The organism is Serinicoccus sp. JS2-9 (assembly GCF_059025165.1).
In genome coordinates, this window is the sequence record NZ_CM180091.1 from 3145380 (window position 1) to 3201939 (window position 56560).

Annotated in this window: 54 protein-coding genes, 3 pseudogenes and 1 riboswitch (2 of these 58 only partly in view); of the genes and pseudogenes, 28 read left to right on the forward strand and 29 right to left on the reverse strand. The window is 72.5% G+C overall.

Annotated features, from left to right (window positions below):
* On the forward strand, positions 1-998 hold the 3' portion of the coding sequence (locus AC5PYY_RS15225; RefSeq protein ID WP_493897628.1) for a hypothetical protein. Its footprint begins 325 nt before the window's first position; the window shows 998 of its 1323 coding nt (coding positions 326-1323); its start codon lies off the left edge, out of view; its stop codon occupies positions 996-998.
* A 14-nt stretch (positions 999-1012) separates the two neighbouring features.
* Here AC5PYY_RS15225 and AC5PYY_RS15230 read toward each other — a convergent pair whose 3' ends face one another.
* From AC5PYY_RS15230 to ligD, 3 genes are all read right to left on the reverse strand, one after another.
* Positions 1013-3016, reverse strand: a complete 2004-nt coding sequence (locus AC5PYY_RS15230) for a hypothetical protein (RefSeq protein ID WP_493897629.1) — start codon at positions 3014-3016, stop codon at positions 1013-1015.
* A gap of 4 nt (positions 3017-3020) precedes the next feature.
* Complete coding sequence (locus AC5PYY_RS15235) at positions 3021-4493, reverse strand: lipase family alpha/beta hydrolase (RefSeq protein WP_493897630.1); 1473 nt, start codon at positions 4491-4493, stop codon at positions 3021-3023.
* 78 nt (positions 4494-4571) lie between these two features.
* A complete protein-coding gene (gene ligD, locus AC5PYY_RS15240) occupies positions 4572-5816 on the reverse strand; it encodes a non-homologous end-joining DNA ligase (RefSeq protein WP_493897631.1) in 1245 nt (414 codons plus the stop codon).
* 85 nt (positions 5817-5901) lie between these two features.
* Between ligD and AC5PYY_RS15245 the strand changes: the two genes are divergently transcribed.
* The 6 genes and pseudogenes from AC5PYY_RS15245 to AC5PYY_RS15270 all read left to right on the forward strand — a co-directional run bounded on the left by AC5PYY_RS15245 (position 5902) and on the right by AC5PYY_RS15270 (position 10107).
* Entirely contained in the window at positions 5902-6045 is a 144-nt protein-coding gene (locus tag AC5PYY_RS15245; protein ID WP_493897632.1) for a hypothetical protein, read from the forward strand.
* Between the two features lie 137 nt (positions 6046-6182).
* A pseudogene (istA, locus tag AC5PYY_RS15250) lies at positions 6183-7395 on the forward strand (IS21 family transposase).
* A pseudogene (locus AC5PYY_RS15255) lies at positions 7392-7769 on the forward strand (ATP-binding protein); the annotation flags it as partial. The pseudogenes istA and AC5PYY_RS15255, both read left to right, overlap by 4 nt.
* Before the next feature lie 308 nt (positions 7770-8077).
* Positions 8078-9145 carry an IS110 family RNA-guided transposase gene (locus AC5PYY_RS15260; RefSeq protein WP_493897633.1) on the forward strand — a complete coding sequence of 356 codons (1068 nt, stop codon included), beginning with the start codon at positions 8078-8080 and terminating at the stop codon, positions 9143-9145.
* Positions 9146-9158: 13 nt separating this feature from the next.
* A pseudogene (locus AC5PYY_RS15265) lies at positions 9159-9596 on the forward strand (ATP-binding protein); the annotation flags it as partial.
* 244 nt (positions 9597-9840) lie between these two features.
* A complete protein-coding gene (locus AC5PYY_RS15270) occupies positions 9841-10107 on the forward strand; it encodes a TA system VapC family ribonuclease toxin (RefSeq protein ID WP_493899395.1) in 267 nt (88 codons plus the stop codon).
* 34 nt (positions 10108-10141) lie between these two features.
* On the opposite strand, the gene AC5PYY_RS15275 is transcribed toward AC5PYY_RS15270, so the two are convergent.
* Both AC5PYY_RS15275 and AC5PYY_RS15280 read right to left on the reverse strand, forming a co-directional pair.
* Positions 10142-10579, reverse strand: a complete 438-nt coding sequence (locus AC5PYY_RS15275) for an SRPBCC family protein (protein ID WP_493897634.1) — start codon at positions 10577-10579, stop codon at positions 10142-10144.
* Positions 10580-10592: 13 nt separating this feature from the next.
* Entirely contained in the window at positions 10593-10916 is a 324-nt protein-coding gene (locus AC5PYY_RS15280) for an ArsR/SmtB family transcription factor (RefSeq protein WP_493897635.1), read from the reverse strand.
* A gap of 318 nt (positions 10917-11234) precedes the next feature.
* On the opposite strand from AC5PYY_RS15280, the gene AC5PYY_RS15285 reads away from it, so the two are divergent.
* Entirely contained in the window at positions 11235-11402 is a 168-nt protein-coding gene (locus AC5PYY_RS15285) for a hypothetical protein (RefSeq protein ID WP_493897636.1), read from the forward strand.
* 228 nt (positions 11403-11630) lie between these two features.
* Here the strand turns inward: AC5PYY_RS15285 and AC5PYY_RS15290 are convergent, their stop codons facing one another.
* Together AC5PYY_RS15290 and AC5PYY_RS15295 are read right to left on the reverse strand one after the other, a co-directional pair.
* Positions 11631-13184, reverse strand: coding sequence for an acyl-CoA carboxylase subunit beta (locus tag AC5PYY_RS15290; protein WP_493897637.1), 1554 nt, complete (start codon positions 13182-13184; stop codon positions 11631-11633).
* 38 nt (positions 13185-13222) lie between these two features.
* Complete coding sequence (locus AC5PYY_RS15295) at positions 13223-14407, reverse strand: acyl-CoA dehydrogenase family protein (protein ID WP_493897638.1); 1185 nt, start codon at positions 14405-14407, stop codon at positions 13223-13225.
* A 138-nt stretch (positions 14408-14545) separates the two neighbouring features.
* Between AC5PYY_RS15295 and AC5PYY_RS15300 the strand changes: the two genes are divergently transcribed.
* Complete coding sequence (locus AC5PYY_RS15300; RefSeq protein WP_493897639.1) at positions 14546-14932, forward strand: MerR family transcriptional regulator; 387 nt, start codon at positions 14546-14548, stop codon at positions 14930-14932.
* A gap of 78 nt (positions 14933-15010) precedes the next feature.
* Positions 15011-16789, forward strand: a complete 1779-nt coding sequence (locus AC5PYY_RS15305; RefSeq protein ID WP_493897640.1) for an acetyl/propionyl/methylcrotonyl-CoA carboxylase subunit alpha — start codon at positions 15011-15013, stop codon at positions 16787-16789.
* A 342-nt stretch (positions 16790-17131) separates the two neighbouring features.
* On the opposite strand, the gene AC5PYY_RS15310 is transcribed toward AC5PYY_RS15305, so the two are convergent.
* The gene (locus tag AC5PYY_RS15310; RefSeq protein ID WP_493897641.1) at positions 17132-18598 is read right to left on the reverse strand and encodes an NAD(P)H-quinone dehydrogenase; all 1467 of its coding nucleotides are present in this window, start codon (positions 18596-18598) and stop codon (positions 17132-17134) included.
* A 31-nt stretch (positions 18599-18629) separates the two neighbouring features.
* Here AC5PYY_RS15310 and AC5PYY_RS15315 point away from each other — a divergent pair, with 31 nt between their 5' ends.
* The 9 genes from AC5PYY_RS15315 (at position 18630) to AC5PYY_RS15355 (ending at position 28012) form a co-directional block, all read left to right on the forward strand.
* On the forward strand, positions 18630-19463 hold the full coding sequence (locus AC5PYY_RS15315; protein ID WP_493897642.1) for a purine-nucleoside phosphorylase: 834 nt from the start codon (positions 18630-18632) through the stop codon (positions 19461-19463).
* A 91-nt stretch (positions 19464-19554) separates the two neighbouring features.
* Positions 19555-21243, forward strand: a complete 1689-nt coding sequence (locus AC5PYY_RS15320; protein WP_493897643.1) for a phospho-sugar mutase — start codon at positions 19555-19557, stop codon at positions 21241-21243.
* Between the two features lie 39 nt (positions 21244-21282).
* Positions 21283-21894: a hypothetical protein gene (locus AC5PYY_RS15325; protein ID WP_493897644.1), complete on the forward strand. Its 612-nt coding sequence runs from the start codon at positions 21283-21285 to the stop codon at positions 21892-21894.
* A 44-nt stretch (positions 21895-21938) separates the two neighbouring features.
* On the forward strand, positions 21939-22595 hold the full coding sequence (locus AC5PYY_RS15330; protein ID WP_493897645.1) for a uridine kinase family protein: 657 nt from the start codon (positions 21939-21941) through the stop codon (positions 22593-22595).
* A complete protein-coding gene (locus AC5PYY_RS15335) occupies positions 22592-23710 on the forward strand; it encodes a hypothetical protein (RefSeq protein WP_493897646.1) in 1119 nt (372 codons plus the stop codon). The genes AC5PYY_RS15330 and AC5PYY_RS15335 overlap by 4 nt, the downstream gene beginning before the upstream one ends.
* Positions 23711-23724: 14 nt before the next feature.
* Positions 23725-24405: a DUF4129 domain-containing protein gene (locus AC5PYY_RS15340; protein WP_493897647.1), complete on the forward strand. Its 681-nt coding sequence runs from the start codon at positions 23725-23727 to the stop codon at positions 24403-24405.
* Complete coding sequence (locus AC5PYY_RS15345; protein WP_493897648.1) at positions 24402-25667, forward strand: DUF4350 domain-containing protein; 1266 nt, start codon at positions 24402-24404, stop codon at positions 25665-25667. The genes AC5PYY_RS15340 and AC5PYY_RS15345 overlap by 4 nt, the downstream gene beginning before the upstream one ends.
* Positions 25664-26689, forward strand: a complete 1026-nt coding sequence (locus tag AC5PYY_RS15350; protein WP_493897649.1) for an AAA family ATPase — start codon at positions 25664-25666, stop codon at positions 26687-26689. The genes AC5PYY_RS15345 and AC5PYY_RS15350 overlap by 4 nt, the downstream gene beginning before the upstream one ends.
* A gap of 12 nt (positions 26690-26701) precedes the next feature.
* Entirely contained in the window at positions 26702-28012 is a 1311-nt protein-coding gene (locus AC5PYY_RS15355) for a DUF58 domain-containing protein (RefSeq protein WP_493897650.1), read from the forward strand.
* A 104-nt stretch (positions 28013-28116) separates the two neighbouring features.
* On the opposite strand, the gene AC5PYY_RS15360 is transcribed toward AC5PYY_RS15355, so the two are convergent.
* Positions 28117-29112, reverse strand: coding sequence for a stage II sporulation protein M (locus AC5PYY_RS15360; RefSeq protein WP_075812913.1), 996 nt, complete (start codon positions 29110-29112; stop codon positions 28117-28119).
* A 48-nt stretch (positions 29113-29160) separates the two neighbouring features.
* On the opposite strand from AC5PYY_RS15360, the gene AC5PYY_RS15365 reads away from it, so the two are divergent.
* Entirely contained in the window at positions 29161-29967 is an 807-nt protein-coding gene (locus AC5PYY_RS15365) for an RDD family protein (RefSeq protein WP_493897651.1), read from the forward strand.
* Here AC5PYY_RS15365 and AC5PYY_RS15370 read toward each other — a convergent pair.
* Together AC5PYY_RS15370 and AC5PYY_RS15375 are read right to left on the reverse strand one after the other, a co-directional pair.
* Positions 29955-31097 carry an adenosine deaminase gene (locus AC5PYY_RS15370; protein WP_022924969.1) on the reverse strand — a complete coding sequence of 381 codons (1143 nt, stop codon included), beginning with the start codon at positions 31095-31097 and terminating at the stop codon, positions 29955-29957. The two genes, AC5PYY_RS15365 and AC5PYY_RS15370, sit on opposite strands and share 13 nt — an antisense overlap.
* Positions 31090-31440 (reverse strand): cupin domain-containing protein, encoded by a 351-nt coding sequence (locus AC5PYY_RS15375; RefSeq protein ID WP_281965887.1) that lies wholly within the window; start codon positions 31438-31440, stop codon positions 31090-31092. Before AC5PYY_RS15375 ends, AC5PYY_RS15370 begins: the two co-directional genes overlap by 8 nt.
* A gap of 24 nt (positions 31441-31464) precedes the next feature.
* On the opposite strand from AC5PYY_RS15375, the gene deoC reads away from it, so the two are divergent.
* Positions 31465-32232 (forward strand): deoxyribose-phosphate aldolase, encoded by a 768-nt coding sequence (gene deoC / locus AC5PYY_RS15380; RefSeq protein WP_493897652.1) that lies wholly within the window; start codon positions 31465-31467, stop codon positions 32230-32232.
* Between the two features lie 95 nt (positions 32233-32327).
* On the opposite strand, the gene AC5PYY_RS15385 is transcribed toward deoC, so the two are convergent.
* Together AC5PYY_RS15385 and AC5PYY_RS15390 are read right to left on the reverse strand one after the other, a co-directional pair.
* A complete protein-coding gene (locus AC5PYY_RS15385) occupies positions 32328-33617 on the reverse strand; it encodes a thymidine phosphorylase (protein ID WP_493897653.1) in 1290 nt (429 codons plus the stop codon).
* Positions 33610-34374 (reverse strand): hypothetical protein, encoded by a 765-nt coding sequence (locus AC5PYY_RS15390; protein WP_493897654.1) that lies wholly within the window; start codon positions 34372-34374, stop codon positions 33610-33612. Before AC5PYY_RS15390 ends, AC5PYY_RS15385 begins: the two co-directional genes overlap by 8 nt.
* Positions 34375-34431: 57 nt before the next feature.
* On the opposite strand from AC5PYY_RS15390, the gene AC5PYY_RS15395 reads away from it, so the two are divergent.
* The 3 genes from AC5PYY_RS15395 (at position 34432) to AC5PYY_RS15405 (ending at position 36021) form a co-directional block, all read left to right on the forward strand.
* Positions 34432-35169 (forward strand): hypothetical protein, encoded by a 738-nt coding sequence (locus AC5PYY_RS15395; protein WP_493897655.1) that lies wholly within the window; start codon positions 34432-34434, stop codon positions 35167-35169.
* 36 nt (positions 35170-35205) lie between these two features.
* On the forward strand, positions 35206-35436 hold the full coding sequence (locus AC5PYY_RS15400; protein ID WP_493897656.1) for a hypothetical protein: 231 nt from the start codon (positions 35206-35208) through the stop codon (positions 35434-35436).
* Positions 35437-35559: 123 nt separating this feature from the next.
* Positions 35560-36021, forward strand: coding sequence for a chloride channel protein (locus AC5PYY_RS15405; protein WP_493897657.1), 462 nt, complete (start codon positions 35560-35562; stop codon positions 36019-36021).
* A 166-nt stretch (positions 36022-36187) separates the two neighbouring features.
* On the opposite strand, the gene AC5PYY_RS15410 is transcribed toward AC5PYY_RS15405, so the two are convergent.
* The 8 genes from AC5PYY_RS15410 to AC5PYY_RS15445 all read right to left on the reverse strand — a co-directional run bounded on the left by AC5PYY_RS15410 (position 36188) and on the right by AC5PYY_RS15445 (position 45728).
* A complete protein-coding gene (locus AC5PYY_RS15410) occupies positions 36188-36697 on the reverse strand; it encodes a DUF402 domain-containing protein (RefSeq protein ID WP_493897658.1) in 510 nt (169 codons plus the stop codon).
* Between the two features lie 130 nt (positions 36698-36827).
* Positions 36828-37223, reverse strand: a complete 396-nt coding sequence (locus AC5PYY_RS15415; protein WP_493897659.1) for a cytidine deaminase — start codon at positions 37221-37223, stop codon at positions 36828-36830.
* A gap of 62 nt (positions 37224-37285) precedes the next feature.
* The gene (locus AC5PYY_RS15420; RefSeq protein ID WP_493897660.1) at positions 37286-38602 is read right to left on the reverse strand and encodes an ABC transporter permease; all 1317 of its coding nucleotides are present in this window, start codon (positions 38600-38602) and stop codon (positions 37286-37288) included.
* The gene (locus tag AC5PYY_RS15425) at positions 38599-39972 is read right to left on the reverse strand and encodes an ABC transporter permease (RefSeq protein WP_493897661.1); all 1374 of its coding nucleotides are present in this window, start codon (positions 39970-39972) and stop codon (positions 38599-38601) included. Before AC5PYY_RS15425 ends, AC5PYY_RS15420 begins: the two co-directional genes overlap by 4 nt.
* Positions 39969-41627: an ABC transporter ATP-binding protein gene (locus AC5PYY_RS15430; protein ID WP_493897662.1), complete on the reverse strand. Its 1659-nt coding sequence runs from the start codon at positions 41625-41627 to the stop codon at positions 39969-39971. The genes AC5PYY_RS15425 and AC5PYY_RS15430 overlap by 4 nt, the downstream gene beginning before the upstream one ends.
* A gap of 174 nt (positions 41628-41801) precedes the next feature.
* On the reverse strand, positions 41802-42965 hold the full coding sequence (locus tag AC5PYY_RS15435; RefSeq protein ID WP_493897663.1) for a BMP family lipoprotein: 1164 nt from the start codon (positions 42963-42965) through the stop codon (positions 41802-41804).
* A 267-nt stretch (positions 42966-43232) separates the two neighbouring features.
* Positions 43233-44492 carry an amidohydrolase gene (locus tag AC5PYY_RS15440; RefSeq protein WP_493897664.1) on the reverse strand — a complete coding sequence of 420 codons (1260 nt, stop codon included), beginning with the start codon at positions 44490-44492 and terminating at the stop codon, positions 43233-43235.
* Positions 44493-44639: 147 nt separating this feature from the next.
* The gene (locus AC5PYY_RS15445) at positions 44640-45728 is read right to left on the reverse strand and encodes a quinone-dependent dihydroorotate dehydrogenase (RefSeq protein WP_493897665.1); all 1089 of its coding nucleotides are present in this window, start codon (positions 45726-45728) and stop codon (positions 44640-44642) included.
* Between the two features lie 23 nt (positions 45729-45751).
* Here AC5PYY_RS15445 and AC5PYY_RS15450 point away from each other — a divergent pair, with 23 nt between their 5' ends.
* From AC5PYY_RS15450 to AC5PYY_RS15460, 3 genes are all read left to right on the forward strand, one after another.
* Positions 45752-46888, forward strand: coding sequence for a mannose-1-phosphate guanylyltransferase (locus AC5PYY_RS15450; RefSeq protein WP_493897666.1), 1137 nt, complete (start codon positions 45752-45754; stop codon positions 46886-46888).
* 155 nt (positions 46889-47043) lie between these two features.
* Complete coding sequence (locus AC5PYY_RS15455) at positions 47044-48198, forward strand: glycosyltransferase family 4 protein (protein ID WP_493897667.1); 1155 nt, start codon at positions 47044-47046, stop codon at positions 48196-48198.
* 41 nt (positions 48199-48239) lie between these two features.
* The gene (locus AC5PYY_RS15460; protein ID WP_493897668.1) at positions 48240-48788 is read left to right on the forward strand and encodes a 2'-5' RNA ligase family protein; all 549 of its coding nucleotides are present in this window, start codon (positions 48240-48242) and stop codon (positions 48786-48788) included.
* 69 nt (positions 48789-48857) lie between these two features.
* On the opposite strand, the gene AC5PYY_RS15465 is transcribed toward AC5PYY_RS15460, so the two are convergent.
* Complete coding sequence (locus AC5PYY_RS15465; RefSeq protein ID WP_493897669.1) at positions 48858-49226, reverse strand: LysM peptidoglycan-binding domain-containing protein; 369 nt, start codon at positions 49224-49226, stop codon at positions 48858-48860.
* Positions 49227-49386: 160 nt separating this feature from the next.
* Here AC5PYY_RS15465 and AC5PYY_RS15470 point away from each other — a divergent pair, with 160 nt between their 5' ends.
* Entirely contained in the window at positions 49387-50373 is a 987-nt protein-coding gene (locus AC5PYY_RS15470) for a malate dehydrogenase (RefSeq protein ID WP_493897670.1), read from the forward strand.
* A gap of 74 nt (positions 50374-50447) precedes the next feature.
* Here AC5PYY_RS15470 and AC5PYY_RS15475 read toward each other — a convergent pair whose 3' ends face one another.
* The 7 genes from AC5PYY_RS15475 to AC5PYY_RS15505 all read right to left on the reverse strand — a co-directional run.
* Positions 50448-50753 (reverse strand): DUF3017 domain-containing protein, encoded by a 306-nt coding sequence (locus AC5PYY_RS15475; RefSeq protein ID WP_493897671.1) that lies wholly within the window; start codon positions 50751-50753, stop codon positions 50448-50450.
* On the reverse strand, positions 50750-51613 hold the full coding sequence (locus AC5PYY_RS15480; protein WP_493897672.1) for a bifunctional methylenetetrahydrofolate dehydrogenase/methenyltetrahydrofolate cyclohydrolase: 864 nt from the start codon (positions 51611-51613) through the stop codon (positions 50750-50752). The genes AC5PYY_RS15475 and AC5PYY_RS15480 overlap by 4 nt, the downstream gene beginning before the upstream one ends.
* A 127-nt stretch (positions 51614-51740) precedes the next feature.
* The gene (locus AC5PYY_RS15485) at positions 51741-52289 is read right to left on the reverse strand and encodes a glycine cleavage system transcriptional repressor (RefSeq protein ID WP_493897673.1); all 549 of its coding nucleotides are present in this window, start codon (positions 52287-52289) and stop codon (positions 51741-51743) included.
* Positions 52290-52330: 41 nt separating this feature from the next.
* Positions 52331-52765 carry a DMT family transporter gene (locus AC5PYY_RS15490; protein WP_493897674.1) on the reverse strand — a complete coding sequence of 145 codons (435 nt, stop codon included), beginning with the start codon at positions 52763-52765 and terminating at the stop codon, positions 52331-52333.
* Between the two features lie 63 nt (positions 52766-52828).
* Entirely contained in the window at positions 52829-54463 is a 1635-nt protein-coding gene (gene purH, locus AC5PYY_RS15495; RefSeq protein ID WP_493897675.1) for a bifunctional phosphoribosylaminoimidazolecarboxamide formyltransferase/IMP cyclohydrolase, read from the reverse strand.
* A gap of 49 nt (positions 54464-54512) precedes the next feature.
* Positions 54513-54591, reverse strand: a riboswitch (ZMP/ZTP riboswitch).
* Between the two features lie 92 nt (positions 54592-54683).
* On the reverse strand, positions 54684-55262 hold the full coding sequence (gene purN / locus AC5PYY_RS15500) for a phosphoribosylglycinamide formyltransferase (RefSeq protein ID WP_493897676.1): 579 nt from the start codon (positions 55260-55262) through the stop codon (positions 54684-54686).
* Positions 55263-55346: 84 nt separating this feature from the next.
* Positions 55347-56560 carry the 3' portion of a cell division protein PerM gene (locus tag AC5PYY_RS15505; protein ID WP_493897677.1) on the reverse strand. It continues 76 nt past the right edge of the window, so the window shows 1214 of its 1290 coding nt (coding positions 77-1290); its start codon lies off the right edge, out of view; it ends in the stop codon at positions 55347-55349.

Consider the following 56560-nt stretch of genomic DNA (forward strand, 5'->3'; position numbering starts at 1 on the left):
GGTCCCAGTGCCTCCTGGACACCGATGACGTCGCCGGTCAGGAGGGCCTGCGAGCGGCCAACCGTTCACTGATGCTCGCCGACGGGCACGACGTCTGGACCGTTTGTCTGACCACGCGCGACCTGGTCGACGGTTCTACGATCACGGTGACCGACCCGACGGGGGTCTCGTGGGGGGCCGGCACCTTCGTGTCCCTCTCCGAGATCGGGTCCGATCGCAGTTTGGGATACGGCCAGGAGGGGACGATGCCTCGAGGCCTGACCGTGTCCGACGGCTCATCCTTACGGCCCGTCGGCCACAGCTATGTCCGAGCCGCAGCCGACGGCACCGAGCGGCACGTGGCCACGATCTACCTGGTGCTTCCGAGCGCCCGTCCCGCCGGCGCGTGGACCGTCTCCGTCACCGGGGGCGACACGTCGCAGGTGAACATCGACACCCCGACCTGCAAGTCCGTCGGCGCCGAACCGAGCCGACCGTGGCCGATTGATCCGGACCTGCGCATCGTCAGTTTCTCGGACGAGATCCCTTGGCACGAGGCCGCGAACACGGCCGACCTCCTGTCCGCGTTCCGCCCGCTCAGCCATTGCCTCGCAGCGCCACTGGTCATCGGGCAGACCTGGCGAGATGGGGTCACGCTCCTCCAGGCCGCCGCCCGGGACGCAGGTCTGACCCCGGCCGAGCCGAACTTCGTCCTCGAATGCAGCGAGGGCGCTGATGTGGTGACCGGACAGAGTCCGGTGCCGAACGGGCTTCTCGACGAGACACCGACCCTCTTCGCCTCGATCCCGTGTCCCCCCATGCCCGACCTCGTCGGGATGACCGTTACTCAGGCCGAGGCGACGCTCCAGGGCATGGCGCAGCCTCCCTACACCCTGGTCGGTCGCGTCTCAGGACTGTGCACGGACGGGGAGGCGATCGTCACGCGGACCTTCCCGCGCGAGGGCGAGACGTCATACCTGGTGGGCGGGGTCGAGTTGAACCTGGACCTGTACTGCTGAGTCGGCACAGCAGTTCAGCTCGGGCACCGCGCTGCGGCCAGTTCAGCCAACCCGTCCACGTGCTCCCTCAGGGCGTCACTGGTGCTGGCGGCGAGGTAGGTCCGAGTCTCCTCGATCACGGCGGACACCCGTTCCGCATCGCCCTCCGCGCATCGCGCGACCCGCGCCGTCGCTCCCTGGACATGGTTGACGTAGCGCTGTTCCCCGACCGATCCCTCGGCGGCCTCGTCGAAATCCGAGACCGCCTCGTCCAGATCGCCGCGTGCCAGGTGCGCCAGACCTCTGATCTCGTGCAGCTCCGCGACCTGCGGCTGGCCGCCCGCGCCAACCAGGCGGTCCGCAGCGGGCAGTGCCGCAGCGGTGGCCTCCAGCGCGGCGCCGATCTGCGCGGTGTCGTCATCTCGACGGTATGCCGCGAGGTGCAGTCTCCCCACAGCCGACCGCATCGCCACATGAGCGGCGTCGGAGACGCCCTCCACGTCGACCGCGGCCTCGTCCGCCCTGGTCACCAGCTCGTCCACCTCCTCCTGGGTGACGTCTTCCCGCAACGTCCCGGAGTCGCTGATGGCGCCCATGACGCCGATCGCCATGCCGTTGGCTCGCACCACGGCCAGGTCGGCCTCGCTGTCCAGCAGCGACTCGGCGGTCTCGAGTTCCCGCCTCGCCCGGTCCAGCAGACTCGCCTCGTCCTCCTCGACAGCGGAGGAGGCTCGCAGGATCAGACCGTTCGCGGCCAGGACGTGGACAGAGGCGCGATAGCGCTGCACCCGTGGTGTCGGGTCGTCCGCGAGCCGGTCGTCGGCGAGCGCGAAGAGACACTCCGCCACTGCGAGGTCCTGGTCCGAGCCACCTTCCAGCAGTCGGCTCCCCGACAGCACAGCCGGGAGCACCCGCAACTCGGGGAAGATGAGAAGGGCGTCCCGCTGCAGGTCGACCGGGGCCGGGGAAGACCCGAGCGCGAGCAGCGTCGGGCTCTCCCCCTCCGCGAGTCGGGCCGACGTGGGCTCGATCGCCACCTCGACGAAGGTCGACCCGGTGGCCTGACCAGACGTGTTCGCGGTCCCCGTCAGCACGGCGTCGACGTTCGCGGGGTTGGTGGGGTCGTCCAGGTCGAGGCGCCCCGCCAGGTCGGGGCCGACGAACTCCATCCGGCTGATCGCTTCGCAGGCTTCGACGTCGACGAAGGTCGTGCCGCTGTCCGAAGCACGGGCGAGGCTGTCGGCGAGCCAGGCCGCCGCACCGGGCGCCCCCTCGATCTCTGGCACCACGACGGCATCGACGCCGGTGGGGAAGACGGGCGGACCGTGCGGCAGCAGCCACCACCCCACCCCGGCGGCGCCCATCGTCAGCGCTCCAGCCACCGCCAGCATCCACCGCCGGTCGAGAGCCTCGCACGAGGCGGGCCGCAGACCGTGGTCCCGCTGCAGCCGGTAGGGGTCGACGGCGAAGAGCAGCGGGCGCTCAGCGATCGCCGTCCGCCCCCGTTCGACCGCGACCTCGAAGGACAACGGGAGTCCAGTCCCCTGTGCGGCTCCCGTGCACTCCAGGGGTATGAGGTAGCCCTGGTCGATCCAGCCCAGGAGAGAGTCCGCTGTCGTCGAGGGACCCACGTCGAGGCTGAACTCGCTGTTGACGACGGCGATCAGCGCATGACCCTCGAGCACCACGAGGATCGGCCGCAGGGTCAGGTCCAGGGCGAGCCCGGAGCAGAGCAGCGCGAGGTCGAGGCAAGTGGCCCGCTTCCGGTCCACGATCTCCGGCGGACTCCGGACGACCTGGCTGTGCTCCCCGTCGGCGGTGTATCTCTCGATGTCATAGTCGATCCCGAGCTCGGTCAACGCGGCATAGAGGGCCTCGATCACGTCCCGCCGGTCACCCGCGACGACGGCGTCGTGGACCGTCCGCCCGTCCGCCAGCCGCACAGGGGGCGTCGCGTCCGCCGCGCAGGCGGCATTGACGAACCGCGCCAGCGAGGTCGGCTCGGCCTTACGCCAGATCCAGCGCGCGTGTCGGGGCACGGAGTCACCCCTCGACGTCGACGACGGCGTAGAAGCAGGTAGAGGTGAGCGGCAGTCCCGCGCACGTGGCCTCGACGCGGTACTCCCCCGGCGTTCCGGGCAGGTTCAGCCGTCCGCCGGACGAGGCAGCGACCGAAGTCATGGTGCCTCTGACGAGGTCGTGGACGCGCACGTCGACGTCGCCCTCACCGCTCGAACCGCTCACCGACACGTCGAGGTATGGCGTCTCGCCCGCCAGGAAGACGGTGGGACCGCCCAGGCTCAGCGCGGGCGGCGCTTCCGTGGTCATGGCAGCACTCTCACGCGCGTTTGAGGTGCCGCGGGCGCTCTGCCGGAGCCGCTGCTGGATCTCCGACTCCAGCGTGCGCCGGTCGGTCTGCAGACTGCCGTGACGTTGGTTGGTGTAGCGCAGCGCGGAGCGCTCGCCGTCGAGCTCCAGCGGGATGGCGGAGAGCAACGGGACCGTGCCGTCCCCGCCGTCGTAGACGCGGTCGACGTAGTCCGGCGCCGACCTGCTCACCTCCACGTCGTGCCCGGTGAGCACGAGCGAGTTGTGCGTGGGGTGACCGAACCCGATGTGCGGAGAGGTCAGTCGCTGACCGGCGGCGTCCGTGCGCTCCAGGCCCCGGTCCAGGTCACCGTGGAAGTCCTCGTAGGCGGAGCTGGCGCGGTCAGGGTCCAGACCGGCATACCCGGTGAGTTCGTGCGGGTAGAGCCAGCGTGCCTCAGCCGCCCGCTGATCCTGGACGACCCGGTAGCGCGGCAGCAGCTGATAGATGGAGGGATAGCTGCGCGCCGCCTCGGTGAGGTCGACGAAGAGCTTGCGGTAGCCGAAAAGGAGATAGGACAGGGCGTCGACCGAACCGCGATAGGGCGTTCCCAACGTCAGCACCTCGCGGACGGTGCGCCACCCGTCGAACGGTTCACCGGTGCGCAGGTCCGTCCCGTAGAGGTAGCAGCGCGCTACCAGGCCACCCATGGAGTGACCGATGAGCACTACCTTCGCCTGGGGACTGCGCTGGGCCATCAGCGCCGGGAGGGCTATCTCGATGAGGTCGTGCAGCCGCATCGCCGCCGAGCGGACATCGCGGCGCCAGTCGTAGGCGAACTGGTAGTAGTCCGGCACGCCCGCACGCCGCGGGTCCCGACCGTCTGCGCGCTGACCCGGGGCTAGGGGGTCGCCCTCTATGAGGTCGGGGAAAGCACGACGCACGGCGGCGTCGAGCTCGGTGTAGCCATCGAGCTCGACCAGGCCAGGGACGATCGTGTGGGAGCGGATGGGTGCGGTCGGCACGACGCCGTCAGGAGCCAGTGGTCGGGTGGGATCGTCGGCCGGGTCCAGCGCCAGGGCTGCGACCCACCGGCGGTGTCGCAGCAGCTGGGTCACGAGACCGGGGCCGGGGTCCCAGAGCGGCTCCCCGTCCCGTCGCAGGCAACTGCCCATCATCCCGGGAAGCGTGATGACGAGGTCACGCATGATCCGCACCGCCTTGTCGGAGACCGTCTCCGAGGGAGAGTGCCGACCGTGGAGGCAGATACATCGAGGTGGCCGCGGCTACCCCGGAGGTGACTCGGCCTCTCGCTCGAAGCGGTCCGCCCACTCCAGCAGGGTCTCCAGCCCGAAGGCCTCGTCGTCGATGCCCTGGTGCGGGTCGCCGATGGAGGCGAACCGCGCGGGCACCGTCGCGAGCGTCAGCTCCCGCGGGTCGACGTCGGCAAGCTCGTCCCAGGTGAACGGCGCGGACACCGTGCCTGAGGGCAGACCCCGCAGCGAGTATGCCGAGGCCAGGGTGTGATCCCGCGCGTTCTGGTTGAAGTCGACGAAGACGTGACGGGGGTCGCGGTCCTTGCGCCACCACTCGACCGTCGCTCTGTCCGGCATCCGTCGCACGACCTCGCTCGCGAAGCCCCAGGCCGCCCGGCGCACCTCGGCGAACTCCCAGTCGGGGCGGACCCGGACGTAGACGTGCAGGCCGGAACCGCCGGAGGTCTTGGGGTAGCCGGTGACGCCCAGGTCTGCCAGCACCTCACGGCATACCTCGGCGACGGCGCGGACGTCCTCGAAACCCGCCTCCGGCATGGGGTCCAGGTCGATCCGCCACTCGTCCGGGCGGTCGACGTCGGCGGAGCGGACGTTCCACGGGTGGAACTCGACGGTGGACATCTGCACCGCCCAGACGATGTCGGCGACGGTGGCGGGGGCCAGCTCGTCGGCGTGCTGGTCGAAACGGGGGAAGTGCAGCCGCACCGTGGGCACCCAGTCGGGCGCGCCCTTGGGCAGCCGTTTCTGGTAGACCTTCTCCCCCGCCAGCCCGTCCGGGAAGCGGTGCAGCATGGTCGGCCGGTCGCGCAGCCCACGCAGGATGCCGGGGCCGACGGCGAGGTAGTAGCGCGCGACGTCGAGCTTGGTCCAGCCGTGATCCGGGAAGTAGACCCGGTTCGGGCTGGAGATCCGCACGCTGCGCCCGTCGACGTCGAGGTGGACCGGCTGACCGACGTCCTCCTTCTTCCTGGCGGCGGAGGACCGGCGACTCGAGCCGCCCGACCACTTCGCCGACCCTGGTCGACCCTGCTGCGCGCGCCAGTGCCGGTGCGCCTCCTCCACCCCGGTCAACGGCGTCCCGGCCGCCTCCAGCGCGTCGGCGAGGCGGGTGAGTGTGACCGGCCCGACACCCTGGAACTCGGCGAGGTCCAGCATGGGCACACCGGCCAGGTCGGCGAAACGCGCATACCCCGCGGCCTCCAGCGAGCGCCGCGCCGGAGCCGGTATGCCGTCCGGCCAGCCGTCGTCGTCCGTCATGAAGCCCATCCTGCCGGGTCCGACCGAGCCGTGTCCGGACCTGCTGACGCATCATGCCGCGTGGTCTCGATGTCATGATGCGCAGATGCGGACCACGGTCAACATCGACGACGCACTCCCCCAGCAGGCGCGGCAGCGTGCGCTGGCCTCCTCGCGTCCTCTCGGCGACATCGTGGACGACGCCTGCGCCTCCTCCTCTCGGAGCGGGCAGCCACGGCGTCGCCCGTGATTCTGCCGACCTACGGTGGGAGTGGCCTGCAGCCCGGCGTGGATCTGGGGGACAAGGAGGCGTTGGGCTGTCGGCGGCGCTTGAAAAGTAGACAGTAGCGGCGCTCGAAAAGTGGACACTCCGCCAACGATTGGAGTGTGATCACCATGGAGGACTGGGCGCTGATCAGGAGGCTGGCCGCCGACGGTGTGCCGAAGGCCAGGATCGCCAGGAGGTTGGGCATCTCGAGGACGACGGTCATCAACGCCATCGCCTCGGAGGGGCCACCGAAGTACGAGCGAAGAGCGGGTCCGACGTCGTTCACGCCGTACGAGGCGAGGGTGCGGTTGCTCTTGGAGGAGACGCCGGACATGCCGGCGACGGTGCTGGCCGAACGGGTGGGGTGGACCGGCTCGATCCGCTGGTTCCGCGACAACGTCAACCGGCTCCGGGCCGACCACCGCCCGATCGACCCGGCCGACCGGCTCACCTGGACGGCCGGGGACGTGGCGCAGTGCGACCTGTGGTTCCCTCCACGCAAGATCCTGCTCGAGGACGGCTCACGGGCCCTGTTGCCGGTGCTGGTCATGACGTGCGGGTACTCGAGGTTCACGGTGGGCCGGATGCTCCCGACCCGCAAGACACCGGACCTGCTGCTCGGCACGTGGGACCTGCTCAGGGAGCTGGGTCGGGTTCCGCGCCGGCTGATCTGGGACAACGAGCCCGGCATCGGGCGGGGCAAGCTGACCGAACCGGTCGCGGTGTTCGCTGGGACGCTGGCCACGAGGGTGGTGCTGTTGCCGCCGCGGGATCCGGAGTCCAAGGGCATCGTGGAACGCCGCAACCGCTTCTTCGAGACCTCTTTCATGCCCGGGCGCCACTTCGCCTCCCCGGCCGACTTCAACGCCCAGTTCACCGAATGGCTGACAGGCGCGAACGCCCGGGTGGTGCGCACGATCAAGGCCCGCCCGGTGGACCTGCTCGCGGCGGACACCGAGGCGATGCTGCCGTTGCCGCCGGCGTTGTTGCACCTGGGCTGGCGCAACCACGTGCGCCTGGGCCGGGACTACTACGTGCGCGTCGACACCAATGACTACTCCGTGCACCCGCGCGCGATCGGCGCCCGGGTCGACGTGGCCGCCGACCTCGACGTCGTCCGCGTCCGGCACGGTGGCCAGCTGGTGGCCGAGCACCCGCGCCGCTGCCCGGAGCATGACCGTCACCGACCCCGCCCACGTCACCGCCGCCGCGGCGTTGCGGCACGCCTACCAGCACCCCAGGACTCGTCCCGAGGCCGAGGAGTTGGTCCGGGACCTGGCCGACTACGACAAGGCGTTCGGGATCGACGCCGGCGAGCTGGAGTCACGATGAGCCGCAAACCGAACTCCGCCGGGACCGAGTCGCTCAAGCAGATCACCCACCTGGCCGCCGCGCTGAAAGCGCCCCGGATCACCGAGGCCGCCGCCCGCCTGGCCGACCATGCCCGCGACGCCGGGTGGACCCACGAGGACTACCTGGCCGCGGTCCTGGAACGCGAGGTCGCCGCCCGGAACGCCTCGGGCGCCCGACTCCGGATCCGCGCGGCCGGGTTCGGGACGGTCAAGACCCTGGACGACTTCGACTTCGACCACCAACCCGGCGCCCGCACCCCCGTCCAGGCGCTGGCGTCCGGGGCCTACCTGGCCGAGCACCGCAACGTCGTCCTCCTCGGCCCACCAGGCACCGGCAAGACCCACTGTGAGACTCAACGTCAAGCGCTCAAGCCATGAGCGTCGCGGGCGGTCCGGGTGTTAGCCGCGGGCCGTCTGCCAGAGTCGGTGCCGGTGATCATGACTGACCCGAAAGACTCATTGGCCGACCCCTTCGTGGGTCGCGCCTTCGCCTTGGATTTGTCGTCGTGGTCGCCGGCACCGGCCTGGCCCACCGACCGCTGGCCTGATCAGAAGCCTGGCCGACAGATGTCGTGCCTCATCACAGTCCTGCCGCGCGGTGATCGCACCCAGACCGGTGCCGACATCGGCACCCATCCCCGAAGGAGAGCACCGTGCAAACCATGCTCGCAGGCCAGGTGGACTACGTCATCGGCGTGGACACCCACCGCGACACCAACACCACCGCGATTGTCGAGGCCACCACAGGCGGCGTCATCGACGACCTGCAGTGCCCCACCGACGCCATGGGGTACAAGCGCACCTACGCCTTCGCCACCAAGCACGCGCCCGGCCCGCGGGTCTGGGCGATCGAGGGCACCGGCAGCTACGGCTCCGGGCTAACGACGTTCTTGCTCGAGCGCGGTGAGTGGGTCGTCGAGATCGACCGGCCTTCGCGCCCTGCACGTCGCAACGGCGCCAAGAGCGACGAGCTCGACGCCGTCCGCGCCGCCCGCGAGGCCCTCTCCCGCGAGCACCTCGCGGCCCCGCGTGCCCGCGGTGACAGGGAGGCGCTGAGGGTGCTGCTGACCGCCCGGCAGGGTGCCGTGGTGGGACGTACCAAGGCGATCGGCCAGCTCAAGGCGCTCATCGTCAACGCCCCGCAGGCGCTGCGTGACCAACTGCGCCGCGGCACCACCGACGAGCAGCTCGAACGCTGCTCGCGCTTGCGGACGTCACCGGCCCAGTCGGTCGAGCACCGCACCACGATCCGAGCCATTCGCGCCGTCGCCCGCCGGGCGCTGTTCCTGGAGGCCGAGGCCGCCGAGCACGAGAGCGACATCGAGGAGCTCGTCCTGACCATCTGCCCCTCGCTGCTGGACCTGCCCGGCGTCGGCCCGGTCACCGCGGCCCAGTTCATCATCTCCTGGTCCCACGCCCGCCGGGTCCGCAACGAGGCCGCGTTCGCCTCCCTCGCCGGGGCAGCCCCCATCCCGGCCAGCAGCGGCACGACCGTACGACACCGGCTGAACCGCGCCGGCGACAGACAACTCAACCGAGCCCTGCACACCGTCGCGCTCTCACGCTTGCGGCACCACGGCCCGACCAAGGCCTACGCCGCCAGACGCACCCAGGAAGGCAAGACACCCCGAGAGATCAAACGCTGCCTCAAGCGCGCGATCGCCCGCCAGATCTACCGGCATCTCGAGTCTCAAGCGGCGGTCGGACGGGAGTTCTCTCGCGCCGCTTGACAGACATAGAAGCATCCTGGCCACCGCCCTCGGTGTCGCCGCCGCCCAGCAAGGGCACCGGGTCCTGTTCGCGACCGCCACCGACTGGGTCACCCGCCTGACCGAGGCCCACGACCGCGGCCGCCTCGCCACCGAACTGACCCGGCTACGCCGCTACGCGCTGATCATCATCGACGAGGTCGGCTACCTACCCTTCGAACAGGACGCGGCCAACCTGTTCTTCCAACTCGTCTCATCCCGCTACGAGCACGCCTCGCTGATCCTGACGTCGAACCTGCCATTCAGCTCCTGGGCAGGCGTCTTCGGTGACCAGGTCGTCGCCGCCGCGATGATCGACCGCATCGTCCACCACGCCGACGTCATCACCCTCAAAGGCGCCTCCTACCGGCTACGCGACCGCGGCGTCGAGACCCTGCCCAGCATCAAAGCCGAACAAGAATCCCTAGACTGAGACCGTCCACTCTTCGACCGCCGAAACCGTCCAGTTTTCGAGCGCCGTCGACATGGGCAGCCTGCTGGGTGACCGGGACCGTGCTGCTCGCTGACGTCGACGTCTTCGTCCAGGCGCACCGGCCCGAGAGCCCTCGGTCGGAGGAGTACCGAGCCTGGCTGACCGGGGCCCTGGAGGGCCCCGAACCCTTCGGCGGGAGCGACGTCGTCCTCTCTGCGTTCGTCCGCATCGTGACGCACCCGGGATCTCCCGGGATCCCACGCCACCAGACGCGGCGATGGACTTCTGCACGGCTGTGCTGTCTGCCCCGGCGGCCGTGCGCGTCAGCGCCGGAGCTCGCCATTGGGGATTCTTCGACCACCTGTGCCGCGAGGTCGGAGCCCGCGCCAACGTGGTCCCAGACGCCTACCTCGCCGCGCTCGTCCTCGAGCAGGGTGCGACGTGGGTGACCGCGGATCGCGGCTTCGCCCGGTTTTCCGGGCTGAAGCTGCAGTCGCTCCTCGCCGACTGACCCCAGGGGTCCCGTCACACGCCTCCTGCCGACCTCAGCCGCCCAGGTGGCCCGGCAGCCGGTCGAGCACGTCGTTCCAGCCCTGCTCGGCTCCGCCGTCGGTCTCGTGCTCGGTGGAGGTATGCCGCACCGTCACCTCGGTGCCGCCGTCCACCGGGTCGAAGGTCACCTCGACCATGTCCACGACGGCCTCTCCCCCGGCCTCGGCCGGCGTGCCGTCGCTCACCCAGACCCAGGTCATGACGAACCGGCGCGGCGGGTCGTAGTCGGTGAAGGTGCCCGTGACCCCCAGCTGGACGCCGGGGGCGTAGATCCGGACCTCGCCGCCCTCGCGGGCGTCGACCTCGTAGGTCGTCTCCGGCCACTGCGGCCACCACCACCGGGCGAGCTCCTGCGGATCGGTCCATGCGCGGAACGCGCGCTCGGGGCCGACGGGGACCCTCCTGGCGATGGTGATGGTCGTGGCGGTCATGGGGGTGGTCCTCTCACGTGACGCTGCTCGTGGTGCTCAGGTGCTCGGCGTAGCGGTCGAGGTGGTTGCCCCAGAAGAGGCGGGTCCGCAGGGCCCACTCCTGCAGCGGCTCCAGACTCCCGGGCACCAGGGTGACCGTCACGACCCGACCGGACTTCGCCCGGCGCACCAGCCCGGCCTCGTCGAGGCGGTCGAGGTGCCGCATCGTCGCAGGCACGCTGATCCCGAGGTGGTCGGCGAGGTCGCTGACCGAGGCCGGGCCCGACGCCAGCAGCTCCACCACCCGGCGCCGCGGCTCGCTGGCGATCGCACCGGCCGCGGCGTCCAGGGAGTTCATGGGCCTGAGGCTAGCAAACACTTAGCATTCTTGTTAGGTATTTGCACGCGACTGCTTCCCGCGGTGGCCGACGGCAGAGTTGCGCCAAAACCACCCGTGCAGCAGCGTATGGAGCACCCGCCGGCGGCCTGTCGTGCGGCACAGAGTTGCCCCTCGCAGGGCTGGTCGGGCGGGGGTGCCGTCCGGCCACGCGCGGCGTCCAGTGGCCGGGCGCGATCTCGTCGCCCGCTCCCCGATGGGCGAGGTGCGCGTACGCTTCGTGGACCGGAACCCCATCGGGTGGCGGACCACGACGTGACCCTCCCCTCAGGCACGAGGGTGAATAACCCCCTGCGGGTCCTGGCCCACCCCGACGGCTGCGATGTCGTCTTCACCGTGCGTCAGATCGAGCTCACCGACGAGGAGTACGACCGGGACTGCGCCTTGGTGGCGGCAGACCTCGACCGGCTCGCGGACCTCGTTACCGAGGACTCGGACGCTCGCTGAGCCGGTCCGCCGCGTCGTCCCGACCGGCCTGTCGGGGCCTCACGTTCCCTTATCACGGCATACCCCTCGCGCCACACGCGTCACGAACTGCCAGGAAACGCGGCAGACACCGGGGTTATCACCCCGGCAGATCCACGTTTCCCGTCACTCTGGTGCCGGTGTTACTGACGGGGCGCGAGTGCAAAGCGGCGTCCCCCGGTCGGCGCGACGCGACGCGCCAGAACCCCCTCAGACCGGCGGGATGCTCCGGTGCCGAGACGAGAAGTGCCGGTCGCGACGGGCGGCATAACGCAGCCGGTGCACGACCTCCTCGCGCAGGTCCTCGGGCTCGGTGATCGCGTCGATGACCAGGTCCGAGGCGAGCCGCTCCAGGTCGACGTCCTCGAGATACTCCGCACGGCGCGCGTCGACGAAGGCAGCCCGCTCGGCCTCGTCCTCGATCTCGGCGATCTTGTTGGCGTAGACCGCGTTGACCGCCGCCTCCGGGCCCATCACCGCGATCCGCGCCGTGGGGAGCGCGATGGTCGCGTCCGGTCCGAAGCCCGGCCCGCCCATGGCATACAGCCCGGCACCGTAGGCCTTGCGCAGCACGATGCACAGCTGCGGCACCGTGGCCTCGCTCACCGCCGACACCATCTTGGCGCCGTGCCGGATGATGCCGCCGCGCTCGACCTCCGAGCCGATCATGAAACCCGGGACGTCCGCGAGATAGAGGATCGGGATGCCGTAGGCGTCGCACAGCCAGATGAAGCGCGCCGCCTTGTCGGCCGAGTCGGTGAAGAGCACGCCGCCCTTGACCATCGAGTTGTTGGCCAGGATGCCGACCGTCTGCCCGTCGATCCGCCCCAGCCCGACGACGAGCTCGGCGGCGTAGAGCGGCTTGATCTCGAAGAAGCTGTCGTCGTCGACCAGCCCCTCGATGACGTCGTGCACGTCGAAGGGCACCGACTCCGCCTCGGGCACGGTATGCCGTTCCAGCGGGATCGCGGGCTCCTCCCCCTCGTACGCCGGGACGGGGGCGCGCCACGACTCGGGGAGGTAGGAGAAGAAGTGGCGGGCCAGCTCGATCGCCTCGGTGTCGTCGGCGGCGAGCAGGTCGCCGACCCCGGAGACGGTGCAGTGCATGCGCGCGCCGCCCATCTCCTCCAGCGACACCTTCTCACCGACGACCATCTCGGCCATCCGCGGGCTGCCGAGATACATCGACGCGTTGCCCTCGACCATGATGATGAGGTCGGTGAAGCTCGGGATGTAGGCCCCGCCCGCCGCGCTCGGCCCGAAGAGGCAGCAGATCTGCGGGACCTTGCCCGACAGCGCCACCTGGTTGTGGAAGATCCGCCCGGCGCCGCGCCGCCCCGGGAAGAGGTCGACCTGGTCAGTGATCCGCGCGCCCGCCGAGTCGACGAACCAGAAGATCGGCAGCTCCTCGCGCAGCGCGGCCTCGGTGGCGCGGATGATCTTCTCGACCGTCCGGGCGCCCCACGAGCCGGCCTTCACGGTGGGGTCGTTCGCGACGACGATCGCCGCCCGCCCGTCGACCTCACCGCGCCCGGTGACCACACCGTCGGCGGGGAGTCCGCCCGCGGTCGCGTTGGCATACCGGCTGTCCTCGACGAAGGTGCCCTCGTCGAAGAGGAGCGCGATCCGCTCGCGGACGTAGAGCTTGCCCTGGCTCTCCAGCTTGGCGCGCGCGCGGTCACTCGGCTCCACCGACTCCTGGTATGCCGTCGCCAGCCGGTCGCGCAGATCGGCGACCCGGGGGTCTGCGGCGCTGCTGCTCATGCGTCCATCCTGTCAGGTCCAGACCGGGGCGAGAGGGCTCAGCGGGCCGGCAGGCCCAGGCCGCGGGCGATGACCATGCGCTGCACCTCGGAGGTGCCCTCGCCGATCTCGAGGATCTTGGCGTCGCGGTAGAACCGGGCGACGGGGTACTCCTCCATGAAGCCGTTGCCGCCGAAGATCTGGGTGGCGATCCGGGTCGCGGTGACCGCCGCCTCGGTGGAGTAGAGCTTGGCGATCGCCGCCGCCTGCTTGACCTCGGCCACCGACCGCTTGCCGGCCTCCTGCTCGTCCTTGAGCCAGGCCGCCTTGTAGGTCAGCTGCCGTGCGGCCTCGACCATGACGGCCAGGTCGGAGATCTGGAAGGAGACACCCTGGTTGACCGCGATCGGCTTGCCGAAGGCCATCCGCTCCTTGCTGTAGGCCACCGACTCCTCCAGCATCCGCTGGGCGCAGCCGACGGCGAGGGAGGAGATCGCGATACGGCCGTCGTCGAGGGTCTTGAGGAACTGCTTGAAGCCCTCGCCGCGCTCCCCCAGCAGGTGGTCCTCGGGCACCCGGCAGTCCTCGAAGGTCAGCCCGTGGGTGTCGGAGATGTGCCAGCCGAGCTTGCGGTAGGGCGGCTCGACGATGAAGCCGTCGGTGCCGGCGGGCACCATGATCGCGCTGATCTCGGGCTTGCCGTTCTCGTCCTCGCCGGTCTTGGCGGTGACGGTGACGACGGAGGTGATGTCGGTGCCGGAGTTGGTGATGAAGGCCTTGGCCCCGTTGACGACCCACTGGCCGTCCTCGAGCCGGGCGCGGGTCTTGCTGGCCGCCGCGTCGGAGCCGGCGTCGGGCTCGGTGAGGCCGAACCCGGCGAGCGTCTTACCGGCGAGCAGGTCGGGCAGGAAGCGCTCCTTCTGCTCCTGGCTGCCGTAGGACAGGATCGGGTTGATGCCCAGGCCGACCCCGGCGGACAGGGTGATGCCGATCGACTGGTCGACGCGGCCGAGCTCCTCGATGGCCAGGCAGGTGTAGGTGAAGCCGCCGTGCTCGGTGCCCGCCCCACCGAACTCCTCCGGGGCGTTGAGCCCGAAGAGCCCGAGCTCGCCCATCTTGGGCACCAGCTCGGTCGGGAAGTGCGACTCCTTGTCCCACGTCTCGACGTGCGGCGCCACCTCGGCCTCGGCGAACTCGCGCACGAGCCCGCGGAAGTCTTCGTGGTCCTGGGTCAGTTCGAACATCGTCGTTCGCACTCCTTGCCTGGCGACGGATAGGGGCCGGCGCGTCACGACACGCGCCACGTCTGCTCACATCTTCCTTGACGTTGACGCGAAGGTCAAGCAAGATGGTGCTCACCACACCTTGACGTAAGGACAACCGTGACTGACGACACGACGACGTGGAGCATCGCGCAGATGGCTGACGACTACGGCGTCACCCACCGGGCCCTGCGCCACTACGAGCACCTCGGCCTGCTCTCGCCGGACCGTGAGGGTCAGCGCCGCATCTACCACCGGCGCGAGCGCACCCGCCTGGCGCTGATCCTGCGCGGTCGTCGCCTCGGGTTCTCGCTCGAGGAGATCGCCACCATCCTCGACATGTATGACGACCAGCCGGGCGAGGTGGGTCAGCTGCGCTACCTGCTCTCCCAGATCGGCGACCGCCGGGTCGACCTCGAGCGGCGCCGCCGCGACATCGAGGACAGCCTGCGCGAGCTCGACGAGCTGGAGAAGCGCTGCGCGAAGGACGTCGCGCGCCTGTCCTGACGGCATACCCTGGAGGTGCCGCGACGGCAGGCGGGCAGGTGCCGCACGCGGCGCGCCGGTAGGGCTAGGGTGACCTCCATGCCGATCAGCAAGGTCCTCATTGCCAACCGCGGCGAGATCGCCGTGCGCATCGCCCGCGCCTGCAGCGACGCAGGGCTGGGCTCCGTGGCCGTCTATGCCGACCCGGACCGCGACGCGCTCCACGTGAAGGTCGCCGACGAGGCCTACTCCCTCGGCGGGAGCACCCCTGGGGAGTCCTACCTCCTGCAGGAGAAGCTGCTCGACGTCGCGCGGCAGGCGGGCGCCGACGCGGTGCACCCCGGCTATGGATTCCTCGCCGAGAACGCCTCCTTCGCCCAGGCCGTCATGGATGCCGGGCTCACCTGGATCGGCCCCTCCCCCGAGGCGATCGACTCCCTCGGCGACAAGGTCAAGGCGCGGCGCATCGCGCTGCAGGCCGAGGCACCGCTCGTGCCCGGCACGAAGGACCCGGTCGGGGGCCCGGACGAGGTCGTCGCCTTCGCGCAGGAGCACGGGCTCCCGGTCGCGATCAAGGCGGCCTACGGCGGTGGCGGACGCGGCCTCAAGGTCGCCCGCACGATGGAGGAGATCCCCGACCTGTTCGACTCCGCGGTGCGCGAGGCGGTCACCGCCTTCGGCCGCGGCGAGTGCTTCGTCGAGCGCTTCCTCGACCGCCCGCGGCACGTCGAGACCCAGTGCCTCGCCGACCAGCACGGCAACGTCGTCGTCGTCTCCACGCGCGACTGTTCGCTGCAGCGTCGCAACCAGAAGCTCGTCGAGGAGGCCCCCGCGCCCTTCCTCACCGACGAGCAGCACGCCGAGCTGGTGCGCGCGAGCAAGGCGATCCTGCGCGCCGCGGGGTATGTCGGTGCCGGCACCTGCGAGTTCCTCGTCGGCCCCGAGGGCGACATCTCCTTCCTTGAGGTCAACACCCGCCTGCAGGTCGAGCACCCGGTGACCGAGGAGGTCACCGGCGTCGATCTGGTGCGTGAGCAGTTCCGCATCGCCGACGGCGAGGAGCTCGGGTATAACGATCCCGAGCCGCACGCGCACTCGATCGAGTTCCGGATCAACGCCGAGGACGCCGGTCGCGACTTCCTGCCGGCGCCGGGCACGGCGCTGGTCTTCCGGCCGCCGTCGGGTCCCGGGGTGCGCCTGGACTCCGGAGTCGTCGAGGGCGACACGGTTGCCGGTGCCTTCGACTCGATGCTGGCCAAGCTCGTCGTGACCGGCCGCACGCGGGCCGAGGCGCTGGCGCGGTCCCGCCGGGCGCTCGACGAGTTCGAGCTGTCCGGGATGCCGACCGTGCTGCCGTTCCACCGGGCCGTCGTGTCCGATCCCGCCTACGCACCGGACGACGCCGACCAGCCGTTCAGCGTGCATACCCGCTGGATCGAGACCGACTTCGACAACCAGATCGAGCCCTACTCCGGCCCGACCGCCGACGACCCCGGCGAGCAGGGCGAGCGGCAGAACGTCGTCGTCGAGGTCGGCGGCCAGCGCCTCGAGGTGTCGCTGCCGGCCGGGCTGGCGCTCGGTGGCGGTGGCGGCGGGGCCGCCGGTGGCCGCAAGAAGGCCCCCAAGCGCAGCCGCGGTGGGGGCGGCGGAGCAGCCGCGTCGGGCGACGCCGTGACCGCGCCGATGCAGGGCACCATCGTCAAGATCGCCGTCGAGGAGGGCCAGGAGCTCGCCGAGGGCGACGTCGTGGTGGTCCTCGAGGCGATGAAGATGGAGCAGCCGATCAAGGCCCACAAGGGCGGCACCGTCACCGGCCTCTCGGCCTCGGTGGGCGACACCGTCACCAACGGCGCCGTCCTCTGTGAGCTCAAGGACTGACTGGCCGCGCGATATGTCGTGACTGGCCGCGCAGTTTGTTGTATCTGGCCGCGCGGTATGCCGTGACCGGCCGCGCGGTATGCCGTGACCGGCCGCGCGATATGCGGCCCGACGGCGCCATGCGCGCACTGAGGGCAGCACACCGCAAACGGCGATGCCAGTCACGACAAACCGCGCGGCCAGTCACGACAAAGCGTGCCGCCAGTCACAACAAACCGTGCGGCCAGTCACAGCAAACCGTGCGGCCAGTCACAGCAAACCGTGCGGCCAGTCACAGCAAACCGTGCGGCCAGACACGGCATCTCGTGCGGCCAGTCACGACATATGGCGCGTTCGGTCGGGTCAGTCGGCGATCTCGTGCAGCTGCCGGGCGGCCTCGGAGAGGGAGCCGCTCATCGACGGATAGACCGTGAAGGTCGCCGAGAACTGGTCGACGTTGAGCCGGTTGGCCACCGCGAGCGCGATCGGGAAGATCAGCTCGCTGGCCCGCGGCGCCACGACCACTCCCCCGACGATCGTCGCGCTGCCCGAGCGGGCGAAGAGCTTGACGAAGCCGTCCTGGAGGTTCTGCATCTTGGCGCGGGGGTTCTTCGACAGCGGCAGCATGACCGCGCGTGCGTCCACCCGGCCCTCGTCGACGTCGGCCTGGCTGGCGCCGACCGTCGCGATCTCCGGGTCGGTGAAGATGTTGGAGCTCACCTTGCCCAGCGACAGCGGCGCCACCGCGTCACCCATGGCGTGCGCGACCGCGATCCGGCCCTGCATCGCCGCGATCGAGGCCAGCGGGAAGACGCCCGTGCAGTCTCCGGCGGCATACACCCCGGGGGCGCTGGTGCGCGAGACTCGGTCGACCTCGACGTGACCGGACGGGCTGAGCCGCACCCCGGCCTCCTCCAGGCCCATGTCGGTCGTGTTGGGGATCGAGCCGACCGCGAGCAGCGCGTGGCTGCCCTCGACCTCGCGCCCGTCCTCCAGAGTGACCACCACGCCGTCGCCCTCCCGTCGCACGGCACCGGCGCGGGACCGGTTGAGCACCGTCATACCCCGTCGTCGGAAGACTTCCTCCACGACGTTGGCCGCGTCGGCGTCCTCACCGGGCAGCACCCGGTCGCGCGAGGAGATCAGCGTGACCTGGCAGCCGAGCCCGAGGTAGGCGTGCGCCAGCTCGGCCCCGGTGACACCGGACCCGATGACGACGAGGTGCTCGGGCAGCTCCCGAAGGTTCCAGATCTGCTGCCAGGTGAGGATTCGCTCCCCGTCCGGCTCGGCGCTCGGCAGCACCCGCGGTCGGGCGCCGGTCGACACCAGCACCAGGTCGGCCTGGATCTCCCGGCGCGGATGCACCGCGTCGCAGTCGTGGTCGTGCGGCGCCGGCTCCTCCCCCGACGCGACGTCCTCGACCCCCTCGACGACCTGCACCTTCCCGGCACCGAGCAGGCTGCCCGCCCCCTGGATGACCTCGACCCCCGCCGACTCCAGCCGCTCGCCGATGTCACGGCTCTGGGCCCGCGCGAGGTCCATGATGCGCGTGTTGACGTCGGCGATGTGCGCGGTGACCCCCTGGTCACCCGGCACATGCGCGCCGTCGAAGTGCACGCCGATCCGCTTGGCGGCGCTGAAGCGGTCCATGAAGTCGGCGGTCGCGATGAGCGCCTTGCTCGGCACGCAGTCGGTGAGCACGGCGGCACCGCCGAGGCCCGAGCGCTCGACGACCGTCACCTCCGAGCCGAGCTGCGCAGCGGCCAGCGCGGCTTCGTAACCACCGGGGCCTCCCCCGATGACGACGACGGACTTGTTGGCAGCACTCACGCCCCCATCCAATCATCGCTACCCTGACCTTGTGACTACTGGTGCACCCCTCGACCTCAGCGATCCCGCCACCGACCCCCAGGACGTCGCGGCCGCCGCGGCCGCCGCCATCGCGGAGCGGACCGGCGTCCAGCGCCATGACATCGCCCTCGTGCTCGGCAGCGGCTGGAAGCCCGCCGCCGACGCGCTCGGGAAGGCCGACGCGCAGGTGGACCACGCCGACGTGCCCGGATTCGGCGCCGCGGCCGTCGCCGGGCACTCGGGCACCATGCGCTCGATCCCGCTCGCCAACGGTCGGCGGGTGCTGGTCTACGGCACCCGCACCCACTTCTACGAGGGCAAGGGCGTGCGTGCGGTCGTGCATGCGGTCCGCACCGCCGCGGCCGCCGGCTGCTCGGCGATCGTGCTCACCAACGGCTGCGGCGGGCTCCGCCCCGAGTGGGCGCCGGGCACGCCGGTCCTCATCAAGGACCACCTCAACCTCACCGCGACCTCGCCCATCGAGGGCGCGACCTTCGTCGACCTCACCGACCTCTACTCCGCCCGCCTGCGCGAGATCGCCCGCGAGGTCGACCCGAGCCTCGACGAGGGCGTCTACGTCCAGTTCCCCGGGCCGCACTACGAGACCCCCGCGGAGGTCCAGATGGCCAAGGTGCTGGGTGGGGATCTGGTCGGTATGTCGACCGCTCTCGAAGCCATTGCCGCCCGGCAGTCCGGGCTCGAGGTGCTGGGGGTCTCGTTGGTCACGAACCCGGCGGCCGGAGTCAGCGAGACGCCGCTGGACCACCAGGAGGTCATCGACGCCGGCCAGGCCGCGGCCCAGCGCAGCGGCGAGCTGCTCGCCCGCATCGTCGAGCGCATCTGACCGACCCGGCGCCGCGAGACCCGGCACCATCCCCCACCGCCGGCGACACCCGTACCGCCCCCACCCACCACCGCTTCGCGAGGAGTGCCCCATGAGCGAGATCGACGAGCTGCTGACCACCGCCCGCGCCTGGCTGGAGGACGACCCCGACCCCGAGACGAGGGAGCAGCTGCAGCAGCTGCTGGAGCGCGCCGAGGGTGGCGACGAGCAGGCGGTCGAGGAGCTCACCGACCGGTTCAGCGGGTTCCTCGAGTTCGGCACCGCCGGGCTGCGCGGCGAGCTCGGCGCCGGCCCGAACCGGATGAACCGCGCGGTGGTGATCCGCACCGCGGCCGGCCTCACGGCATACCTGCGGCAGCAGCTGGAGGAGCAGGGCGACGCGACCCCGGGCCCGGCCGTCGTCATCGGCTTCGACGCCCGGACCAACTCCGACGTCTTCGCCCGCGACACCGCCGCGGTGGTGACCGCGGCGGGTGGCCGGGCCATGGTGCTCCCCAGGCCGTTGCCGACGCCGGTGCTGGCCTTCGCGATCGGTCATCTCGGCGCGGATGCGGGCGTCATGGTGACCGCCAGCCACAACCCGCCGCAGGACAACGGCTACAAGGTCTATCTCGGCGACGGGTCGCAGATCGTGCCGCCCGCCGACCGCGACATCGCCGAGCAGATCGACGCCGTCACCGCGGTCGCGTCCGTGCCGCTGGCGACCGACGGGTGGGAGACGCTCGGCGAGGAGGTGCTGGAGGCCTACCTCGACAGCGCCGTGGCGGTGCTCGACCCGGAGAGCCCGCGCGACCTCTCCCTCGTGCACACCGCGCTGCACGGCGTCGGGTCCGACGTGGTGCAGCAGGCCTTCGAGCGGGCCGGCTTCCCGGCTCCCGAGCGCGTGGCAAGCCAGGCCGAGCCAGACCCGGCCTTCCCGACCGTCGCCTTCCCCAACCCCGAGGAGCCGGGCGCGATCGACGCCGCCCTGGAGCTCGCCGGGCAGGTGCAGCCGGACCTCGTCATCGCCAACGACCCGGACGCCGACCGGTGCGCGCTGGCCGTCCGTGACGGGGACGGCTGGCGGATGCTGCGCGGCGACGAGGTCGGTGCGCTGCTGGGCCAGCACGTGATCGACCGGGGTCGCGCCGGCGGCGACCGCCCGGTCCTCGCCCGCTCGATCGTCTCCTCCCGGCTGCTCGGCGCGATGGCGCAGGAGGCCGGGCTGGAGCCGGTGGAGACCCTGACCGGCTTCAAGTGGATCGGGCGGGTGCCGGGCCTCGCTTACGGCTACGAGGAGGCGCTCGGATACTGCGTCGACCCGGCCACGGTCCCGGACAAGGACGGCGTCACCGCGGCGCTCCTGGCCGCCGAGCTGACCGCCACCCTCGCGCAGCAGGGCCGCACCCTAGCGGACCTGCTCGACGACCTGGCGCAACGGCACGGCGTGCACCAGACCGACGCCTTCTCGGTGCGGGTGAGCGACCTGGCGCAGATCCCGCCGGTCATGGCGCGGCTGCGGGAGCAGCCGCCGCAGGAGCTGGGCGGCGTCCCGGTGGCCCGGGCCGAGGATCTCGCGGACGGTGTCGACGGGCTGCCGCCGACCGACGGGCTGCGCTTCCTGCTCGAAGACGACACCCGGGTCATCGTGCGGCCCAGCGGCACCGAGCCCAAGCTCAAGGTCTACCTCGAGGCCGTCGTGCCCGTTGAGGAGCGGGCCGCGCTGGCGGCGGCCCGGGACGAGGCGGCCCGACGGCTCGCGTCCGTGCGCGCCGGCATGCAGGAGCTCACCGCCGTCTGAGACCACGGGAGCCTGCCCCCACCGGGCTAGGATCGGGGCGTGGAGCAGGACGACCAGGGACTCACCGGTGAGGTCATCGGTGTCTATCGGACCCTGCCGGCCCGCATCCTGGGATGGCTCATGGTGGCCGGTGCCGCGGTCCTGGCCGCCCTGACGATCTGGGACGTCGGGTCGGGCCGCACCGAGGGACTGCTGGGAGCGGTCGCCCTCGTCCTCGGCATCGCCGCCGTGGCCTGGGCACTCTTCCTGCGACCGCACGTCGTGCTGCGCGAGGACGGCGTGCTGCTGGCCAACGTCGTGGCGGACACGTCCGTGCCCTTCGCCGCCGTCGACGAGATCACCCACCAGTGGGCGCTGGAGCTGCACGACACCGCCGGCCGGCGGCACAGCGCCTGGGCCGTGCCGGCCAAGCGGGAGCGCGTCCGGCGTCAGCAGATCGACGACTTCGCCGAGACCACCCGCCGGCGCGGCGACGCGGGAGCGACGGCGCAGGGGGTGGCCGACGAGGCGCAGCGCGCGCTGCAGCGCTGGCGGCTGGACGGCGGAGAGCTGCACGGTGGCCTCGAGGCGGCGCGGACGCGGCTGGCCTGGCCGGCGATCGTCGTCCTCGGGGCGGCGATCTGCCTGGCGCTCGTCGCGATCCTCCCCTGAGCAGCCGTCGGGGCCCGTCGGGCACCCTCCTAGACTGTCCGCCCATGGACCCGGCCCCTCCTCCTGCCCGCGTGCTCGTCCTCGCCGGCCCCAGCGGCGCCGGGAAGTCGCGGCTCGCCTCCCGCCTGCACGCCCGCCACGGCTGGCCCGTGGTCCAGCTCGACGACTTCTACCGCGAGGGCACGGACGCCGGTCTGCCGATGAGTCCTCTGGGCCTGCCGGACTGGGACCACGTCGACTCGTGGGACGGCAAGGCCGCCCTGGACGCGCTCGAGCAGCTGTGCCGCCAGGGCACCGCGCACATGCCGGTCTACGACATCGGCCGCTCGGCCGTCAGCGGCACCCACGAGGTGCGCCGCGACGGGCATACCGTCGTCGTCGCCGAGGGGATCTTCGCCGCCCACGTCGTGGCCGGGCTGCGCGAGCGCGGCCTCCTCGCGGGCGCCTGGTGCATCCGCAACCAGCCCTGGAAGACCTTCGCCCGGCGCCTGGCGCGCGACCTCGCCCAGCGCCGCAAGCCCCCGCTCACCCTGTGGCGGCGGGGTCACGTCCTGCGCCGCGCCGAGCCGGGTATCGTGGCCGCACAGCAGGCGCTCGGTGCCGCACCGATGACCGCACGCGAGGCAGAGGCTCGGGCCGGGGGACTCCAACGACCACCGGCGACGCCGCCACGAGAGACCGACCGAGGAGCAGGGGGATGACCCAGCCACCCTTCGGCCCGCCGCCCGGCGGCCAAGGACCACCCGACCGCACGCCCCTGCCGCCGCCGGTGCCCCCGGGTCCGATGGACCCGCCCCCTGGACAGGCGCCGGGCGCGCAGCAGTGGCAGCAGCCGGCTCCCCCGCAGCAGTGGCAGCAGCAGCCGCAGTGGCAGCAGCTGCCGCCCGAGCAGCTCGCCCGGATGCACCAGCCCGGCGTCGTGCCGCTGCGCCCGCTCACCCTGGGCGACATCTTCGGTGGTGCGCTGCAGACGATGCGACGCAACCCCGAGGCCACCATCGGCATGGGCTTCATCGTGCTCGCCGTCCTGCTCGTCCCCTCGCTGCTGCTCTCCCTGCTCCTGGGCAACGTGCTGACCGGCATGAGCGACCTCGACATGCAGGCGCTGCAGCTGACGCTCGGGGGGATCTTCTCGGGCCTGTCCTCCATCGCCCTCACCGGCATGATCGTGCACGTCGTCGGGGAGGCCGTCCTCGGCGACCGCGCCGGTCTGGGCGACAGCTGGCGGGCCGTCCGCAGCCGGCTGCTCGCGCTCGTCGGCACCGTGCTGCTCATCGGCCTCATGACCGTTATCGCCGTCGTGGCCCTGGTCCTGCTGATCGTGCTGATCGTCGCGGCGCTCGGGGACAGCGCGCTGTCGATCCTCCTCGTCGTCCTGCTCAGCCTCGGGGCGCTCGTCGGTCTCGTGTGGGCGGCCTGCCGGCTCAGCCTCGCACCGGCACCCGTGGTGCTGGAGCGGGTCGGCCCTTGGCGGGGCATCGCCCGCGCCTGGACCCTCTCCACGGGTGGCCAGGGCTGGCGCATCGTCGGCATCACGATGCTCGCGGGCATCGTCACCGCGATCCTGGCCGGCGTGATCCAGGTGCCGATCACCGGTGCCCTCATCGCGGCCCTCGGACCCGCCGGGCTCGACCCGCTCAGCCCGGCCGCGCTCGTCACCGACCACGCGCTCCAGCTCGTGGTGGGTGCCCTGACCATCCCGTTCACCGCCGGCGTCACCGCGCTGCTCTACCTCGACCAGCGCATCCGGCGTGAGGGTCTGGACGTCTCGCTCGTGCGGTCGGCGCAGGCGCGGGCCGCCCAGCGGTCGGGCTGACCAGGACGACCGGTATGCCCTCGCCCCGGCAGACGGGACACACCCTGCCCGTCGCTCCGCTCGACCCGGACCGGGACGAGGCGCGACGCCTGCTGACCGAGGAGCTGGAGTCCGGCGACTACCGGCTGCAGGAGCCCTGGCTGACCCGGGCCTGGAGATGGTTCGTCGAGCAGCTGCCGGACGTCCCCGACCTGGGCGCGCTGCCCCCGTGGACGACGTGGGCGGTGCTCGGTCTGGTGCTCTGCGCGGTGGCGGCCGTCCTGGTCTTCGCCAGCCGCGACCGGTGGCGCGCGGGACGGCTCGCCCCGCAGGCCGCTGCGGGACCGGTCCTGGGCGGTGCGCGGCGCTCCGCGGCCGACTACCGCACCAGCGCCCGGGAGGCGCTGTCGGCGGGACGGGGCGACGAGGCCGTCCTCGACGGCTACCGGGCGCTTGCCGCCGGAGCCATCGAGCGCACGCTGCTCGACGACCGCCCGGGCCGCACCGCGCACGAGGTGGCCCAGGAGCTCTCCCCCGTCTTCCCGGTGCACGCCGACGACCTGCGGCGGGCCGGCGACGTCTTCGACGCGGTCCGCTACGGCGACCACCGCGCGAGCACCGAGCAGGCGCAGGCCGTGCTCGCGCTCGACGAGCGGCTGCTGGACTCACGACCCGAGCTCGCGGCGGCTGCACCGCGCTCGACGGTGCCGTCGTGAGGGCGCTGCGCCGGTATGCCCCGTGGGCCTTGCTCGCCCTCGCCGCCGTGGTCGTGGCAGCGATGCTGACGACCCCACGCTCAGGTGAGCTGCTGCACCCGATGAACCCCGGCCCGGACGGGGCACAGGCGCTGCACGAGGTGCTGGTGTCCCAGGGCGTGGAGGTGGAGATCGTCGACGGGACCAGCGAGCTCGACCCGGCCGACCTCGGTCCCGGCACGTCGATGCTGCTGCCGCACACGGCATACCTCGGGCCGGAGAGCGGGCCCGACCTGCTCGCCGAGCTGGCGACCGCGGGACTCGACCGCCTGGTCGTGCTTACCGACGACCCGGGCCGCGACGTCGGCGCCGCGCTCGGGCTCGACGTCGACACGAGCAGCGGGTCCGGCATCTCCGTCGCCGCGGACTGCTCGCACCCGCTGGTCCGCGAGGGCGACCGGGTCGTCGGGTGGGACGTGCTCTTCTCGGCCGGCGGCGAGGACCGGGCGGGGACCACGGCGTGCTACCCGCCCGGGGCGGGTCACAACGCCGGCGGCGCGCGCGAGGGCGCCCTGCTCGTCCTCGAGGCGCAGCCGGACCGGCCGGTGACGGTGGTCGCCGGCACCGGCCCGGCCTGGACCAACGCGCAGATCACCGAGGAGGCCAACGCGGCGCTGGCCCTGCGTGCGCTGGGTGCCAGCGACCGGCTGCTGTGGGTGCTACCGCAACCGCGCGACGCCGGGCTGGACGCCGCCTCCTCGCTGTGGGACGTGCTGCCCCGCAACCTCACCGCCGCGCTGTGGGTCGTCGCCGGCGGTGTGCTGGCCCTCGCCCTCTGGCAGGGACGACGCCTCGGGGCGGTGGTCACCGAGCCGCTGCCCGCCGTGGTCCGTGCCACCGAGACCACCCTCAGCCGCGGCCGGCTCTACCACCAGGCGCACGACCGCGACCACGCGGCCCGCGCCGTCCAGGCCGGGGCGCGACGCCGGATCGCGCCGGTGCTGGGTCTGCCGACCGGTGCCGGCCCGGACGCCATGGTGCGGGCGGTGAGCGGGGCCACCGACACCGACGACGCCCGGGCCCGCCGGCTGCTCGTGGACGCGCCGGCGCTGCCCGACGACGCCTCCCTCGTGCGCCTGGTCCGGGAGATCCACGACCTCGAGGCGCAGGTGCGGCGACCCACGACGCGGGCAGCCGCACCGGCCGTCTCCGGACCGGCGACCCCCGAACCCGCTCCTGGTGGCGCACCAGCGCCCCGACCGACTCGCGAGAGGACACCATGACCGACCAGCACGACCCGACGACGCCGCCGGAGGGGCCCGCCCCGACCTCGCCCGGCCCCTCCGCCGACCGTGCCGAGGCCGCCCGCACGGCGCTCCACGCCGTCCGCGACGAGGTCGGCAAGGCCGTGGTCGGGCAGGACCAGGCCGTGTCCGGTCTCATCGTCGCGCTCCTGGCCCGCGGCCACATCCTGCTCGAGGGTGTGCCCGGCGTCGCCAAGACCCTGCTGGTGCGCACGCTGGCCGCGGCCCTGTCGATCGACACCAAGCGGGTGCAGTTCACCCCCGACCTCATGCCCGGGGACGTCACCGGGTCGATGGTCTACGACAGCGGTCGCGGCGAGTTCGAGTTCCGCCCCGGCCCGGTCTTCACCAACCTGCTGCTGGCCGACGAGATCAACCGCACCCCGCCCAAGACGCAGTCGTCCCTGCTCGAGGCCATGGAGGAGCGCCAGGTCACCGTCGACGGGACATCCCGTCCGCTGCCCACCCCGTTCCTCGTGGCGGCGACGCAGAACCCGGTGGAGTACGAGGGCACCTACCCCCTCCCCGAGGCCCAGCTGGACCGCTTCCTCATGAAGGTCACGCTGCCGCTGCCGCCGCGCGAGGACGAGACCCAGGTGCTGGAGCGGCACGCGGCCGGCTTCGACCCGCGCGACCTCGCTGCCGCCGGGGTGCGCGCGGTCGCCACCCCCGAGGACCTCGCGGCGGGTGCGGCCGCCGTCCGGGAGGTGCAGGTCTCCCCCGAGGTCATCGGGTATGTCGTCGACCTCGCCCGGGCGACCCGCGAGGCGCCCTCGCTGCAGCTCGGCGTCAGCCCCCGCGGCGCCACCGCCCTCATGGGCACGGCCCGGGCCTGGGCGTGGTTGTCCGGGCGCGACTTCGTCACGCCGGACGACGTCAAGGCGCTGGCCCGGGCCACCCTGGCGCACCGGGTGGCGCTCCGCCCGGAGGCCGAGCTCGAGGGCGTGACCAGCGACTCGGTGCTGGACTCGGTCCTCTCCAGCGTCCCCGTCCCCCGCTGACCAGGCACTGCGATGGTCGTCCGTGGTCCCGTCGTGGCGCTAGCCCTGCTCGGGCTGGTGCCGGTCGTGCTGTGGCCGGACTCCGCCGGAGCCGTGGCGGCGGCGTGGCTGCTCGGGGTCGCGGTGCTGGTCGCCGCCGACGTCGCCCTGGCGCCCGCGCCGCGCTCGCTGCTGCTCGAGCGCGCCCCGGTGCCGCAGGTGCGGCTGCTCGAGGAGACGCGGACGACGCTGACGGTCACCAACCCCGGCTCGCGACGTGTCCGGGGGCTTCTCCGGGACGCGTGGGTCCCCTCGGCCGGTGCGCAGGAGCCGACCCGGCACCCGCTGGACCTGCCGGGCGGTGAGCGGCGGACGGTGCAGACCGCGCTGCGGCCGACCCGCCGCGGCGACCGCCCTGCGGTGGGGGTGACGGTGCGCACCTTCGGCCCGCTGGGCCTCGGTGGACGCCAGCGGACCACGCCCGTGCCCGGGGTGGTGCGCTCGCTGCCGCCCTTCCGGTCGCGACGGCACCTGCCGGCCAAGCTGGCCCAGCTGCGCCAGCTCGATGGTCGGTCCGCGGTGCGCACCCGGGGTCAGGGCACCGAGTTCGACTCGCTGCGGGACTACGTCGAGGGCGATGACGTGCGCTCGATCGACTGGCGGGCCACGGCGCGGCGCCAGCACGTCGTGGTGCGGACCTGGCAGCCCGAGCGCGACCGGCGCGTCATCCTCGTCCTCGACACCGCCCGCACCAGCGCCGCCCGGATCGGTGACGAGCCGCGGCTCGACGCCGCGATGGACGCCGCGCTGCTCCTCGCGGCGCTCGCCTCCCGGGCGGGCGACCGCGTCGACCTGGTCGCCGGGGACCGCAGCATCCGGGCGAGGGTCGGCTCGGGCACCACGGCCGGCCGCTCGGGGCTGCTGCACCAGCTCGTCACGGCGATGGCGCCGCTGGAGCCGGTGCTGCTGGAGACGGACTGGCCCCTCCTCGCCGGGGCGGTGACCTCACTGACCCGCCGCCGCGCGCTCGTCGTGCTGCTCACCCCGCTCGAGCCCGCCGCCCTGGAGGAGGGCCTGCTGCCGGTGCTGCCCGGCCTCACCGCGCACCACCGGGTCGTCGTCGCCTCGGTCGCCGACCCGGCCCTGGAGGACATCCGGACCGGCACCGACCGGGTCGAGCAGACCTACGCCGCCGCCGCGGCCGAGCGCACCGAGTCGCTGCGGCACCGCACCGCCGTCGCGCTGAAGCAGCTCGGCGTCACCGTGCTCGACGAGTCGCCCGAGGACCTGCCCGTGGCCCTGTCCGACCACTACCTGGCGCTCAAGGCCCAGGGCCTGCTCTGACTCTCCCGCTCCCCCGAGCGGCCGCACGGTCTGCGTCGACCGGCGGCACCGCCTCGGCCTCCCGGTCACGGACTGCGTCGTCCTACGCCTGGGAGGTATGCCGGTCAGGCAGAGGTGGGCGCGGAGGCCGCCTGCAGCTCCTCGCCGACGTCACCGTCCGCACCCCGCAGCGCCGCCCGCCGGCCGAGCGTGAAGACATACACGAAGAAGAGCAGCAGGGCGAGGACACCAATCCCGACCCGCGCCCACGTCGGCAGCGGCGAGGGCGTGACAAAGCCCTCGATGACGCCGGAGAGCAGCAGGACGAAGACCAGCCCGATCGCGACACCGGCCGCGGTGCGGCCCTCGGCCGCGAGGTTGGCCAGCCGGGTCCGGCGCCCGGGCGCGACCCAGGCCCAGAACAGCCGCAGCCCGACCCCGGCCGCCACGAAGATCGCCATGAGCTCGAGCAGACCGTGCGGCGTGATGAGCCCCCAGAAGACGTCGGCGCGCCCGTGCCGGTGCATGAGCGAGCCGATGACCGCGACGTTGGCGATGTTCTGCCACAGCAGCCAGATCACCGGCACACCGAGCACGCCCATGCCGATGCAGCGCGCCGCCACCCAGGCGTTGTTGACCCAGACCAGCGTGGAGAAGCTGCTCGCCGCGTGCTCGGAGTAGTAGGACTCGAAGCTGACGTTGACCAGCTCGGTGACCTGCTCGGTGCTGAGCAGGGACTGCTCGACGACCGGGTTCTGCACCAGCCACCACCCCAGCACCAGGCCGACGACGACGTTGGCCGCGGCGGTGATCCCCCACCACCACCGCAACCGGTAGAGCGCGGCCGGGAAGTCCTCGGCGAAGAAGCGGCCGATGCCCGCCCAGGACATCGTCGGCACGCGCGCCGCGCGGGCCCGGGCACGTGCCACCAGGGTCGACAGGTGCGTCACGACCGTGGCGTCGGGGGCGCTGGAACGCACGACCGACAGGTCCGTGGCGGCCCGCTGGTAGCCGTCGAGCAGCTCGTCGGCCTGCGCGCCGTCCAGCCGGCGCTCCCGCGAGAGCCGGTCCAGCCGCTCCCACGCCGCGCTCCGCCGCCCCACCAGCGCATCAAGGTCCACGGGACCACGGTAGGCCATCACCGCCGGCCCCAGGGATAGAGTGCGGCCATGGCGACGCGGGGGATCTTCGAGGCCCAGCGCTTCGTGACCAGCGAGGCGGTCGAGATCGAGCTGCCCGCCGCCCAGGTCCCGACCCGGATGGTCTCCGGGATCATCGACCTGCTCCTCGTGGCCGTCGGCGTCTTCCTGCTCGTCTGGCTGGTGCCGGGCGAGGTCTTCGCCGCCGACGCCGCCCTCGGGCAGGTCTTCGCCATCGTCGTGGTGGCGCTGGTCATGGCCGGGGTGCCGATCACGCTGGAGACCCTCACCCGTGGCCGCACCGTGGGCAAGATGGTCATGGGGCTGCGGACCGTCCGGGACGACACGGGCCCGATCGGCCTGCGGCACGCGATCATCCGCGCGCTGGCCGGCACCGTCGAGCTCTGGATGACCCTCGGCAGCGTCGCGCTCATCACCGCCATGACCAACGAGCGGGCCAAGCGCCTGGGTGATTTCCTCGCCGGCACCTACGTCGTGCACGACCGGGTGCGGCTGCGGATGCTCACCCCTCCGCAGACAGCCCCCGAGCTGGCCGACTGGGTGGCCCGCGCCGACATCGGGGTGCTGCCCGACAGCCTCGTCGTGGCGACCCGGCAGTTCCTGGCCCGGGCCGGGACGCTCACCCCGGCCGCCCGGGCGCAGACCGGCAGCGAGCTGTATGCCGCCGTGCTCGGCCACGTCGCTCCCCCGCCGCCGGCCGGCGCCCACCCGGAGCAGGTCATGGCCAGCGTGCTCGCGCAGCGGCGGCGCCGCGACGAGGAGCGGCTGGAGCGCGCCGACGCCCTGCGCGCCCGGGTGCTCGGTCAGCCGTCGTAGGCGGGCTTGAGCACGTCCTCGATGATCGCCAGCCGCTCGTCGAAGGGCAGGAAGGCCGACTTCATCGCGTTGACGGCGACCCGCCGCAGCTCGGTCCGGCCCCAGCCGCCGCGCTCCACGAGGAGCTGCGCCTCGCGGCTCATCGACGTCGCGCTCATCAGCCGGTTGTCGGTGTTGAGCGTCACCCGGAAGCGCAGTGCGTCCAGCAGCCGGATCGCGTGCTCCTCGATCGAGGGCGCCGCACCCGTCTGCACGTTGCTGCTCGGGCACATCTCCAGCGGGATCCGCCGGTCCCGGACGTATGCCGCCAGCTCGCCGAGCGCGAAGGCGCCCGGCTCCTCCTGCGCCCGGGCGATGGCCCCCGCGAGGTCGTCCGTGACCGGTGACCCGTCGAGGGTGATGTCGTCGACGATCCGGATGCCGTGCCCGAGCCGCTCGGCCCCGCACCACTGGATCGCCTCCCAGATGCTGGCCAGCCCGAAGGCCTCGCCCGCGTGGATGGTGAAGTGCGCGTTGGCCTGCCGCAGGAACTCGAAGGCACCGAGGTGCCGGGTCGGGGGGAAGCCGTCCTCGGCGCCGGCGATGTCGAAGCCGCAGACCTCGCTGTCACGGTGCCGGACCGCCAGCTCGGCGATCTCCCTGCTGCGCGCCGCGTGCCGCATCGCGGTGAGCATCGCCCGCGCCCGGATGCGTCCGGCCGGTGCCTCCGCCTCACCCTGCGCCACCTCGCGCTCGCCGTCCCGCAGCCCCTCGTTGACCGCCGCCACGACCTCGTCGAGACCCAGGCCCCCCTCGAGGTGCTGCTCGGGGGCATACCTGACCTCGGCGTAGACCACGCCGTCCGCCGCCAGGTCCAGGACGCACTCGCGCGCCGTGCGCCGCAGCGCGTCTGCCGTCTGCATCACCCCGACGGTGTGGGCAAAGGTCTCGAGGTAGCGCACCAGGGAGCCGCTGTCCGCGGACTCGGCGAACCACGCCGACAGGGACGCCACGTCGTCGGCCGGGAGCGCGGCATACCCCTGCTCCTGCGCCAGCTCGAGCACCGTCGCCGGGCGCACGCCGCCGTCGAGGTGGTCGTGGAGCAGCACCTTCGGCAGCGCGCGGATCTGCTCGGCGCCCAGCTCACTCATCGCGGTGCGCCCGCTCGGGGGTGAAGGCGGGGGCGCAGACGGCGAGGTATTCCGCGCCGCCGGGTCCGACCGAGTAGCGGACCCACTCCCCGGCGCGGGTCAGCACGCACTCCCCCGCGCCGACGTCGACCTGACCGTCCTCGTGCTCGACCACGAGGTGACCGGCCAGGACGTAGGTCACCTCGTCGAACTCGGGCCGCTGGCCCGGCTCGTCCCACCCCGCCGGGGCGGTCATCCGCGCGACCGAGACACCGTCGTGCCCGGTGCTCGCAGAACCGGCCAGCTCCTGGATCAGCTTCTCCCCGGTCCCGGGCACCCGGACCGGCCGCAGCATCGTCGGCATAGCGGTCATCCTAGAGTGGTGGTCATGTCGCACATCATCGCCCCCGGGACCAGCCTGACCGCGCAGGACGTCGCCGACCTCATCGACCACGCGCTGCTCAAGCCCGAGCTCACGCCGCAGGAGGTCGAGCAGAACTGCCGCGAGCTGGCGCAGGATGAGATCTGGTCGGTGTGCGTCCGGCCCTCGGACGTCCGGCTGGCGCTGCAGGCGGTCGAGGGGCACCAGACCCGGGTATGCACGGTCATCGGCTTCCCGCACGGCACCACCTCGACCGCCGCGAAGGTGGCTGAGTCGCGCCAGGCGCTGGCCGACGGCGCGACCGAGCTGGACATGGTGCTCAACATCGGGCGGTTGCGCGGTGGTGACGTCGAGGCGGTCAAGCAGGACATCGCCGCGGTCGTCGAGACCGGCCACGCGGCCGGAGTCCTGGTGAAGGTCATCTTCGAGACCGCCCTGCTCGACGAGGCGCAGAAGGAGGCGGCCTGCCGGGCGAGCGAGGACGCGGGGGCGGATTTCGTCAAGACCTCGACCGGCTTCGCCGGCGGTGGCGCGACGTTGCCGGACGTGCGGCTCATGCGGGCCACGATCCCGGACACGATGCAGGTGAAGGCCTCGGGCGGGGTCCGCGACATCGACACCCTGCTGGCGATGGTCGCCGAAGGCGTCACCCGGATCGGGACCTCCTCCACCGACGCCCTGCTCGCGGGAGCGCGCGAGCGCGAGCAGGAGGGGACGCTGGTCGTGCCCGAGCCGGGCGCCGACGCTCCCGGCGCCGAGGGCGAGGGTTACTGACCGCGCGGTGGGGTCGACCGACCGCGCACGTGGATCGACCGACCGCGGCCAGCGCGTGCATACCGTGCGTCCGGTCGGAGTGACCGGGCGGCGGGTCAGCTCACGCGGTCGATGACGATGCTGTCGGCGGTCTCGACCTGGTCGGCGGTGCCGATGGCCCAGGACCCCTCCAGCGCCTCGGTCGCCCGGCCGAGCCGCTGCTCCTCGTCGGTGTGCAGCGTCATGAGCGGCTGACCCTTCTTGACCTCCTCGCCGGGCTTGGCGTGCAGCACCACGCCGGCGGCGGCCTGCACCGGGTCCTCCTTGCGGGCGCGACCGGCGCCCAACCGCCATGCCGCGACACCCACGGCGAGTGCGTCCAGCCGGGTGAGCACCCCGTCGGCGTCCGCGAGGACCTCCTGGCTCCCCTTCGCCTTCGGCATCGGGGCGTCCGGGTCACCTCCCTGGGCCTCGATCATCCGCCGCCAGACGTCCATGGCGCGGCCGTCGGCGAGCGCGTCCGCTGGGTCGACGTCGGTGACGCCGGCGCCCTCGAGCATCTCCCGGGCCAGTGCCACGGTGAGGTCGACGACGTCCTGCGGGCCGCCTCCGGCGAGCACCTCGACCGACTCGGCGACCTCGACGCCGTTGCCGGCGGTGAGCCCGAGCGGGGTCGACATGTCGGTGAGCAGGGCGACCGTGTGCACGCCGGCGTCCTGCCCCAGCGCCACCATCGTCTCGGCGAGCTCGCGCGCGTCTTCTTCTGTCTTCATGAACGCCCCGGAGCCGACCTTGACGTCGAGCACGAGCGTGCCGGTGCCCTCGGCGATCTTCTTGCTCATGATCGAGGAGGCGATGAGCGGGATCGCCTCAACGGTCCCGGTCACGTCGCGCAGGGCGTAGAGCCGCTTGTCCGCCGGGGCCAGGCCGGACCCCGCTGCGCAGATGACGGCACCGACATCCTCGAGCTGGTCCATCATCTCCTCGTTGGACAGGCCCGCCCGCCAGCCGGGAATGGCCTCCAGCTTGTCCAGCGTGCCGCCGGTGTGGCCCAGACCCCGCCCGGAGAGCTGCGGCACGGCCACGCCGCATGCCGCGACCAGCGGCGCGAGCGGCAGCGTGATCTTGTCGCCGACCCCGCCGGTCGAGTGCTTGTCGGCCGTCGGCCGCGACAGCGAGGAGAAGTCCATCCGCTCCCCCGAGGCGATCATGGCGGCGGTCCAGTCGCTGATCTCGCGGCGGTCCATGCCGTTGAGCAGGATCGCCATCGCCAGCGCCGACATCTGCTCGTCGGCCACGACCTCCCGGGTGTAGGCGTCGATCACCCACGCGATCTCCTCAGGGCTCAGCTGACCCCCGTCACGCTTGGTGCGGATGATGTCGACGGCGTCGAAGGATTCACTCATAGCGCCCAGTCTGGCCCATCGAGGTGCAGGTCCGCACGACCCGCCCGACCCGCGACCCCGGCGGCTGCTCGCGACGCGCGGCGTCCACCTCGCGCTCCAGCCGGCGCAGCCCCGCCTCGAACTCCCTGCGCCCGCTGCCCGGGCTTCCCGCCGCACCTTCCAGCATGCTCTGCGAGCGCTGCACCACGTCGTCGACCTCGCCCAACAGCCGCGTCACGTCTCCGCTCGCCCCACCGCGGGCCGCCGTGTCGAGCTCGCGCGCGAGCCTGCTCAGGTTGAGCTGTCCGAGAGAGACGACGGGGTCGGTCGAGGTGCTGCTGGGGTATGCCGTTCCGCCCGCGGTCGCGCCCGTCACCGGACCGGGGGTCGGCTGCGGCGTGGAGCGACCCCACTCCGGCGGCGCGAGGCTCGGCGGCGAGGCGTACGGCGACGGAGCCTGCTCGCTCCCACTCTCCTGTCGCTGCGACGGCAGCGGCGGCGGAGGGGTGTCGCCGGGGAAGCGGGGCACGTCGATGCGCGGCAGCTGGTCGTCGTCCTGCGGCTGCGGCGACGAATTCGGCTGCGGCGGTGGCTGCCCGCCTCCCGACCTGCCCACCGACCGGGTCCGGCGGGAGCCGGTGACCATGCTGATCACCACCGCCGCGATGATGATCGGCACGACCGGCAGATCGATGTCGGTGAAGATGTTCAGCAGGATGATCCCGAAGATGATCCCGGCCCAGGGCACCTGCTTGCCGCGCTGCATACCGGCCATCATGCCCCCCTCGTCGTCGGGGCGATCCGCCGCTCCCGCCGGTGTGACATCCTGACGCGCGTGCTCATCGCTGACATCATGACCCTCGTCGCTCTTCCGGTGACCGACCTGCTGCGGCGTTCTCGCACTGGGACGTCGGCACCGCAGCCCATGTTCCCGACCATCGTGGCGGTGCGCAACGAGCGCGTCGTGGCCTCCGTGACCGCGCCGCGCATCGAGGCCGTCCTGGCCTGCGCTACCAGCCTGGCGGTCGGGCTGGACCCGGCCGCCCTGGTGGTGGCCGCCGAGGCCCGCCTGGACGACGAGCAGCCAGCCCTCACCTACGCGGTCATGACCCGCGACCGGCAGGCTAAGTGGGTCCTGCAGGAGGTCACCGAGGGCCGTGAGGTCACCGAGGGCACCACGGTCACCGCGAGCGCGCCGACCCCGGCCCCGGACGACACCCAGGGTGGCACCTCCGAGGTGCGCTTCTCCACACCCGTCGACGGCGGTGAGCCCACGGGGCAGGGCGCAGGGACGCTCCGGCTGCTGGCCGAGGCGATGAGCCAGCGCCCGGTCGACGTGACGAAGGTCGCCCGCACCGACCGGTCCGGCACCTTCGGGGAGGACACCTTCCTGCCGCCGGAGCAGGGTCGCGTGGTGGTCGACGCGGGGACCATCGCGCCGCTGCAGGAGCGGGTCGCGGGGCTCGGCGGGCAGGCGCTCTACGTCGCGCGCAGCCCCGAGGCGGCCCAGCTCGCGCTGCAGGCGGGCCTGCCCCGCGCCTGCCTGCTCGGCGGCGCCTCCGCCGGCTCGTGAGCGACCAGCCCTTCGGCGCGGCCGCACTTCTGGCGGGTGCTGGTCGGCTCGGTCGCCGTGGGCGTCCTCGCCGGGCTGGCCTGCGTCGTCTACCTCGGCGTCGAGCACCTCGTCACCAGCCTGCTCTGGGACGAGGGACGTGCTCCGCTCGGCCTGCTCACCGGTTCGCTCACCGGCGTGCTCATCGTGGTTCGCGGCCGGTGCGGCGGTGGGCGTGGTGCACCACCGCACGGGGCTGACCGGCGACGACCCAAACTTCGTCGCTGAGGTGATCGAGGGCGAGGTGCCGCCGCGCCGCGCGCTCGGCTACGGCCTGCTGGGCCTGGCCGGCGGTGGCTCGGTCGGGCCGGAGGCTCCTCTCGGACCCTCGGTGGCGGCATCGGGACCGCGGTGGGCCGGCGCTACGAGCGCAGCCGGGAGGCTACCGAGGACCTGACCTTCGCCGGCATCATCTCGGGTGTCTTCGGTGGGCTGACGACCTTCCCGTTCGCCGGCCCGATCATCGCCTGGGAGGCCCACCACGACGGGTGGCACCAGGCACCGCACCGCATGTTGCCGGGGATCGTCTCGGCGACCACCGCCCTGGTGGTCCTCTACCCGTTGCTCGGCACGCCGTCCCCCTCCGTCTACGACCTCGGCCGGCCCGACCTACACGTCTGGTGGATCGGTGTGGCGGTGCTGCTCGGCGTGGCGGGAGCGGCCCTCGGGGTGGTCTGCATGGTCGCCATGGGGCTCTCGCGGAGCCTGAGCCGGCGGGTGCGTCACGTGGTCGTGCGCGCCCTGGTCGGCGCGGCGGCCGTCGCCGCTATCGGGTATGCCACGTCTCGGCTCTCGGGTCGCGCGTCCTCCTGAGACCCGCGTCTCGTCCGTCTGGCCTTCCCGCGCCGTCGAGCCCGACACGTCCCGCCGGCGCCGGACCTCCCGGCGTGCACAACGCTCCCCCATCCAGCCGGTATGCCGACCGTAGGCCTCGTGGTGCACGCCGAACGGTACGGCGCGACGTCCGGGCGATAGGTCCTCACGACCGTGTCCGGACCTGGGCTGCGTCCAGGAGTGCCCAACCCTCGGCCACCCACGCGGCGGTGTCCTCCTCGAGCCGCCGGACCAGCTCGCCGGTGACCCGCTCGGCCTCCCTCGCGTGGTCCGGCGACATCACCCCGAGCTCCACCGCCTCGTCGAACTCGTCGCGGTCCTCGACCGTGACCTCGCCCGAGTCCCGATGCAGGAAGACGTCCAGCTCGAGATCCACGAAGCTCCAGCCCGTCCCTCGCCGCTGCGCCGGCACGCAGACGTCCACCTCGAGACGCTCATCCTCCGACCGGGGCACCCACCAGGCGACCCACCAGTCGGCACGGGGGATCAGCACGACGACGGGAAACGCCAGGTGACCCTGGTCGTGCGGCGCGTGCCACGCCGCCCCCCGCTCAAGCAGCAGCCAGCTGCCGTGATGATCCTCCTGGAGCAAGGCACAGGCGTAGGAGAACGCGCACTCACCCGGCTGCTTGAGCTTCACCAGGAGCTGATCCATGGCATCAGGCTCGCACACAGAGCACGGCGCGGCCCGCCGAGACCCGGACCGGCCGGCGTGCACATTGACACCCTTCCTGCGGGTATGCCGTTTTAGGGCCGTTGTGCACGCCGGGAGGTCCGGCGCGCTCTCAGCCCCGGTCGAGGTCCTCCGGCCCGAACGCCTGGGGCAGCACCTCGTCCATCCGCAGCACGCCCTGCGGCGTCTGCAGCAGGCAGTCCGCGCCCCCGTGCTCCCACACGAGCTGGCGGCAGCGTCCGCACGGCATGATCGTCTCGCCCTGCCCGTTCACGCACCACACCGCGACCAGCCGACCGCCGCCACCGGCGACCAGCTCGGACACCATGCCGCACTCGGCGCAGAGCGTGACGCCATACCCGGCGTTCTCCACGTTGCACCCCGCGACCACGCGCCCGTCGTCGACGAGCCCGGCCACCCCGACCGGATAGCCGGAGTAGGGCGCGTAGGAGCGCCGGGTCATCTCCACAGCCCGCTCGTGCAGCGGCTGCCAGTCGATCTCAGCCACGTCTCCTCCTCGATCTCGATGGTTCCGGTATGCCGCTCGCCCGGATCACCGGGACGTCCGGCTCAGCTCTTGGTGTAGGGCACGCCCTCCGCGGCCGGCGGGCGGACCCGCCCGACGAAGCCGGCGACGGCGAGGATGGTGATGACGTAGGGCAGCATGAGCAGCAGCTCCGACGGCACACCCGCACCTGTGGTGGAGAGCACGTTGCCGAGGTTCTTGGAGAAGCCGAAGAGCAGTGCGGCCATGACCGCACCCCACGGATTCCACTTGCCCAGGATCATCGCCGCCAGCGCGATGTAACCCTGCCCGGCGCTCATCTCCCGCCCGAAGGCGAGCCCGGACCCGACGGTGAAGAACGCACCACCCAGGCCGGCGATCGCGCCACCCAGGATGGTGTTCCACACCCGCCGGACGTTGACCTTGATGCCCACCGTGTCCGCCGCCTTGGGGTGCTCCCCCACGGCGCGGGTGCGCAGCCCCCAGCGGCTGCGGAAGAGCATGAACTGCAGCCCGAAGACGAGGGCATACATGAGGTAGACCAGGATCGTCTGGTTGAAGAGCACCGGGCCGATCACCGGAAGGTCGGACAGCAGCGGGACCGGGATCCGCGGCAACGGCTGGCGCGAGTTCCACAGCTCCTTGTTGTCCGAGAGCACGGTGGAGAACAGGAAGCCGGTCAGGCCGATGATGAGCGTGTTGAGCACGACGCCGACGATGATCTGGTTGACCCGGAAGCTCACCGCGAACCACGCGAGCGCCGCGCCCACGAGGCCACCGGCGATCGGCGCGGCGATGAGCCCGGCGTAGCCGGACCCGACCGCCGAGGCGATCACGGCGCCCGCGAAGGCGCCGAAGAGCAGCTGCCCCTCGATGGCGATGTTGATGATGCCCGAGCGCTCGCAGATGACGCCGGACATGGCGCCGAAGACGAGCGGCACCGACAGGGCCAGGGCGCCCTGCAGCAGCGCCACCATGGGGATGACGGTGCGCTCGCCCGCGCCGATGTAGGTGAGGAACGCCAGGACGAAGGCGACGCCGACGATGACGTGCAGCCAGACCGGCACCGGCCGCCGCGCGCGGTAGCGCAGCACCGACCACACGAGGGCGGCCAGCATGACCACGAGGAAGACGAGCAGCGTCACCAGCGAGGGCGCGGGGATGTTGGGGATGCGGATCATGTCGCTGCTGGCGCCGAGCTGGAAGGTGGTGACGACGTCCGCCGGGGTGCGGAGCACCCACGCGAGCAGCGTCACCAGGGCGGCGAGGCCATACACGATCGTGGTCTTGAGACTCACCTTGCGAGAGGACCGCGTGGTGCCGGAGGCGTCCGACGGGCTCGCCGGCTGGGAGTCGTGCTGGGGCTCGGTGCTGGTGCTCATGCCGCCGCCTCCTGGGTCTTCGCCGGGGCGCGTCGGCGCCGGCGCGGTCGATCAGGGTCAGGGAGTCGGAAGACGGTCCGGACCAGCGGCGGCGCCGCGATGAAGAGCACGATGAGCGACTGCACGACCAGCACGATGTCGATCGGTGTCGCCGTCAACGACTGCATGAGGAAGCCACCGGCCTTGAGCGCCCCGAAGAGCAACCCGGCGAAGAAGGTGCCCCACGGCCGCGACCGACCGAGCAGAGCCACGGTGATCGCGTCGAACCCGAAGGAGGCCGCGACCCCGGCCGTCAGCGAGCGCTCGGTGCCGAGCACCTGCCCCGTGGCGGCCAGCCCGGCGAGCGCCCCCGCGAGGACCATCGTGATCACGGTGATCCGCCCGACCGACATGCCGGCGGTCCGCGCCGCGGCTGGGTTGGCCCCGACCGCGCGGATCTGGAAGCCGATCGTCGAGCGCTCCATGAGCCACCAGACGAAGATCGTGGCCAGGATCGCGACGACGAAGCCCCAGTGCAGCCGGAAGCCGTTGTCGGGCCACAGCCACTGCGGCACGAGCAGCGGATAGGTCGCCTCTGCCGCCACCTCCGGGCTGCGCTGCCCGGTGCGCCCGGGGTTGAAGCCGGGCTGCTTGAGCATGTAGCTGATGAGGTAGACCGCGATGTAGTTGAGCATGATCGTGACAATCACCTCGTTGGCTCCGAAGCGGGCCTTGAGCACGCCCGGGATGCCGCCCCAGACGGCACCGCCGATGAGGCCACCGAGGATCGCCACGAGCAGGTGCACCACGACCGGCAGGTCGACGGCGAAGCCCAGCCACGCGGCGACGATGGCACCGACGATGATCTGGCCCTGGGCCCCGATGTTGAACAGCCCGGCGCGGAAGCCGATCGCGATGCCGAGCCCGGCCAGGATCAGCGGCACCGCGAAGACCATCGACTCGGTGAGCGGCTTGATCATCCCGGCGAAGGTCGAGGCCTGCCAGTCGAAGACCGAGCCGCGGAACATCGCGATGTAGGCGTCGGTCATCGCCGTCCATCCGGCGGAGATCGTGTCCAGCGGCCGGGCGAAGAAGTAGGTCGCCGCCTCCCGGGTGTCCTCGTTGGCGAAGGCGATGAGCAGCCCGCCGATGAGGAGCGCGAGCACGACGGCCAGCACCGACATGAGGGCGCTGCCGGACATGATCTGGTAGAGCACCGAGGGGCGCTCCTGCTCACGCAGGGTGGGGCCGCCACCGTCCGGCTGCTCGCCGGTCTCGACGGTCTCCTCGGAGTGCGCAGCATTTTCGGCGCCGGTCTCCCCCGGCGGGGTGGCGGCGACGGACTGCTCCTCGCCCGCGTCCGACCCATGGGGCTGGTTGTCGTCGCTCACGGCGCCTCCTCCGTGGTCGCAGGGTCGGTGTGCTCGGCTGGTCGTCCGTGGCGCTGCCGCTCATCCGGTATGCCGTCGCCGTCCAGGTCGGCCCGGCCCAGGACGGAGTGGTGCTCGGCGGCCTGGGCCTGCGCGTCCTCGAGCGGGACGCCGGCCATCATGAGGCCGAGCACGTCGCGGTTGACGGGGGTGCCGTCCTCCCCCACGGCGTCGACGACACCGATGATGCGGCCGCGATACATCACCGCGATCCGGTCGGCCAGCCCGAGCACCTCGTCCAGCTCGGTGGAGACGATGACGACGGGAGTGCCGTTGTCGCGCTCCCGCACGATCCGCTGGTGCACGAACTCGATCGAGCCGACGTCGAGGCCACGGGTGGGCTGGGAGGCGACGAGCAGGCGCAGCGGCCGCGACATCTCACGGGCCAGCACCACCTTCTGGGCGTTGCCGCCCGAGAGCGTGGAGATGGGGTCCTGCACCGAGGTGTAGCGCACGTCGAACTCCTCGGTGCGCTGCTCGGCGTTGCTCGCGACGGTCGCGGGGCTCATCGAGATGCCCTTGGCGAAGGGCTCGGTGTCGTAGAGGTCGAGGACGAGGTTCTCCGCAATGGAGAAGCTCGGGACGACGCCGTCGGTGGACCGGTCCTCCGGGACGAACCCGATGCCGGCCCGAAGCCGCTGCTTGACCCCCAGGCCGCGCAGGTCCTCCCCGTCCAGGGTCAGCCGGCCGGCGTCGGCCTCCTCGAGGCCGAGGATGACCTCGGCGAGCTCGGTCTGGCCGTTACCCTGCACGCCGGCGACGCAGAGGATCTCTCCGCTGCGCACCTCGAAGCTGATGTCATCGACGAGCACGGTGCCGTTGTCGGCCACCACCGAGAGCCCGTCGACGGAGAAGGCGGCGTCACCGGGCTGCGCCGGCTCCTTGTCCACGGTGAGGTTGACCGAGCGACCGACCATGAGCGAGGCGAGCTCGGTCTCGGTCGAGCTGGGGCTGGCCTCCCCCACGACCTTCCCGCGCCGGATGACGGTGATCCGGTCGGCGATCGCCCGGACCTCGCGGAGCTTGTGGGTGATGAAGACGATGGAGGTGCCGGCCTCCTTGAGCTCGCCCATGATGCCGATCAGCTCGTCGGTCTCCTGCGGGGTGAGCACGGCGGTCGGCTCGTCCAGGATGAGGATCTTGGCGTCGCGGGAGAGGGCTTTGATGATCTCGACCCGCTGCTGGACGCCGACCGGCAGGTCCTCGATGCGGGCGTCGGGGTCGACGTGGAAGCCGAAGCGGTCGGAGATCTCGGTCACCCGGCGCCGCGCCTCCTCCAGCTTGAGCACGCCGCCCGGCCCGGCGGGCTCGTAGCCCAGCGCCACTGACTCGGCGACGGTGAAGACCGGCACGAGCATGAAGTGCTGGTGCACCATGCCGATGCCGGCCGCCACGGCGTCACCAGGTCCCTTGAAGGTCACCGGCTCGTCGTCGAGCAGGATCTGGCCGTCGTCCGGGTCGTAGAGGCCGTAGAGGACGTTCATCAGCGTCGACTTGCCGGCACCGTTCTCGCCCAGCAGGGCGTGGATCTCGCCGGGCTCGACCACGAGGTCGATGTGGTCGTTGGCGACCAGCGACCCGAAGACCTTGGTGATGCCCTGGAGCTCGAGCTTCATCGGGTTTCCTGCTTCATGCGCACCTCACGGGAGGGTGGACGAGGCGACACCTGAGGGGTATGCCGTGCGCCTCGGGTCGTGCGGGGGACAGCGTAGCGGCCCAGCCCCGTCGGGCCGGGCCGCTACCTGGTGTGTCAGCCGATCGTCAGACCGACGACGGTGACCTCGGGGGCCTTACTGCTGCGGGCTGTTCTCGGACTCGATGACGAGGTCGCCGGAGATGATCTGCTGCTTGTACTCCTCGATCTGAGCCGTCAGCTCCTCGGGGACCTCGCCCTCGAAGTCGTGGTAGGGCGCCAGGCCGACGCCCTCGTTCTCCAGCGTGCCGACGTAGGGCTCGTTGGAGAAGCCACCGTCCACGGTCTCGGTGATCGTGGTCTCGACGGCCGGGCCGATCTGCTTCATGACCGAGGTGAGCATGAGGCTGGAGTACTCGGACGCGGTGAGGTAGCCGTCGGAGTCGACCCAGATGATCTTGACGCCCTCCTCGCCCTCGGCGGCCGCGGCGGCACCGAGGCCAACGGGGCCGGCGACCGGCATGATGATGTCGGCGCCCTGGGAGATGAACTGCTCGGTCAGGGTCTGGCCCTGGCTCTGGTTGTCGAAGTCACCGGAGAAGGAGCCGTCCTGGGCCTCCTTGTCCCAGCCGAGCAGCTGGACGTCGGTGCCCTCGTCCTCGTTGTACTTGTCGACACCGTCGGCGAAGCCGTCCATGAAGACGGACACCGAGGGGATCTGCAGACCACCGAAGGTGGCGACCGTGCCGGTCTCCGTCATGCCCGCCGCGAGGTAGCCGGCCAGGAAGCTGGCCTCCGCGGTGTTGAAGAGGATCGGCTTGGCGTTGTCGAGCTCCACCGGGTTGAAGTCGGCGTCGCTGAACGAGGAGTCGATGAGGGCGAAGTTGGTGTCCGGGTTGCTTTCCGCCGCCGACTGGATCGCGTCCTCGAGCAGGAAGCCGACACCGATGGTGATGGAGCAGCCCTGGGAGACCAGGTTGGAGACGTTGGTGGCGTAGTCGGTGTCGGCCTGGGACTCGACCTCGGTGGTCTCGATGCCGAGGGCCTCGGCCGCGGCGTCCAGGCCCTCCTTGCCGGACTGGTTGAACGACTGGTCGTCGAACCCACCGGCGTCGGAGACCATGCAGGCGGAGAAGTCGTCGGCGGAAGCATCGCCGCCGGCGGCCTCGCTCGAGTCGGCGCCGTCGTCGGCTGCCTCCGACTCCTCAGAGCCCGCGTCGGACCCTGCATCCGACTCGTTCTCGGTGGGGGCCTCGCCGCACGCGGCGAGGACAAGGGTGGCCGCCGCACCGGCGGTCGCAAACTTCAGGACCCGACGCACGGGAACTCCTTCGTCCAAGGGGTGATGACGAAGCGATGCTAACGGTTGCTACGGCCGAGTAGCGCACAGATGACGGGTGCGTCAGCAAAGAGTGACGAAGTCGTGACCTCGATCGCCACAGCCGTCACTGCGGCACCGTGAGTCACGGCATACCCTCGGCGCACCCTCCACTGCGTCGCACGTCCTGCGTCCCCGACCCCCGACCGACCGCACGTTCTGCGCCCACCAGACGCGCGTTCCGCCCACACCGGACGCGCGGTATGCCGCTCACTGCCCCCCGGCGTCGGCCGCCAGCGTGGTGAACACGGTGCCCGCGAGCAGCTTGGCCCCGACGAGCACGGCGTCGTCGTCGACGACGAGGTCGCCCTGGTGCAGCTCGTAGGTCGGGCCACCCGGCGTCCGGGTGCCGAGCCGCGCCATCGCGCCGGGGATCTCCTGGAGATACCACCCCAGGTCCTCCCCGCCCATCGACTGCTTGGTCGGCCGCACCGCCCCGGCCCCGAGCATCATCATCGCCGCCTTGGAGAAGGCCACCACCGAGGAGTTCTCGTTGTCGACCGGGGGCACGCCCTTGGTGTATCGCACCGTGGCCTGCACGCCGTAGGGCGCCACCACCGCCTGGACGATCTCCGTGAAGATCGGCTCGACGACCTCCCACAGCTCGGCGTCCAGCATCCGCAGCGTGCCGATCGCCTCCCCCTGCGCGGGGATGACGTTGGCGGCCGAGCCGGAGCGCACGACCCCCCACACGAGCACCGCCGCGGCGCGGGGGTCGAGCCGGCGGGTCAGCGCCGCCGGCACCTCGGTGACCACCTTGGCGAGGGCATACGTGATGTCCTGGGTCAGGTGCGGCCGCGAGGTATGCCCGCCGCGCCCGGTGATGACGACGTGGACCTGGTCGGAGGCCGCCGTGATCGGCCCGACGCGCAGGCCGACGGTGCCCACGTCGATCGAGGGGTCGCAGTGCACGGCGAGCATGCGGTCGACATCGACGAGCGCTCCCTGCTCCATGACGCGCAGGGCGCCGCCGGGGTGGGTCTCCTCGGCGGGCTGGAAGACGAGGCGGACCGCGGCCCGGCGCGCCACGAGCTCCTCCGAGAGCGCCTCCAGCGCAAGCCCGGCGCCGAGCAGACCGACGGTATGCACGTCATGCCCGCATGCGTGGCAGGCGCCCGGGTTCTGGGAGGCGAAGGGCAACCCGGTGATCTCCTCGATCGGCAGCGCGTCCAGATCGGCGCGCAGCCCGATCGTCACCTCGGGGTCGGGGTGCCCGATGTCGACGAAGGCACCGGTCCCGGGCAGCGTGCGCACCCGTGCCCCCGTCCCCGACAGGACGCCCGCGACGAGCTCGGTGGTGCGCCGCTCCTCCCAGCAGATCTCGGGGTGGCGGTGGACGTCGCGACGCCAGGCCTGCAGCTGTGGCCCGCGGGCGTCGACCTCCTCCTCGACCCGGCGCAGCACCTCGGAGAGGCTGCTCGGGACGGGTGCGGCGGTCTGGCCCAGGGGGCTCGTGGCGTCGGTCTTCAACGTCTCTCTCCGGGTGGGGATGCGGTCAACTCCTCAGGATACGCGGAGGGTGGCGGCCCGCGGCATCCGCCTGCTCCCCGATGTCGACCACGGGAATTCGAGCCCCGGCGCGACTTCCGTGGTCGAAATCGTCGAAGAGGGGCGGGGTCAGCGGGTCGCGGCGACGGCGTCACCGACGAGGGAGGGTCCGGCATACACGACACCGGTGTAGAGCTGCACCAGGTCGGCACCCGCCTCCCTCAGCGCCGCGGCGTCCGCCCCGGTCATGACACCCCCCACGCCGATGAGGGGCAGTGCCGTGAGCGAACGCACCCGGCGCACCACCTCGCGGGCACGCAACCTGAGCGGCGCCCCGGACAGCCCGCCGGACTCCGCCCCGGCACGCTCCCGCTCGGTGAGCGCCACACCGTCGCGCGACAGCGTGGTGTTGGTGGCGATGAGCCCACCGCAGCCCGCCTCGACCGCCACCTCGACGGCCTCCTCCAGCGCCCGGTCCCCGAGGTCCGGCGCCAGCTTGACCAGCACGGGGACGTCCGCCGCTCCCACGACCTCGCCCAGCAGCTCACGCAGCGGCCCCGCGTCCTGCAGCGAGCGTAGCCCCGGGGTGTTCGGCGAGGACACGTTGACCGCGAGGTAGTCCGCGAGACCGGCCAGCTCCCCCACCGACACGAGGTAGTCCGCCACCGCGTCCTCCACGGGCGTGACCTTGCTCTTGCCGATGCTCACCCCCACCGGGATCCGGACCAGCCCGGCCTCGCGGGCCTCGCGCAGCCGGGCCGCGAGGGCGTGGACGCCCTCGTTGTTGAAGCCCATCCGGTTGATCACCGCGCCGCTCTCGGGCAGGCGCACCAGGCGAGGGCGCGGATTGCCCGGCTGCGGCCGGGCGGTGACCGTGCCGAGCTCCACGTGGCCGAAGCCCAGCGTTCCCCAGGTCGCCACCCCGCGCCCGTCCTTGTCCATACCCGCAGCCAGCCCCACCCGGTGCGGGAAGCGCAGCCCGAGCAGCTCGACCTCGGGCCCCGGCTCCACGGCATACCCACCGAATCCGGCGAGCGCCCGCGTGACGGGGGTGCTGCCGAGGACCTGCGCGGCAGCGACGGTGCCGTGGTGGGCGCGCTCGACGTCCAGCCGCCACAGGGCGGGTCGCGCCACGTGACGGTATGCCGTCCGCCCGGCCGAGCGCAGGGCCGCGGCGGTGGCGCGGCGCACGGTCGGCGAGGCTCCGGGATCGGGCATGGAAGCACCCTAGACTGGAGCGGGTGAGCACCCCCAGCCGAGCCGGGGCGACCCCGGCCGAGGACCTGCGGGCCGAGCTGTCCGACCTCACCGCCGTCATCCCGGCCGGTGGCGTCGGGACCCGGCTGTGGCCGCTCTCCCGGAAGGCCTCGCCCAAGTTCCTGCACGACCTCACCGGCAGCGGCCGGTCCCTCCTGCAGGCCACGGCAGACCGGCTGGCGCCGCTCGTGGGCGACCGGATGCTGGTCGTCACCGGCGCCCGGCACGCCGAGGCCGTGCGCGAGCAGCTGCCGCACCTCGGTCCCGCCGACCTGCTGCGCGAGCCGGCCCCGCGCGACTCCATGCCCGCGATCGGGCTGGCGGCCGCGGTGCTGGAGCGGCGCGACCCGGACGCGATCCTCGGCTCCTTCGCGGCCGATCACGTCATCGACGACCAGGAGCTCTTCGCCGAGTGCGTCCGGCAGGCGGTGGTCGCCGCCCGTGCCGGAGCGCTGGTCACGTTGGGCATCCAGCCCACCTATCCCGCGACCGGGTTCGGCTACATCCGCGTCGGCGACACCCGGTCGCTCGCCGAGGCGCCGACCGTCCGGCACGTCCAGGCATTCGTCGAGAAGCCGGAGCGCTCCCGCGCCGAGGACTACCTCGCCGACGGCGACTACCTGTGGAACGCCGGCATCTTCGTCGTCCGCGCGACCACGCTGCTGGACCTGCTCGCCGACGAGCACCCCGAGATGACCCGGCTGCTGCGCCAGATCGCCGCCGACCCGGGCCAGCTCTCCCAGCTGTGGGGGTCGCTGACCAAGATCGCGATCGACCACGCCGTGGCCGAGCCGGCGGCCGAGGCGGGCCGCGTGGCGGTCGTCCCGGCCGGGTTCGGATGGGACGACGTGGGTGACTTCGCCTCGCTGGCCACCCTGCTCGAGGAGAGCACCGAGCACCCAGGGCTGCGGGTGCTCGGGGCGCAGAGCCAGGTCGTCGGCGAGGACACGACGGGCATCGTCGCGGCGCACGGCGGCCGCACCGTGGTGACCCTGGGTCTGCGTGACGTCGTGGTTGTCGACACTCCGGACGCACTGCTCGTGACGACCCGGGACCGCTGCCAGGACGTGCGCTCGGTCGTCGCGACCCTGCAGCGGCTGGGCCGGGAGGACCTGACCTGAGCACCGAACCAGCCCGCCGACCGCCGGACCACCCCACCCGTGGAGCCCGTCGCCGACTCCGCGACGGCATCGGCCATCCGCTCGTCACCCGCCGGTCATCCGACACACCCCCCGACGCCGCCGCCGACTCACCGAGCGCCCCCAGGCTGGAGCACGTGCGGGTCGCGATCGTCACCGAGTCCTTCCTCCCAGCCCTCAACGGCGTCACCACGAGCGTGTGCAAGGTGCTGGAGTGCCTGCGCGCCCAGGGGCACGACGCGCTCGTCATCGCGCCAGGGACCAGCCCGTGGAGCCCGGTGATGACGCCGGAGCACTACGCCGGGTTCCCGGTCCACACGGTGACCAGCGTGCCGGTCCGGCAGTTCCGGGTCGGTCTGCCGTCCTACGAGATCGAGACGGTGCTGCACCGCTTCCGCCCGGACGTCATGCACGTCGCCTCACCCTTCGTCCTCGGCGTCCGCGGCCTCGTCGCGGCGCGGGCCCTCGGCATACCCTCGGTCGCCATCTATCAGACCGACATGCCGTCCTACATCCGGCAGCACGCCGGGCCCGCGGGGGACCTCACGGCGCGGGCCGCCTGGCGCTGGATCCGGCGCATCCACGAGCAGGCCGACCTCACCCTCGCGCCGTCCACCTCGGCGCTCGAGGACCTGGCCGCGCACCAGGTGCCGCGCATCGCGCTCTGGGGCCGCGGTGTCGACTCCGACCTCTTCCACCCCGAGCGACGCGCCGACCCCGGGTCGGTCGCGCTGAAGGAGCGCCTCGCGCCGCGCGGGGAGACCGTGCTGGGGTATGTCGGTCGGCTGGCTCCGGAGAAGGAGCTGCACCGGCTGACCGAGCTCTCCGGTCTGCCCGGCACCCGCCTCGTGCTCGTCGGCGAGGGGCCGAGCCGGGAGATGCTGCAGGCCCAGATGCCCGAGGCGGTCTTCCTCGGGCGGCGCGAGGGGCCGGAGCTGGCCCAGGCCTATGCCGCCTTTGACGTCTTCGTCCACACCGGCACCCGCGAGACCTTCGGCCAGACCCTGCAGGAGGCCTCCGCGGCAGGACTGCCCGTCGTGGCCCCCGGCCGGGGCGGCCCGGTCGACCTCATCGAGGTCGGTCGCACCGGGGATCTGTTCGACCCGGACGTGGCCGGCGCGCTGCGCGCCGCGGTGGAACCGCTGGTCGGTCCGGCGGCCGCCGGACTCCGCGCGGAGATGGGCGCCGCGGGCCGCCGCCGCGTGGAGGAGCGCTCCTGGCCCGCCCTGGTCGACCAGCTGGTCGACCACTACTCCCAGGCCGTGCACGGCGCGACCCGGTCCGTCGCCTGAGCCAGCCGCGCGCCTCACCCGGAGGGGTAGGGTGTCCGCTCGTGAGCCCTGCCGCACTCCCTGACCGGCCGAGCCCCACTCCCGTCGTCGGCGTGGCGCTCCCCGTCCCCGAGCCGTGGGGCTCTCACCTGCAGCGGCTGCGGGTCGGCTACGGCGAGGAGCGCGCCAGGCACATCCCGACGCACATCACCCTGCTGCCGCCGACCCCGGCGGACGACGACGCGGTGGTGGCGCTCGAGGAGCACCTGGCCGAGGTGGCGCGCACCCATGCGCCGTTCGAGGTGCTGCTGCGCGGCACCGGCACCTTCCGGCCCGTCTCGGGCGTCGTCTTCGTGCAGGTCGCCAAGGGGGTGGCCAACTGCGAGCGACTGGAGCGCGCCGTGCGGTCCGGGCCGGTCAGCCGGGCCCTCGACTTCCCCTACCACCCGCACGTCACCCTGGTGCACGACCTGCCCGAGGCCGAGCTCGACCGGGCCTTCCTGGATCTCGCCGGCTTCAGCTGCTCCTACCCTGCTTCCGGCTTCCGGCTCTACGTCCACCACGGCGACGGCGTCTGGCACACCCGGGCGGACTACACCCTCACCGGCTGACGAGTTCGACCACGGCTTCTCGTGCCATGGCGCGACAACCCATGGTGGAATTCCCCGGTCGGCGCCGGCTCAGGGCAGCCGGAAGACCTGGCCGGCGAAGACGAGCTCGGCGTCCTCGATCCCGTTGAGCGCGACGATCTCCTCGACGCTCACGGCATACCGCTGCGCGAGGTCCTCCAGCGTCTCCCCCGGCTGCAGGGTGTGCGTGCGGCGACCGGCTGCCTGGGCCGGCGCCGACGCACCGTCGCCCTCCCGTTCAGCTGCCTCGCCCTCCTCGTGCAGGAACGGCGTCGCGCCCTGGGGCTGATGCCCCTCGTCGGCGGGCCGGGCCCGCCGGTCGCGGGCATCGGTCCGCCCGTTGCGCTGTCCAGGCAACAACTGCCCGGCGCGGCTGCCCGCCGCCTGGAGCGTCTCGCGCACCCGGTCGATAATTCCCATCGCCTACTCCTCGTGCCGTGTCTGGTCCGCCTGCCGCGTCGCGACCGCGACGTCAGCAGGCCCTGGCGTGATGCTAGCGTCGGCCGCAGCGGCGCTGACGCCCCGCCACGCTGGCGCGGGCGCGACGCCCTCGAAGTCCGCCTCGAGGAAGGTCACCCACGTGAACACCCCCGTCAAGGTCGCGGTCACCGGCGCGGCCGGCCAGATCTGCTACAGCCTGCTCTTCCGCATCGCCTCCGGCGAGCTGCTCGGGCCGGACACCCCGGTGGAGCTGCGTCTGCTGGAGATCACCCCGGCGCTGGGCGCGCTCGAGGGGGTCGTCATGGAGCTCGACGACTCCGCCTTCCCGCTGCTCGCCGGTGTCGAGACCGGCGACGACCCCAACGTCGTCTTCGACGGCGTCAACGTCGCCCTGCTCGTGGGCGCCCGCCCGCGGAGCAAGGGTATGGAGCGCGGTGACCTCCTCGAGGCCAACGGCGCCATCTTCACGGCCCAGGGCAAGGCGCTCAACGACCACGCCGCCGACGACGTCCGGGTGACGGTGACCGGCAACCCGGCCAACACCAACGCGCTCATCGCGATGAGCAACGCCCCCGACATCCCGACCGAGCGCTTCTCCGCCCTGACCCGGCTGGACCACAACCGGGCGATCGCCCAGCTGGCCCAGAAGGTCGGCTCCCCCGTCACGGACATCAGCCACATGACGATCTGGGGCAACCACTCGGCCACGCAGTATCCCGACCTGTTCCACGCCCAGGTCGGCGGGCGCAACGCCGCCGAGGCCGTGGGCGACCAGACCTGGATCGAGGACACCTTCATCCCGACGGTCGCCAAGCGCGGCGCCGCGATCATCGAGGCCCGCGGCTCCTCCTCCGCGGCCTCCGCGGCGTCGGCGACGATCGACCACACCCGCGACTGGCTGCTCGGCTCACCCGAGGGCGACTGGGTCTCGATGGCGGTGCGGTCGGACGGCTCCTACGGCGTCGAAGAGGGGCTCATCAGCTCCTTCCCCGTCACCACGCGCGACGGGAACTGGGAGATCGTCCAAGGCCTCGAGATCGACGACTTCTCCCGCGGCAAGATCGACGCCTCGGTGGCCGAGCTCTCCGAAGAGCGCGCGACGGTCACCGACCTCGGCCTCGTCTGACGACGCGTCGTCCCCCGCTCAGCTCAGCCTGACCGAGAGCCTGGTCTGTCCGCTCCGGCAGCCGAGGCTCTCGGTCAGGGGGAGCCCAGGCGCAGGGTCGAGGAGAGGACGGCGATCGCCAGGCCGAGGGTCAGGAGCGTGAGCACGTCGACGACCCGACCTCGCACCACCAGACCGCCGGCGCGATCTGCGGGGAGCATCGCCCGCAGCAGGGCGAGCAGCAGGAGGGTCGCGCCGACGGCATACCCGTAGGCACGCAGGTTCTGCGACACGAGGAGCAGACCGGCGAGCACGACGCCGACCACGCCCACCCACCAGACGCCCAGCGGCTGGCGCGGGGCGCCGGAGATCGACCCGGTCTCCTCGGGGTCGGTGCTCACGCGTCGGGGGCCGCCCCCGCCGCGGCCCGCTCCGCAGCCTCGACGACGTTGGTCAGCAGCATCGCCCGTGTCATCGGTCCCACCCCGCCCGGATTGGGCGTGAGCCAGCCCGCGACCTCGGCGACGTCGGGATGCACGTCACCGGCGATCTTGCCCTCGCGCCGCGCGACGCCAACGTCGAGCACGGCAGCACCCGGCTTGACCATGTCCGGCGTGATGAGGTCCGGCACGCCCGCGGCGGCGACGACGACGTCGGCCCGCCGAGTGTGCGCCGCCAGGTCGCGCGTGCCGGTGTGGCAGAGGGTGACCGTGGCGTTCTCGCTGCGTCGGGTGAGGATGAGACCCAGCGGGCGACCGACCGTCAGACCGCGCCCGATGACGACGACCTCCGCGCCGGCCAGCGGCACGTCATACCGCCGCAGCAGCTCGACGCACCCGATCGGTGTGCACGGCAGCGGCGCCGGCTCGTTCATGACCAGCGAGCCGAGGTTGGTCGGGTGCAGCCCGTCGACGTCCTTGGTGGGGTCGACCCGGGAGAGGATCGCGAACTCGTCGAGCCCGGTCGGCTGCTGGACCAGGAAGGCGGTCACCGCGGGGTCGGCGTTGAGTTCGTCGACGGCGCCGAGCACCTCGTCCTGGCCCGTGCCTGCCGGCAGGTCCCGCCGGATCGAGGCGATGCCGATCTCGGCACAGTCCTTGTGCTTGGCGCCGACGTACCACGCGCTCGCCGGGTCGTCCCCCACGAGCACCGTCGCGAGCCCCGGCACGACACCCCGCTCGGCGAGGGCCTCGACCCGCCCCCGCAGCTCGTCCTTGATCGTGGCCAGCTGGGCCCTGCCGTCGAGGGTCGTCGCGCTCATGGACGGGAGTCTAGGGGGCGTCCGCAGCCCGGCTCGCCCGCCCCGCCCGGCATGTCCGCTGCTCGGGTATGCCGTCCCTCACCACCGCACGGACCGTCCAGGTCGGCGCCCGGTCGGGTCTCGGGACTCACTCCCAGTCGATCTGCTCGTCGGCGTCGAAGCTGATGTCGACGAGCAGCTCGCCGGCGAGCCGCTCGAGCGCGGCCCGCAGGCCGGAGACGTCGGCGTCCTCGGGCGCGCGCACGCTGGCGCGGGCCGCGAAGAGGTCGCCCCCGGCCTGCGGGGCCGGGACGACCTTGGTCTGCAGGTCCTCGACGGACACCCGTTGCTCCGCCAGGACCCCCGTGATCTCCTTGACGATCCCAGGCCGGTCGTTGCCCACGAGATCGAGGTGGAAGGAGGGCCGCGACGCCGAGGCATCGGCAGCCTCGGCCGTGATCGAGTCGGCGGTGTGGACCGTGGTGTCCAGGACCCCCGTGAGCCCCTCGAGCGCGGCGCTCAGCTCCCCCGCCCGCTCGTCGGGCACCTCCACGGTCACGATGCCGGCGAACTTGCCGGCCAGCTCGGCCAGCTGGCTGCGCCCCCAGCTGCCTCCATGCTCCGCGACCACGTCGGCGAGCGCGCTCACCAGGCCGGGGCGGTCGTCTCCGATGACGGTGATCACGAGGGTCGCCATGGCACGAGCGTAACGGTGGTCGATCTGCGGGACGAGGGCGGTCAGGCACGGACGCGGGCGGCGACCCGCGCCCGCCGTCGCGCCAGCGCCGCCCAGACCGAGGCCACCAGGGTGACGCCGACACCCAGCAGCAGTTGCGGCCCCAGCAGGGCCCCACCCCCGGGCGCCAGCGCGTCGAGCGCCACCCCGACGGCCAGCTGGGTGGTCACCGTGACCAGCACGAAGACGAGCACCGGCAGGTGCTGCACCGCCCAGGCCGACAGCACGATGAAGACGATCCCGAGCACTCCCCCGCTCCACGCCCACCACGGCAGGTCCGCGTTCACCGGCCCCGGCATGCGCCCCGCGGCCGGGACGGTGAGAGCGCCGAGGACGGCCAGGGTGGCGCTGCCGAATGTCTGCCACCACCGTGGCCGCCCCGAGGGCCCCCAGGTCGCCCGCCCGCTCGCCGTTGGCCCGTGACTGCAGCGGCGCAACCGCAGACGGCGGCAGCCAGCAGCGGGGTCAGCAGAGGCGGTTCGCCCGGCTGCCGCCCCGCGTCAGTGGGCAAAGTGGCGGGTGCCCGTGACATACATCGTCACGCCGGCCTCCTGCGCCGCGGTGACGACCTCCTCGTCCCGGATCGACCCGCCCGGGGCCACCACGGCCCGCACCCCCGCGTCGAGCAGCACCTGCAGCCCGTCGGCGAAGGGGAAGAAGGCGTCCGAGGCAGCCACGGCACCGGCGGCCCGCTCGCCTGCCCGGCGCACCGCCAGCTGGCACGAGTCCACCCGGTTGACCTGCCCCATACCGACCCCGACGGAGGCACCGTCGCGGGCGAGCAGGATCGCGTTGGACTTGGTGGCGCGCACGGCGCGCCAGGCGAACTGCAGGTCGGCGAGCGTGGCGTCGTCGGCGGGGTCACCCGCCACGAGGCGCCACCGGGCGGCGGCGTCGCCGCCACCCTCCACCTCGGCGTCGATCGCGTCCACGGCCTGCACGAGCAGGCCGCCGTCGACGGCGCGCGTCTCGAGGCCACCGGTCCGCGGCGAGGCGACCCGCAGCAGCCGCAGGTTCTTCTTGGCACCGAGCACCTCGAGCGCGCCGGGCTCGAAGTCCGGGGCCACGACGACCTCGGTGAAGACGTCGGCGACCTGCCGGGCCATCGCCTCGGTCACCGGCCGGTTGGTCGCGATGATGCCGCCGAAGGCCGAGACCGGGTCGCACGCGTGCGCCTTGGCGTGCGCGTCGGCGATGTCGGCGCCGACCGCGATCCCGCACGGGTTGGCGTGCTTGATGATCGCGACCGTCGGCTGGTCGCCGTGGTCGTGGGCGGCGCGCCGGGCGGCGTCGGCGTCGACATAGTTGTTGAACGACATCTCCTTGCCGCCGAGCTGCTCGGCCTGGGCCAGCCCGGGGGTCGGCTGGTGGCCGTTCGTATAGAGCGCCGCGCGCTGGTGCGGGTTCTCGCCGTAGCGGAGCACGGCGGCGCGGTCCCAGGTCGCGCCGATCCAGTGGGGGAAGTCGCTGCCGTCGGGCCGGTGATCCGTGTCAGGCACCGTGGGCGCGTGCGCCACCATCCACGAGGCGACGGCGACGTCATACGTCGCGGTGTGGACGAACGCCTGCGCGGCCAGCGCGATGCGCTGATCGAGGGTGAAGCCGCCCGAGGCAGCCGCCTCCAGGACCTCGGGGTATGCCGTGGGGCTCGTGACGACGGCGACGCTGCGGTGGTTCTTCGCCGAGGCGCGCACCATCGAGGGCCCCCCGATGTCGATCTGCTCGACGCACTCGGCCGGCGACGCACCGGAGGCGACCGTGTCGGCGAAGGGATAGAGGTTGCAGACGACGAGGTCGAAGCCCTCCACGCCCAGCTCCTCCAGCTGACGCAGGTGCTCGGCGTTGGTCGTGTCGGCGAGCAGGCCGGCGTGCACCCTGGGGTGCAGGGTCTTGACCCGGCCGTCGAGGCACTCCGGGAAGCCGGTCAGCTCCTCGACCCGGGTGACCGGGATCCCCAGGCTCTCGATGCGGGCGGCGGACCCACCCGTGGAGACGAGGGCGACGCCGTGCTCGTGCAGGCCGGTGACCAGCTCGTCCAGCCCGGCTTTGTCGTAGACCGAGACCAGGGCGCGGCGGATCGGACGACGCTCGTCGGGGGTGGGGGTGGTGGACTCGGGCGTGCTGGGGCTGCTCACGTGGGTCGCTCCTGGGTGCGCTCCGACGGTTGGGGCCGTCGACGGACGGTGCGGACACCCAGGCGGGCGATGCCCGACGTGTGCACTCCCCGGTGGTTGTCCCACCTGCGCCAGTCGTGTGCGGCCAGTCTAGCGACGCCCCCGCCGCATTCGACCACGGGTTCTCGCGCCATGGCGACACTTCCCGTGGTCGAATTCTACGGTCGGGCGGAGGTCCTGCTCAGCGGCGCGCGAGCCCGGGGAGCGCCGCCACGAGCAGCTCGCGCTCGGCGACCTTGATCCGCTCGTGCAGGCTCTCCTCGGTGTCGTCGGGCCGCACCTCGACGGCCCGCTGCGCCAGGATCGGGCCGGAGTCGACGCCCGCATCGACCTCGTGCAGCGTGCACCCGGTGACCGTCACCCCGTGCGCGAGGGCGTCGCGCACCCCGTGCGCCCCCGGAAAGCTCGGGAGCAGCGCTGGGTGGGTGTTCACGACCCGCTGTGTCGCCAGCACGGCTGGTCCCAGGATCTTCATGAAGCCCGCCGAGAGCACCAGGTCGGGGCGGTATGTCGCGATCTGGTCCGCGAGCGCGGCGTCCCAGGCCGCCCGGTCGGGGTGGTCCTGCACCTGGGCGACGAAGGTCGGTATGCCGCGGCGCCGGGCCCGCGCGAGCCCCTCGATCCCCTCCCGGTCGGCTCCGACAGCGACGACCTGCACGGCATACCCGGGATCGGCGGAGGCCTCCAGCACGGCCTCGAGCAGCGTGCCGGACCCGGACACGAGGGCCACGACGCGGGCGGGGCTCCGGTCAGCACTCACGGCGCGCGAGTCTACGCCGTTTTCGACCGTGTCCTTTTGTGCCATGGCACGAAAGGACATGGTCGAAATCGGGGAGGGGACGGCTCAGAGGCGGCGACGGGTGAGGTGCAGGAGGCTCATCACGAGGATCCCGCCCACCGCGAGCTCGGCGAGCAGCAGCCCCGCGACCCGCCACGGCTCGACGCCCACGGTGCCGAGCAGGCCCGGGGTCAGCCCACCGGTGGCCAACCAGGACAGCACGAGCACGACGACAGACACCATCGCGCAGGAGGCCAGGGTGATCCGGGCCTTGGTCCACCACGACGCCAACCGGGAGGCCGAGCCGGCGCTACGGTAGCCGATCCAGCACCCGGCCACGAGGGGCACGAGCGCCATGGCCCACATCCCGGTGGGCAGCGCGCCCGGCTCGGGCAGCACGCCGAGAACAGGCAGCAGCGGCAGGTCACCGGGGGTGGACTGCTCCCACCCGACGTGCACGGTGCCCACCGTGACCCCCGACCCCGTGAGCCACCCGAGCGACCAGACCATGAGGTTAGGCAGGGCCAGCAGCTGACCCACCGTGAGCACGCCGGTGCCGACGACCCCCGCGTCGAGGGAGCCGTAGAGCGTGAAGATCCGCTCGCCGCGGATGAGCAGCAGGCCCAGCACGAGCAGGAAGGTCACGGCGGCCAGCCCGACCAGGACCTCGATGGCGGGCGGGGCGGCGCGGCGCACGAGGACCGGTGCGCGCCCCTCGACCCAGGCCAGGCCGGCGTCTACGGCGGGGTGCTCCTCACGCCGGTGCTCACCCCACCACACCAGGGCGACGGCGACCAGCGGCACGAGCACCGCTCCTGGCACCAGGCTCGGCAGGCGCACCGGCGCGATGCCGAAGCTGGCCGCGTGCGCCACCAGCAGCCCGGTGCCCAGATAGCCCAGCACGAAGGCGGACGCGTCCGAGCCTCCCAGGGCCGACCACGCCGAGCGCCAGCCGCCGATCCGCGGCACCCGGCCCGCGAGGTGGGGACGGGCGAGGACGACCTGGCGAGCGGCATACCAGCACAGCAGGAGGGGCAGGGCGGTGAGCAGCAGCGGCGCGAGCACGACCACGGCGTCAGGCGTCGTGACCTGGGCGCGGTGCGCCAGCGCCCACACGTCGATCGAGACGCCGATGGTCTGCCAGAAGGTGGCGCTGCTGCGCGGGTCCACGACCCAGGCGAGCACAGTGGGCAGGGCGACCGCGATGACGCCGACCGCCACGCAGACGGCCCCGGCGACCGAGGCGCCGAGGAGTTCCCCCAGTCGTCGCAGGGTCAGGG

Bases quoted from the DNA above. Each gene is read 5' to 3' on its own strand.
- AC5PYY_RS15235 (WP_493897630.1), bottom strand. From the start codon at position 4,493: ATGCGTGACCTCGTCATCACGCTTCCCGGGATGATGGGCAGTTGCCTG.
- ligD (WP_493897631.1), bottom strand. From the start codon at position 5,816: ATGACGGACGACGACGGCTGGCCGGACGGCATACCGGCTCCGGCGCGG.
- AC5PYY_RS15245 (WP_493897632.1), top strand. From the start codon at position 5,902: ATGCGGACCACGGTCAACATCGACGACGCACTCCCCCAGCAGGCGCGG.
- AC5PYY_RS15260 (WP_493897633.1), top strand. From the start codon at position 8,078: ATGCTCGCAGGCCAGGTGGACTACGTCATCGGCGTGGACACCCACCGC.
- AC5PYY_RS15275 (WP_493897634.1), bottom strand. From the start codon at position 10,579: ATGACCGCCACGACCATCACCATCGCCAGGAGGGTCCCCGTCGGCCCC.
- AC5PYY_RS15280 (WP_493897635.1), bottom strand. From the start codon at position 10,916: ATGAACTCCCTGGACGCCGCGGCCGGTGCGATCGCCAGCGAGCCGCGG.
- AC5PYY_RS15290 (WP_493897637.1), bottom strand. From the start codon at position 13,184: ATGAGCAGCAGCGCCGCAGACCCCCGGGTCGCCGATCTGCGCGACCGG.
- AC5PYY_RS15295 (WP_493897638.1), bottom strand. From the start codon at position 14,407: ATGTTCGAACTGACCCAGGACCACGAAGACTTCCGCGGGCTCGTGCGC.
- AC5PYY_RS15305 (WP_493897640.1), top strand. From the start codon at position 15,011: ATGCCGATCAGCAAGGTCCTCATTGCCAACCGCGGCGAGATCGCCGTG.
- AC5PYY_RS15320 (WP_493897643.1), top strand. From the start codon at position 19,555: ATGAGCGAGATCGACGAGCTGCTGACCACCGCCCGCGCCTGGCTGGAG.
- AC5PYY_RS15330 (WP_493897645.1), top strand. From the start codon at position 21,939: ATGGACCCGGCCCCTCCTCCTGCCCGCGTGCTCGTCCTCGCCGGCCCC.
- AC5PYY_RS15335 (WP_493897646.1), top strand. From the start codon at position 22,592: ATGACCCAGCCACCCTTCGGCCCGCCGCCCGGCGGCCAAGGACCACCC.
- AC5PYY_RS15340 (WP_493897647.1), top strand. From the start codon at position 23,725: ATGCCCTCGCCCCGGCAGACGGGACACACCCTGCCCGTCGCTCCGCTC.
- AC5PYY_RS15350 (WP_493897649.1), top strand. From the start codon at position 25,664: ATGACCGACCAGCACGACCCGACGACGCCGCCGGAGGGGCCCGCCCCG.
- AC5PYY_RS15355 (WP_493897650.1), top strand. From the start codon at position 26,702: ATGGTCGTCCGTGGTCCCGTCGTGGCGCTAGCCCTGCTCGGGCTGGTG.
- AC5PYY_RS15365 (WP_493897651.1), top strand. From the start codon at position 29,161: ATGGCGACGCGGGGGATCTTCGAGGCCCAGCGCTTCGTGACCAGCGAG.
- AC5PYY_RS15370 (WP_022924969.1), bottom strand. From the start codon at position 31,097: ATGAGTGAGCTGGGCGCCGAGCAGATCCGCGCGCTGCCGAAGGTGCTG.
- AC5PYY_RS15375 (WP_281965887.1), bottom strand. From the start codon at position 31,440: ATGCCGACGATGCTGCGGCCGGTCCGGGTGCCCGGGACCGGGGAGAAG.
- deoC (WP_493897652.1), top strand. From the start codon at position 31,465: ATGTCGCACATCATCGCCCCCGGGACCAGCCTGACCGCGCAGGACGTC.
- AC5PYY_RS15385 (WP_493897653.1), bottom strand. From the start codon at position 33,617: ATGAGTGAATCCTTCGACGCCGTCGACATCATCCGCACCAAGCGTGAC.
- AC5PYY_RS15390 (WP_493897654.1), bottom strand. From the start codon at position 34,374: ATGATGGCCGGTATGCAGCGCGGCAAGCAGGTGCCCTGGGCCGGGATC.
- AC5PYY_RS15410 (WP_493897658.1), bottom strand. From the start codon at position 36,697: ATGGATCAGCTCCTGGTGAAGCTCAAGCAGCCGGGTGAGTGCGCGTTC.
- AC5PYY_RS15420 (WP_493897660.1), bottom strand. From the start codon at position 38,602: ATGAGCACCAGCACCGAGCCCCAGCACGACTCCCAGCCGGCGAGCCCG.
- AC5PYY_RS15430 (WP_493897662.1), bottom strand. From the start codon at position 41,627: ATGAAGCTCGAGCTCCAGGGCATCACCAAGGTCTTCGGGTCGCTGGTC.
- AC5PYY_RS15445 (WP_493897665.1), bottom strand. From the start codon at position 45,728: ATGCCCGATCCCGGAGCCTCGCCGACCGTGCGCCGCGCCACCGCCGCG.
- AC5PYY_RS15465 (WP_493897669.1), bottom strand. From the start codon at position 49,226: ATGGGAATTATCGACCGGGTGCGCGAGACGCTCCAGGCGGCGGGCAGC.
- AC5PYY_RS15480 (WP_493897672.1), bottom strand. From the start codon at position 51,613: ATGAGCGCGACGACCCTCGACGGCAGGGCCCAGCTGGCCACGATCAAG.
- AC5PYY_RS15485 (WP_493897673.1), bottom strand. From the start codon at position 52,289: ATGGCGACCCTCGTGATCACCGTCATCGGAGACGACCGCCCCGGCCTG.